This window comes from Pseudoduganella sp. R-43 (assembly GCF_049913255.1).
Taxonomy (GTDB): Bacteria; Pseudomonadota; Gammaproteobacteria; order Burkholderiales; family Burkholderiaceae_D; genus Rugamonas.
Window position 1 is genome coordinate 1,981,733 of sequence record NZ_CP183988.1, and the last position, 57,671, is coordinate 2,039,403.

General features: G+C 60.6%; 35 protein-coding genes (2 of these 35 running past the window's edge). 19 read left to right on the forward strand and 16 right to left on the reverse strand.

The features are described 5' to 3' along the window. Both ACN9M3_RS09070 and mdtH read right to left on the reverse strand, forming a co-directional pair. On the reverse strand, nucleotides 1-438 hold the beginning of the coding sequence (locus tag ACN9M3_RS09070; protein ID WP_426321929.1) for an SMP-30/gluconolactonase/LRE family protein. Its footprint begins 441 nt before the window's first position; the window shows 438 of its 879 coding nt (coding positions 1-438); the start codon lies at nucleotides 436-438; its stop codon lies off the left edge, out of view. 138 nt (nucleotides 439-576) lie between these two features. Then, entirely contained in the window at nucleotides 577-1,782 is a 1,206-nt protein-coding gene (gene mdtH, locus ACN9M3_RS09075) for a multidrug efflux MFS transporter MdtH (RefSeq protein ID WP_426321931.1), read from the reverse strand. A gap of 90 nt (nucleotides 1,783-1,872) precedes the next feature. On the opposite strand from mdtH, the gene ACN9M3_RS09080 reads away from it, so the two are divergent. Further along, nucleotides 1,873-2,748, forward strand: coding sequence for a LysR family transcriptional regulator (locus ACN9M3_RS09080; RefSeq protein WP_426321933.1), 876 nt, complete (start codon nucleotides 1,873-1,875; stop codon nucleotides 2,746-2,748). On the opposite strand, the gene ACN9M3_RS09085 is transcribed toward ACN9M3_RS09080, so the two are convergent. Then, the gene (locus ACN9M3_RS09085; RefSeq protein ID WP_426170071.1) at nucleotides 2,745-2,930 is read right to left on the reverse strand and encodes a hypothetical protein; all 186 of its coding nucleotides are present in this window, start codon (nucleotides 2,928-2,930) and stop codon (nucleotides 2,745-2,747) included. The genes ACN9M3_RS09080 and ACN9M3_RS09085 overlap by 4 nt on opposite strands. A gap of 49 nt (nucleotides 2,931-2,979) precedes the next feature. Continuing rightward, on the reverse strand, nucleotides 2,980-3,765 hold the full coding sequence (locus ACN9M3_RS09090) for an alpha/beta fold hydrolase (RefSeq protein WP_426321935.1): 786 nt from the start codon (nucleotides 3,763-3,765) through the stop codon (nucleotides 2,980-2,982). A 259-nt stretch (nucleotides 3,766-4,024) separates the two neighbouring features. On the opposite strand from ACN9M3_RS09090, the gene ACN9M3_RS09095 reads away from it, so the two are divergent. Continuing rightward, complete coding sequence (locus ACN9M3_RS09095) at nucleotides 4,025-4,327, forward strand: hypothetical protein (protein ID WP_426321937.1); 303 nt, start codon at nucleotides 4,025-4,027, stop codon at nucleotides 4,325-4,327. Between the two features lie 8 nt (nucleotides 4,328-4,335). Here the strand turns inward: ACN9M3_RS09095 and ACN9M3_RS09100 are convergent, their stop codons facing one another. Both ACN9M3_RS09100 and gluQRS read right to left on the reverse strand, forming a co-directional pair. Continuing rightward, entirely contained in the window at nucleotides 4,336-4,644 is a 309-nt protein-coding gene (locus ACN9M3_RS09100) for a DUF4124 domain-containing protein (protein ID WP_426170077.1), read from the reverse strand. A 47-nt stretch (nucleotides 4,645-4,691) separates the two neighbouring features. Further along, nucleotides 4,692-5,609: a tRNA glutamyl-Q(34) synthetase GluQRS gene (gene gluQRS, locus ACN9M3_RS09105; protein ID WP_426321939.1), complete on the reverse strand. Its 918-nt coding sequence runs from the start codon at nucleotides 5,607-5,609 to the stop codon at nucleotides 4,692-4,694. Between the two features lie 182 nt (nucleotides 5,610-5,791). Between gluQRS and ACN9M3_RS09110 the strand changes: the two genes are divergently transcribed. The 5 genes from ACN9M3_RS09110 to ACN9M3_RS09130 all read left to right on the forward strand — a co-directional run bounded on the left by ACN9M3_RS09110 (nucleotide 5,792) and on the right by ACN9M3_RS09130 (nucleotide 36,611). Next, entirely contained in the window at nucleotides 5,792-32,707 is a 26,916-nt protein-coding gene (locus tag ACN9M3_RS09110; RefSeq protein ID WP_426321941.1) for an Ig-like domain repeat protein, read from the forward strand. After that, entirely contained in the window at nucleotides 32,708-33,052 is a 345-nt protein-coding gene (locus ACN9M3_RS09115) for a hypothetical protein (RefSeq protein ID WP_426321943.1), read from the forward strand. Between the two features lie 44 nt (nucleotides 33,053-33,096). Continuing rightward, on the forward strand, nucleotides 33,097-34,209 hold the full coding sequence (locus tag ACN9M3_RS09120) for a hypothetical protein (protein ID WP_426161477.1): 1,113 nt from the start codon (nucleotides 33,097-33,099) through the stop codon (nucleotides 34,207-34,209). A gap of 401 nt (nucleotides 34,210-34,610) precedes the next feature. After that, nucleotides 34,611-36,143 (forward strand): hypothetical protein, encoded by a 1,533-nt coding sequence (locus tag ACN9M3_RS09125; RefSeq protein WP_426321945.1) that lies wholly within the window; start codon nucleotides 34,611-34,613, stop codon nucleotides 36,141-36,143. 12 nt (nucleotides 36,144-36,155) lie between these two features. Continuing rightward, the gene (locus ACN9M3_RS09130) at nucleotides 36,156-36,611 is read left to right on the forward strand and encodes a hypothetical protein (protein ID WP_426321947.1); all 456 of its coding nucleotides are present in this window, start codon (nucleotides 36,156-36,158) and stop codon (nucleotides 36,609-36,611) included. 677 nt (nucleotides 36,612-37,288) lie between these two features. On the opposite strand, the gene ACN9M3_RS09135 is transcribed toward ACN9M3_RS09130, so the two are convergent. Further along, on the reverse strand, nucleotides 37,289-37,615 hold the full coding sequence (locus tag ACN9M3_RS09135) for an integrase core domain-containing protein (RefSeq protein ID WP_426321949.1): 327 nt from the start codon (nucleotides 37,613-37,615) through the stop codon (nucleotides 37,289-37,291). An 18-nt stretch (nucleotides 37,616-37,633) separates the two neighbouring features. Further along, nucleotides 37,634-38,050 (reverse strand): hypothetical protein, encoded by a 417-nt coding sequence (locus ACN9M3_RS09140; RefSeq protein WP_426321951.1) that lies wholly within the window; start codon nucleotides 38,048-38,050, stop codon nucleotides 37,634-37,636. A gap of 103 nt (nucleotides 38,051-38,153) precedes the next feature. Here ACN9M3_RS09140 and ACN9M3_RS09145 point away from each other — a divergent pair, with 103 nt between their 5' ends. The 7 genes from ACN9M3_RS09145 to ACN9M3_RS09175 all read left to right on the forward strand — a co-directional run bounded on the left by ACN9M3_RS09145 (nucleotide 38,154) and on the right by ACN9M3_RS09175 (nucleotide 46,939). Beyond that, nucleotides 38,154-38,375, forward strand: a complete 222-nt coding sequence (locus ACN9M3_RS09145) for a hypothetical protein (protein WP_426321953.1) — start codon at nucleotides 38,154-38,156, stop codon at nucleotides 38,373-38,375. A gap of 40 nt (nucleotides 38,376-38,415) precedes the next feature. After that, complete coding sequence (locus ACN9M3_RS09150; protein ID WP_426321955.1) at nucleotides 38,416-41,145, forward strand: hypothetical protein; 2,730 nt, start codon at nucleotides 38,416-38,418, stop codon at nucleotides 41,143-41,145. Beyond that, entirely contained in the window at nucleotides 41,093-42,421 is a 1,329-nt protein-coding gene (locus ACN9M3_RS09155) for a hypothetical protein (protein WP_426321957.1), read from the forward strand. The genes ACN9M3_RS09150 and ACN9M3_RS09155 overlap by 53 nt, the downstream gene beginning before the upstream one ends. Further along, nucleotides 42,418-42,681 (forward strand): hypothetical protein, encoded by a 264-nt coding sequence (locus ACN9M3_RS09160; RefSeq protein WP_426321959.1) that lies wholly within the window; start codon nucleotides 42,418-42,420, stop codon nucleotides 42,679-42,681. The genes ACN9M3_RS09155 and ACN9M3_RS09160 overlap by 4 nt, the downstream gene beginning before the upstream one ends. Nucleotides 42,682-43,102: 421 nt before the next feature. After that, nucleotides 43,103-44,743 carry a M28 family peptidase gene (locus ACN9M3_RS09165; protein WP_426321961.1) on the forward strand — a complete coding sequence of 547 codons (1,641 nt, stop codon included), beginning with the start codon at nucleotides 43,103-43,105 and terminating at the stop codon, nucleotides 44,741-44,743. 64 nt (nucleotides 44,744-44,807) lie between these two features. Beyond that, complete coding sequence (locus tag ACN9M3_RS09170; RefSeq protein ID WP_426321963.1) at nucleotides 44,808-45,209, forward strand: hypothetical protein; 402 nt, start codon at nucleotides 44,808-44,810, stop codon at nucleotides 45,207-45,209. Nucleotides 45,210-45,562: 353 nt separating this feature from the next. Continuing rightward, on the forward strand, nucleotides 45,563-46,939 hold the full coding sequence (locus ACN9M3_RS09175; protein ID WP_426323720.1) for a PLP-dependent aminotransferase family protein: 1,377 nt from the start codon (nucleotides 45,563-45,565) through the stop codon (nucleotides 46,937-46,939). Here the strand turns inward: ACN9M3_RS09175 and ACN9M3_RS09180 are convergent. Continuing rightward, entirely contained in the window at nucleotides 46,925-47,674 is a 750-nt protein-coding gene (locus ACN9M3_RS09180) for an FCD domain-containing protein (protein WP_426170085.1), read from the reverse strand. The two genes, ACN9M3_RS09175 and ACN9M3_RS09180, sit on opposite strands and share 15 nt — an antisense overlap. An 81-nt stretch (nucleotides 47,675-47,755) precedes the next feature. Here ACN9M3_RS09180 and ACN9M3_RS09185 point away from each other — a divergent pair, with 81 nt between their 5' ends. Next, on the forward strand, nucleotides 47,756-48,571 hold the full coding sequence (locus tag ACN9M3_RS09185; RefSeq protein ID WP_426321965.1) for a DUF4019 domain-containing protein: 816 nt from the start codon (nucleotides 47,756-47,758) through the stop codon (nucleotides 48,569-48,571). A 10-nt stretch (nucleotides 48,572-48,581) separates the two neighbouring features. On the opposite strand, the gene ACN9M3_RS09190 is transcribed toward ACN9M3_RS09185, so the two are convergent. From ACN9M3_RS09190 to ACN9M3_RS09220, 7 genes are read right to left on the reverse strand one after another with little or no spacing between them, the layout of a single operon-like run. Further along, complete coding sequence (locus ACN9M3_RS09190; protein WP_426321967.1) at nucleotides 48,582-49,226, reverse strand: hypothetical protein; 645 nt, start codon at nucleotides 49,224-49,226, stop codon at nucleotides 48,582-48,584. Further along, nucleotides 49,223-49,927 carry a hypothetical protein gene (locus tag ACN9M3_RS09195; RefSeq protein WP_426321969.1) on the reverse strand — a complete coding sequence of 235 codons (705 nt, stop codon included), beginning with the start codon at nucleotides 49,925-49,927 and terminating at the stop codon, nucleotides 49,223-49,225. Before ACN9M3_RS09195 ends, ACN9M3_RS09190 begins: the two co-directional genes overlap by 4 nt. After that, complete coding sequence (locus ACN9M3_RS09200) at nucleotides 49,914-50,873, reverse strand: AraC family transcriptional regulator ligand-binding domain-containing protein (protein ID WP_426170094.1); 960 nt, start codon at nucleotides 50,871-50,873, stop codon at nucleotides 49,914-49,916. Before ACN9M3_RS09200 ends, ACN9M3_RS09195 begins: the two co-directional genes overlap by 14 nt. A gap of 15 nt (nucleotides 50,874-50,888) precedes the next feature. After that, a complete protein-coding gene (locus tag ACN9M3_RS09205) occupies nucleotides 50,889-51,422 on the reverse strand; it encodes a DUF2059 domain-containing protein (protein ID WP_426321971.1) in 534 nt (177 codons plus the stop codon). A gap of 11 nt (nucleotides 51,423-51,433) precedes the next feature. Then, on the reverse strand, nucleotides 51,434-53,035 hold the full coding sequence (locus ACN9M3_RS09210) for an OmpP1/FadL family transporter (protein WP_426321973.1): 1,602 nt from the start codon (nucleotides 53,033-53,035) through the stop codon (nucleotides 51,434-51,436). A gap of 10 nt (nucleotides 53,036-53,045) precedes the next feature. Further along, complete coding sequence (locus tag ACN9M3_RS09215) at nucleotides 53,046-54,053, reverse strand: transporter (protein ID WP_426321975.1); 1,008 nt, start codon at nucleotides 54,051-54,053, stop codon at nucleotides 53,046-53,048. 10 nt (nucleotides 54,054-54,063) lie between these two features. Then, the gene (locus tag ACN9M3_RS09220; RefSeq protein WP_426170103.1) at nucleotides 54,064-54,831 is read right to left on the reverse strand and encodes a C39 family peptidase; all 768 of its coding nucleotides are present in this window, start codon (nucleotides 54,829-54,831) and stop codon (nucleotides 54,064-54,066) included. Nucleotides 54,832-55,281: 450 nt separating this feature from the next. Here ACN9M3_RS09220 and ACN9M3_RS09225 point away from each other — a divergent pair, with 450 nt between their 5' ends. The 4 genes in view from ACN9M3_RS09225 to ACN9M3_RS09240 are tightly spaced (at most 43 nt apart) and all read left to right on the forward strand, a layout consistent with a single transcriptional unit that may run on beyond the window. Then, nucleotides 55,282-55,794: a DUF6160 family protein gene (locus ACN9M3_RS09225; RefSeq protein ID WP_090443139.1), complete on the forward strand. Its 513-nt coding sequence runs from the start codon at nucleotides 55,282-55,284 to the stop codon at nucleotides 55,792-55,794. A 43-nt stretch (nucleotides 55,795-55,837) separates the two neighbouring features. After that, nucleotides 55,838-56,629 (forward strand): hypothetical protein, encoded by a 792-nt coding sequence (locus tag ACN9M3_RS09230; protein ID WP_426321977.1) that lies wholly within the window; start codon nucleotides 55,838-55,840, stop codon nucleotides 56,627-56,629. Continuing rightward, the gene (locus ACN9M3_RS09235) at nucleotides 56,629-57,522 is read left to right on the forward strand and encodes a hypothetical protein (protein ID WP_426321979.1); all 894 of its coding nucleotides are present in this window, start codon (nucleotides 56,629-56,631) and stop codon (nucleotides 57,520-57,522) included. Before ACN9M3_RS09230 ends, ACN9M3_RS09235 begins: the two co-directional genes overlap by 1 nt. Further along, nucleotides 57,519-57,671 carry the 5' portion of a hypothetical protein gene (locus tag ACN9M3_RS09240; RefSeq protein ID WP_426321981.1) on the forward strand. 309 nt of this gene lie beyond the right edge of the window, so the window shows 153 of its 462 coding nt (coding positions 1-153); its start codon is at nucleotides 57,519-57,521; its stop codon lies off the right edge, out of view. The genes ACN9M3_RS09235 and ACN9M3_RS09240 overlap by 4 nt, the downstream gene beginning before the upstream one ends.

A 57,671-nucleotide genomic window follows, 5' to 3' on the forward strand; every position in this document is an offset into this window, starting at 1 on the left:
CTCGTCGGCCACGCGCAGGCTCTGGTCCGGATCAAGGCGGAACAGCTTGCCCACCTTTTGCTGGTAATCGGTATTGTGCATGGAGCCCAGCCACAAGCGGCCGCTCGGGTCGACCTTGGCGTCGTTCAGTCGCTGGCCAGCGGCGCCATCGACTACGCGCACGACCGTCTCGACGCGCAGTTCCGGCTCCAGCCACAGTCGCACTACGCTGTCGCGCAGGCCGGCCATGAAGCCATCGCCGTCGCGGCGCGGCACCAGCCAGCAGATATAGTCAGGCAGCAGCCAGCTACGGTGCTCGTGGACGCCGGCATCCCACGCATGCAGGATGCAACGCTTGAGATCCACAAACAGCAGGCGATCCTGCGCCGGCAAATAGAGTGGTCCTTCGCCCAGCTCAGCGGCAAGGGGCAGGACGCATTGGGCGGTATAGGATTTCATCCCTGCATTCTATGCGGCGAAGCGCGGGACGCGTGATTCATTTTTTCAGGCCAGCTATAACTAATTTGGCATGGGGTGACGATTGGAGAGAATCAGATGCGTTTTCGCGCACTACAATGAAATACCCAACCAAAGTGTTTAGCCCGCCACTGGCGGGCTCTTTTTTTGCGGCAGCGGAGCGGCAGCGCAAGCCAGCACGGTCAGCGTCAGCAGCCCAATCGCGGCCAGCACCAGCCAGGGCAATGCAGGCGTGTGCACGGCGCGGCTCCAGTCCAGCAGCCAGCCGCCTGCCGTGTAGCCGAACAGGCCTCCCAGCGCAAGCCCGAAACGGCTCAAGCCCATATAGCTTGCCCGCGCGGAGGGCCGCGCGTAGCGTGATACCAGCGACTCGCGCGCCGGTTCGGCCACCAGCGAACCAGTATAGAACACGGCGATACAAACGAACATCGGCAGCAACGCAGCTGCCGCCGACATGGCCAGCACCGCGCCGCACATGATGCCGATGCCGGCCAGCAGACGCGCTTCCAGCGTCAGGTAGCGCTCGCCCAGGCGCGCCATCGGGTACAGCAGCATCAGCGCCAGCAGGGCATCCACCGCATACATCCAGGCCACGGTGCGCGGTGTGCCGGAAAGCTCGGTCAGGGTAACCGGCACCAGCATCATCAGCTGCACCGTCATGATGTAATAGCCGCTCAGCGTCAGTACCAGCATGATGAAAGGCTTGTCGCGCAAAGGAATGCGCATGGCGTTGACCGCCGAAGTGCCGGGAGTGGCGACGCGGTAGGCTGGCAGCAGCCAGGCGTTCGCCAGCGCCGCCAGCACGAAAGCCGCACAGCCGCCCAGACCCACCCACCGGAACTCGACGCCGAGCAGCATGGTGCCGAGCAGGGCGCCGGTCACGGCGGCCACGCTTTCCTGCATCATGAGGATGGAGTAGAAGCGGGGCCGTTCGGCAGGGCGGGTCAGTTTGACGACCAGGGCGCCGCGCGCCGGGTCAAACAGGGCACCGCCCAGGCCGGACAGCACGCAGGAGAGCACCAGCATGGCGGGATTGACGGCATAGGCCATCGTTGCGAATCCCAGCGCCCGCAGCAGCATGCCGCCGACAATCATCGGCTTGGCGCCGAAACGGTCGGACAGCGAACCGCCGAACAGCGCCATGCCTTGCTGCGCCATCTGGCGCACGCCGAGTGCGAGGCCGACCGAGGCCGCGGCCCAGCCAAGCTGGCCAACAAAGTGCAGTGCCACCACGGGAAATACAAGATAGAAGCCGGATACCACCAGCATGTGGTCTGTCATAAGGAAACGCTTGCCCAACTTCCTTGCCCGTGCCGCAGCCGCCATGCATTCCTCCGTGAGTGATGCTGACAGTTTAGATAGCGTTAAGACATAATAGAAGCAGTTATCTCATGATATTTCATATTCAAATTTGTTATGGCACTCAACTTTGATGACCTGGCCCTGCTGGTGGAAATCGTGGAGTCGGGCAGCTTCTCGCAGGCGGCGGCGCGGCGCCGCTGGTCGCAGCCGCAAGTGAGCCAGCGCGTTGCAGCGCTGGAAGAGCAATTGGGCGTGCAGCTGTTTACCCGCCATCGCCGCGGCGCCACGCCCACCCCGGCGTGCCAGACCTTCCTGCCTGCGGCGCAGCAGGCGCTCGATGCCATGGCAGCCGGCAAGCTGGCGGTGCAGGGCGCGCCGGCATTGCCGCAAGTGGTGCTGGACTGCGTGCCTTCGCTGGCCTCGCTGGTGTTCGGTCCCCTGTTGCTCAAGCTGGCCGATGCGCCCCTGGAAATCCGCTGCACCACCGATCATTCGCCCGTTATCATGGAAAAGCTGCTGACCGGCCGGGCGCACCTTGGCTTCGTCTTAAAGTGCCCAGCCATCGCAGGCATCCAGCTGGAACGCTTGTATAGTTCGCCGATTGTCGCGGTGGTCCGGCGCGGCCATCCGTTAACGCGGCGCAAAGTATTGAAACTGGCCGATGTGGCTAATGCGCGCCTGGCGCCGCAATTCTGGGGCGAGGCTTGCGACGAACTGATACGCATGCTGCGCGCCCATCGCCGCAACGACAGCGCGATCCATGCCATCCAGCCGGCCAGCGCGGCAATCGAACTGGCGCTGGAACATGGCTTTCTTACTTTCATGCCGGAGATGGCTGCCGCGCGCCAGCTCAAGCTGGGCAGCTTGGTGAAACTGGAGATTGTGGATTTGCCCCGCTGGGAATGGGAGGCGATGGTGGCTTGGCGCAGCGGCAAGCGGCCCGATGCCGCCAAGCTGCGCGTGCTGCAGGCGGTGCGTGAATTAAGCTAGTGGACCGAAGGGCCGCAATTGCGGCGCTGCCCAGGGTAGGCCAGCACGCGCAGGATCACGCTGCGCGGCACGTGCATGGTTTGCATGTAGATCCAGGCGTTGGCCGCGCCCATCTGGGCGAGCAGTTCGATGCCCTTGTCCACCTGGACTGCCATCTGCTGGTCATAGCGCGTATCGCTCATGATGCTCGCCTCTGCGGGATTGTTATCCGGTCATTATCGACCAACGGTGTCAAGCGATCAAGCGCTGGTTTTCGAGGAAGCCGAGCAGCGCCTGGTTGACGTCGGCCGCGTGGGTGATCGGCGCCATATGGCCGCCGGCGGTCAGCGTGAACTGCGCTTGCGGCAGTGCGGCAGCCAGGGTTTCGGCCACGCGGCGGGTGGAGGCCGGGCCTTTGGCGCCGGCCATCACCAGTGCCGGCAGGTCCAGTTGCGCCATGTCTGGCACGCGGGCCGGTTCGCCGAGCAGGGCGACGAAGTCCAGCTTGACCTTGGCGATGCCATTGGTGAAGCGGTGGCGCTGAACTTCCGGCAGGGAGTCGAAGGCGCCGGCGCGGTTCCAGTAATCGATGAAGGTACGGGTGGCGTCTTCCGCGCTTTCCGCAGCGTTGATACTTGCCACCACGGCCTCGATTTCCTGGCGCCCGGCATCGCTGGCTGGCAGCAGGTGGAAGGCGACCGGTTCGAACACGGACAGCGACAGGACGCGGTCGCGCATCTGGCGCGCCAGGCGCAGGGCGGTGGCGCCGCCGTAGGAATGGCCAACCAGGTGGAATTGCTCGCCGGCATCAAGATGGGAAGCCAGGGCGGCCGCCACGGCATCGGCTTCATGCGCCAGGGTGTAGCCGGCGGCAGCAGCTTCGGTCGGGAAGGCGGACTTGCCATAACCCAACAGATCGATTGCGATAAAGCGATAATTGGCTTCTTGCTCGGCCATCAGGGTGGTCCACTGGCTGCGCGAACTAAGCGAACTGTGCAGAAGTACAACGGCGGGGCGGGTGTCTGGCGTAGTGTGCATCTTCTTCTCTGAAACCGATATCCAAAAGACAAGCCCGCTATTATACCGCGCCGCAACATTCACCCGCCGGCTTCAAGCGTTGGATGTCGAAATTCCTTACAGAAATCGAGCAATTCCGCAACGCACGGCCCGGTTCCCCCTGACACATAAGCGTGGCATAGAAGCTGCTTTGTTACTTTCAGTGACGATGGAGGCCAACGTGATCATGGAACGCTCAGCCTTGCCCGCGCTTCTACTGACGTTATTGCTCGGGTTGCTTATGCAAGGGATGCTTGCAGGGGTGCACTTTGCCACCGCCCGTTCCGAATGGGTGTACCGCGCCCTCTACCTGGTGGCACTGCTGCTGAACCTGCTGGCGGTGCGCCGCCTGAACCCCGCCAACTTGTCGGCGGCGGTATTGCCCTTGGCGCCCATTGTGATGGCAGTGGCAATCACTTACTTCTCCGTCAGCGATCCGGAGGCCCCTGCCCAGATTACCTTGCTGCTGCTGCCGATCGTGCATGGTGCAGCGGCAGGCTGCATGCTGTTGCTGCCGCTGGACGAGGAGAACAGCCGGCGCTAAGGCTGGCCTTATTTTGCGCTGGCGACCTTGTCGCGAAGCTCGAGGACTTGCCGCGCCATGCGCAAGGTCTGAACATCGATTTTCGGCGAGACGTGAACCGGCGCTTTATTCACCCACTGGCTGCGCGTCTGTTCGGATGGCGGCAGGACGAAATGCTCCTTTTCCAGCATGGGCCGGGCGCCGTTCGGCACGTTCTCACAAGGCCGGTCGGTCAGCATGACGACGCCCTGGTTGTCGACGCAGCGGAAGAAATTGTCCTCGGCGGTTGCCGGTAGCGCCATGGCGCACAAGGCGCAAGAGATCAGTAATTGCCGCATGGCCCACCTCCTTTCGCTTGGTGAGGCCAGTATGCGGCGGGCCCTGCTTATGGTCTGTGCGGCGTCTCACCGTGGGCTCGCAGCACTGCGTCCCAGGCCGGAACAGCCGCGCGCCAGAAGGCGTCGATATTGCCGGCCTTCACGTCGAGCCCGAGGAATCGCGCGGCAGGCAGCAATGCGCTGCCGAGCAGGCTTTCGGCCGGCGCACCGGTATCGAAGGCTTGCGCGCCGGTCTGCTTGGACAGCTTCTCGCCGTCGGCAGTAACCACTAGTGGCAAATGCAGGTAACGCGGCTGCGGCAAGCCAAGCAGCTGTTGCAGGAAAATCTGGCGCGGCGTCGAGTCAAGCAGGTCGGACCCGCGCACGATGTCGGTGATGCCTTGCGCGCCATCGTCCACCACGACGGCAAGTTGATAGGCCCAGAAGCCGTCGGCGCGTCGTACCACGAAGTCGCCCACTTCAGCCGTGATGTCCTGGCTGATGTCGCCGGCGAATCGGTCGTGGAAGTGGATCACGCAGTGTGGTTCCTGCGGCGTGCGCAGGCGAAGCGCGCGCGCCGTGCGGCCGGGTGCCAGTCCGTTGCGGCAAGTGCCGGGATAGACCAGGTTGGGGTTGCCGGCTTGGCCCTGGCGCAGTTGGGAATCCGCGATTTCCTTGCGCGAGCAGCCACACGGATAGATGTTGTCGCCCAACTGGCGCAGCGCCGCTTCGTATAGACCCTCGCGTTGGGTTTGCCAGGTGACTTCGCCATCCCATTGCATGCCGCAGCGTTGCAGCGAAGCGAGGATGTGCTGGTCGGCGCCTTCCACGTTGCGGTCGCGGTCAACGTCTTCCACGCGCACCAGCCATTGGCCGCCGTGGACCCTGGCGTCGAGATAACTGGCCATGGCCGCCACCAGGGAACCAAGGTGCAGCGGTCCGGTCGGGGAGGGCGCAAAGCGGCCGATGTAGGGCGAATGATTCATAGGGGCCGTAGAATACCACCCCCGCATCGCGCGCTGCGGCCGCATCATTCCGTCAGCCGCCCGGCAGCTGTGAAAAAAAACTTACTACATCGCTAAACTTTTCTAAAAATCCATGGATATATTGCTTGAGGACATGCGAAATGCTGCCTCAGTAATTGTAAATTTATTAAGATAAGGTAGCCATGGTAGCGGTTGTTAGCGGTAACGGTCTGGGTCTGAATCTGGTGTCGGCATCGACCCTGGGTGGCGGGGTTTTAGGAAATGCCAAGTTGGGCGGGAGCGGCGAAAGGGCCTATGTCAATAGCGCCACCGGCAACCTGGTCTTGCAGGACCGTGACGACCTGATCGCCGGCCATGGCTTCGACATCGCCACCGTGCGCACCTATAACAGCCAGGGGGCACTGGATGCCGCCAACGGCAACTGGCATATCGGCTTCTACCGCAGCATCGTCAACTTTACTGGCACGCTGAATCAGAATGGCAGCACCGTCACTCGCGTCGACAGCGATGGTTCTTCTGCCGTCTACAACTGGGACTATACCCGGTCAGCGTACGTGACCGCCGCAGGCGAAGGCAATTTCGATATCCTGACATTTGCCGGCTCCCCAGACCGCTGGACCTGGACCGACGGCAGCACCGGCGTCACCGAGACCTACGACTGGTTCAATGGCCGTGGCAGGCTGGCTGTGCAAGCCGACCGCAGCGGCAACCAGATTACTTACAGCTACGTTGGCGACCAGCTCAGCGAAGTAGCGAACCAGGACGGCGAGAAGACCGTGCTGGACTACACCAACGGCAAGCTGGCCAGCGTACATTCGGTCGACAAGGCCGGCCTGCCGCATACCCGCGTGCGCTACGCCTATGACGACCATGGCCGCCTGGCCAGCGTCACCGTCGACCTGACCCCGGACGACAACAGTATTGCCGACGGCAAGGTCTACATCACCAATTACTCCTACGATGGCGACAGCCAGCGCATCGCCAGCATTGCGCAGACCGATGGAACGCTGTTGCGTTTCGATTACACCGAATTCAAAGGCGCGTGGCGCGTGAGCAAGCTGCGCCAGATGATCGACGGCGCAGAGCGCGTCACCTCCTATGACTACTCGGACCTGATGAACGCCGTGCCGGCCACGGCGGATGTGGATGGCAGCAAGCTGTCCACCATTGGCGACATCACCAGCAACAACTCCGTCCCGCTCGATACGACCAAGGTCACCACCTCCGAGCCGCAGGCCAATAATGCCGCCGCAGGCGTGGATCGAAGCAAGCTGGTGACTGGGGAAACGAAGGTAGTTGACCTAACCGCGAGCCTTATTGGCGGCAGGTTGTCTACCACCGAATCCCAGGCTGGGACGCGATCTGCAACCATCGACTCCAGCAAGACCTCGAACACCGAGCCGCAAGACACCGACCACACGGTAGCGGTGAATGGCAGCTATCTGTCGACCACCGAGGCGCCGGTCAAGGATCAGAGTGTCAATCTCGACAGCAGCAAGCTCGCCGGCGTCGACGAGCCGCCGTACTATCAGGTCCAGCAGCTCGATACCTGGCCGGCTATTACGCAATACCTGTACGGCACCACGGAACAGGATGCCATTGAAACCCTGCGCAACGCCCTCGGCTATCCAGTCCTGCTGCCAGGCGCCAAGCTGACGATGCTGCCATCGACGCTGGTATATGGCCTCAGCAAAACAGTAGCCCCTTACTTCCTGATCCGCGGCGGCGATACCTGGAACACCATTGCCAATACCCTGTATGGTTCCTACGCGAACGATTTGGCGGCTGCGCTGAAGGATGCACTGGGCAACCCACCTTTGACAGCAGGCACCAAGCTGACCAACCTGCCGGCAACGATCACCTACACCACCCACACGGTGACGGTCCCGACCTACTACCGCATCCAGGAGGGCGACACCTGGGACAGCATCGCGCTAACCCTGTACCGCAGTAGCGACCCGATGCTGGTTGCCGCCTTGAAAAGCGCACTGAATAATCCGCCGTTGATTGCGGGGGGCAAACTGGTCGGCCTGCCGTACTCGTTGGACTACACCAGCGACCGCGTGCCACCTTATTACCGCATCAAAGCTGGCGATACCTGGGCCAGCGTAGCCAGTTACCTGTACGACTCGAGCGCGGCAGCATCCGCGCTGCAGGCGGCCGTGGCGCCGCAAGAACTGGTGGAGGGGGGCAAGCTGACCGGCTTGCCGAGTCCTTTGCGCTATCAAGTGACCCAGGTGGTGCCGGATTACTACGTAGTCCAGCCGGGTGATACCTGGGACAGCCTCATCTTGAAACTGTATGGCACCAGCGAAGCGAGCGCTGTGCAGGAACTGAAAAACCGCATAGGCGGCAACCTGACCACGGGCCAACGGGTGACCCCGCCGGCATCGCTGGCCTACCAAGCCACAACCCAGGTTGCGGTGCCACCGTACTACACGGTGAAAGCCGGGGATACCTGGCAGGGCATCACCTTGGCCTTGTACGCCACCGACCATCCGGCCGCACAGGCGGCTTTGAAGGCGGCGCTCGGCAACCCGGCGCTGACGACGGGCGCCAGGCTGCGCAACGTGCCGGCGCCGCTGCAGTATCAGACCACCGCTTCCAATGTGCAGGTGCCGCCGTATTACCTGGTAAAAGAGGGCGACAACTGGGAATCGATTACCCAGGCGCTGTATCACACCAACCAGGCCAGTGCCATCGCCGCTCTGCGCGAAGCGCTGGGCGATCCGGCGCTGCATGCAGGCGACCACCTGGCCAACCTGCCGGCCAAGTTGGGCTTTGCCCTGGCTTCGCCGCTCGGCATCCAGACCCGCGTCACGGATGCGCTGGGCAACCTCACCACGTTGACCAGCGATGCATGGGGCCGCCTGATCAAGATGCAGGCGCCTGCATTGGCCAATGGCACCAGTCCTTCTGTCGCGTACAGCTATGACGCGGCAGGAAACCTACTGACCCAGGTCGACGGCGTGGGCGCCGTGACCCGCTACGAATACGACGGCGCAGGCAACCAGACTAAAGTCACCGACGCCCTGGGTAATATCACCGAGCGTACCTACAGCAATGGCTTGTTGACCAGCGAATCCATCAGCTTCAACCAGTATGTGTCAACCCCGGGGTACCGCAAACCGCAGACCGCACGCATGGTGTACGACGCGGCACGCCGCTTGCGCTTTGCCATCGACCGCGAAGGCGGCGTCACCGAGTACCGCTACGATGCCAAAGGCCAGCGCATCAGCAGCATTACCTATACCGGCGATGCCTATGCCGCAACCGTATATGGCGAAAACGACCTGGCGAACTGGGTCGCCGGCCGCGACAAGTCGCGCACCACACGCACTGACACCGCCTACGATTTCCGTGGCCAGGTCAGCCAGATCACCAAGTGGAATGCGATCGACGCCAGTGGCAACGGCGTTGCCGACGGCAAGCAGTCGGTCACCAATTTCGTCTACAGCCAGGCCGGCCAACTGCTGCAGACCATCGCGCCGGATAGCGGCACCACCAGCCTGACCTATGATGGCCTGGGCCGCGTACTCAATCGCATCGACGATTCGGGCGCCGTTACCAGCACTGTTTACGACGATGCTGGCCACAAGTCCGTCCTGCGCATGGCTAATGGCCTGGTCACCACCTCGACTTTCAATGAAGCCGGCCTGCTGGTTTCGCTGCTGCAAAGCGACGGCAGCCAGGCCCTGGGCGAGAGCAAGTACTTCTACGATGCCGATGGCCGCCTGCGCGTGACGCAGGGCGCCGACGGAGCCAAGAGCGCCGTGTTGTATGACGCGGCGGGCCGCAAGGCAGGGGAGGTGAGCGCCACCGGCGCACTGACCGAATACATCTATGATGCCAACAACCGCCTGGTGCATACGATCCGCTACGCGGCGGCGGTGCAGCCGGAGTTGCTGGTAGCGGCAGGCACCGACCTTGGCCTGGCCGACAACCGTGCCGCGCTGGAGCGCGTGCTGGGCTGGACGGTCGACGCGCTGCGCCCGCAAGCCGGCGCGCAAGACGTGAAATCCTGGAACCTCTATGATGCTCTCGGACGCCTGAACTGGCAGGTCGACGGCATGGGCTACGCCACTCAGACGCTGTACGATGGCGCATCGAATGCCTACGCAGTGAACCGCCTGTCGACGCCGATCGATACTTCGCAACTGGGCAATGGACTGGGGGTGACGCTCAGACTGGGCGGCAACACCACTTCGCTACAACTGGCCGAGATGCGCGGCACGGGCAATACCCGTACTTTCACCGCAATCGTCACCGGCCAGATCCCGGTCGGTACTGCCGGCGCGCCAAGTGGCACCGTTACCTTCTTTGCCGGTTCGACCGTGCTGGGCAGCGCTATCGTGCGCGGTGGCGTGGCCAGCTTTACCGGCACCATTCCGGCCGGCCACAGCGACATCAGCGCAGTGTATTCCGGCGACGGCGGCAACTTTGGCAGCACTTCCAATACCATCGGCGCCGATGCGGCGCCGCTGCCTGCCACTTCCATCACGCTGACTGCCGACAGCGCGAGCGTGCGTTTCGGTTCGCCGCTGCAATTGACTGCCACCGTGGCGGGCGCGGCGCCGGGCGGCGTGGTCGCATTCTATAGCGGCGAAGTGGCGCTGGGCTTCGGCGTCCTGGTTAATGGCGTAGCGCGCCTGAGCGCCACCAATGTGCCGGTTGGGCAGGACAAGCTGACCGCTGTCTACCTGGGCGATGCAGCCAATGCTGGCAGCACGTCGGCCGTAGTGGAGGAGACGGTGGAAAAAGCGCAGCCTGTCATCGTGCTGTCGACTTCCCGCGACCAGACCGAGTCCGGTGCGCGGATTACGTTGACAGCGCTAGTGGATGGCCCCAACCCGCAAGGCACGGTGACCTTCTATGACCAGGCGAATGCCGTCATCGGCACCGCCAACCTGATACGCGGCCGTGCCGAACTGGTGGTAACCAACCTGCCGGCAGGGACCGAGAAGCTGGTGGCGGTCTACAACGGCGACGGCAACAACGCCAGTGTGGCCTCGGCGGCCATCGATGAACGAGTCGCGCGCGCCACCAGCCACACCAGCCTGTACGTGGCGCGCAACGATACGGTATTCGGCAACGTCACCACCTTGTTTGCCCGCGTGACCGGCTTCAATCCGGCCGGCATCGTGTCCTTCTTCGACGCTAACCGCAACCTGCTGGGCACCAGCAAGGTGATCAACGGCGAAGCGCGCTTGAGTGTCGTCAACAGCAACGCCGCCCTGGCCGACTTCACGGCCAGCTACGCCGGCGACGCAGCCAACACGATCAGCACCTCCGACCAGGTGAATCATGTTCGTACCGGCACGGGTTTTACCCACAGCGAACCCAATCCGACCTCAAACTCGACTGTGACGGCGGGTGACGATTTTCATTTCGGCTTTTCGACGGATGGCCCGCGCCCATCTGGCGGCGCCAGCCTGTATGACATGCGTGGCAACCTGCTGGGCAGGGTTGACGGCGAGCTCATTGCAGGCATGGGACTCTACCGCTTCTATATCAAGAACATCGCGCTGCCGGCTGGTGACCATGTCCTGACCATGGTGCAGGATGGCGATGTCAATATCGCCCCGGCCGTCGCCACCGGCGTCCTGCATGTGCGCCGAGGTTCCCTCCAGCTCAAGGCAACCACTTTCGACAACAGCAACGTTGAGGTGGGGCAGACCAAGACTGTGACCGCCACGCTGGACAATTCTGGCAAGCGTCCGATTGGTGGCACGGTCACCTTCACCGACCTCACTACCAACGTGGTAATCGGCTCGGCGCAGGTTGTCAATGGCGTGGCCGCCCTGGCCGTCGAGGCGCAATGGAATGGCGGCAGCCATGTGATCCGCGCAGATTATTCGGGCGACGACTACAACAACGCAGTCGCCATGAACAGCGAGTCTTTGTCGGTGGTGGTGACCGCAGATCCTGCGCCGCCGCTCAAACCGGCAATGACCCTGGCCAGCAATGTCGGCACGGTGATCCAGGGGGGCAATGTGACCCTGACCGCATCACTGTCCGGTCAGAACAACGTCGGCACGCCGCTGGTCGCCGTGCTTTACAGTGGCACGCGCTGGCTGAATAGCCAATCGTTCGCCAACGGTTCGAATACGGTGTCGTGGACCATGCCGCTGGACCAGGTCGGCACGATGCCGCTGCGCGTGGTGTACTACCACAATGACTACAACAGCCTGTCTGGCCAGTACAAGCTGGTGGAGCAGAATGTTTCGAATGAGATCAGCGTCCAGGTCACGCCGAATGCAGCGTACGTGCCAACGGTTAACACCAAGCCGGCGCCGCCGCTTGCCATCAGCATCGATACCAAGAGCGCGGCTGCTGTCGGTGGCGCCTCGATCATTGATGAGCTGATCTTCAAAGCCACCTTCGGCGATGGCTTTACTTCTCGCCAGGGCGAGGTGGTGTCCTTCTTCAATGGCGACAAGCTGATCGGAGTGGCGCAGGCCCAAAACAATGGCGGTACCGCCATCCTGAAAGTTGGCCACCTGCCGCCGGGCGACTATAAACTCACCGCCAGGTTCGCCGGCGACGGCAATGCACGACCGGTTGAATCGCCGGTCATGAATTTCACCGTGGCGCGCGCCGTGACCAGCACTTCGCTGATCGTGGCGCAAGCCGTGAACAGGCCGAAGAATGCCGTCACCCTGCTGGCGAAAGTGGCGGGCCCGCTGACGACTGGCGGCCGCATGAAGTTCTTCAACGGCAGCCAGCTGATTGCCGAAGTGGACGTGAAAGCAGGGCTGGCCAAGCTCGAAACCGTGCTGCCCGACGGTGTGGCAGACCTGCGTGCGGAATATGCAGGCGATGCCGCCAGCCAGGGCAGCGTTTCCAGTTCCGTCAGCCGTGAAGTTACCGGCGGTCCCGCGCAGGTGAGCCTGAGTGCCTCCACCCTGACTAGCGAAGTCGGCGCGCCTGTCATGCTGACAGCGCGCGTGACCGGGAACCAGCCCGGCGGTGCGGTATCGTTCTTTGCAGGTAATAAACTGCTGGGCAGTGCCTACCTGGTTGGCGGCGTCGCAACCCTGAGCGTTGACCAGCTGTCGCTGGGCGAACAGCAATTGGTCGCCGTGTACGGTGGCGATGGCAATAATGCCAGCGCCGCTTCCGGCACGGTGACCGAAACCGTGGTGCGCAGCAGCAAGCCGCTGGTGCTGACGGCTTCCCGTACGAATGCCAACGCGGGCACGCTACTGGCGTTGCGCGCTGCATTCGGCGATGCCAGCGTGACCGGCAAGGTCAATTTCATGAACGGCAACACGTTGCTGGGCAGCGCCGATATCGTCAACGGCGAAGCGGTGCTGGAAGGCGTGCGCGTGCCGGCAGGCAGCAACGCCTTGCGCGCTGTTTATGCTGGCGACGACCTGCATGTTGCCGTCAACTCGGATGTCGTGAAGGAAGAAGCGGCCGCCGTGCCTACCCTGGTGCATTTCACCACCAACGGCCGCGTGCCGTATGGCTCGCCGATCGTGCTGACTGCGCGGGTCGACGGCGATCATCCAACCGGCAAGGTGGTGTTCCACAGTGGCCACTATGGTGACCCGCCATATGGTGAGGCCGAGATTGTTGACGGCGTCGCTACCTTGGTGGTGACCCGGCCGATCAACGTCCAGAACCGTCCAATGGTAACCGCGTATTACCTTGGCGATGCCTACAACGCTTCGAGTGTATCGTGGTCTAATGTATCGGATGTAATTCCGGCGTCGCCGGTGGTGACCATGGCCGCCTCACCGGTATCGGTGCGCCTGGACGAACCGGTAGTGATCACGGCGTCCATGCCGCGCATCGGCGCCATGTACCCTGAAGGAACCGTTTCCTTCTACGATGGCAACACTCTGTTGGCCACGGTGAATACCTCGGCTGCCAGCGGCGTGGTGCAGGTTACCTTGCGTAACCTCGGCGCGGGCAGTCACAACGTCACTGCGAAGTTCACCAAGACACATGCCAACTTCGCCGACTCGCTCATGAGTGCACCGGTTGCGGTGCAAGTGCAGGCAGTGGCGACCACGACGATGACCATGGCTGCCGGTTCCGCCACCGCTGTTGGCGCGAACCAACCGTTCACAGCCAGCGTTACCATCGCCGGCGGGACCTCGCCGTCGGGGCTGGTGACCTTCTCGGTACGCGACAACAAATCGGTACCGGCCACGGTGCGCGTGGTAGGCACCGCTGCCGTGGTGAACGGTGTTGCCAGCCTGACGCTGGCAGCATCGGCATTCTCGACGCCGTCTGGCCAGGCGGCGATCATCGCCAGTTATGCAGGCGATGCGAACAACAAGCCTGCCGTCAATTCGGTTGGCACCGTCTTGGTCACCAACCCCGTTGCCGTGCAACCCGCGGGCGCAGGCGCGGCCACCACGGTGTCGCTGGGCAGTTCCAATCAATCCGCTCCGCACGGTAGCTTGACCGAGCTGGTGGCGCAACTGGGCGCGGTAGACGGAGCCCCGGCTACCGGCACCGTGACGTTCTTCAATGGTACCGACCTGCTGGGCAGCGTCACGCTGGTCGACGGCGTAGCGCGCTTCAAGACCAATGCGCTGCCAGTGGCCACCAACAAGCTGACCGCTGTTTATTCCGGCGATGCGAACTACGCCCAAAGTGTCTCCAACCTCGTGACCCAGACCACGGTGGTTGCCAGCGATAACGCCGAGGTGGAAGTGACGCGCTCGAGCGATAGCGTGAGCACCAGCAGCGGCAAGATATCGTTCAAGGCGAGACTGGTGGGACCGCACCAGAACGGCACGATGGAGATCTATCTTGATGGCAGGCTCGACAGCACGCAGACGATGGTCGACGGCGTCATGCGAAGCTACGAATCGGGCTGGACCTGGGACTATTCCAAATTTGTTGGCGTGGGGCCGCATACGGTCCGCCTCGTGTTCAAGGCCGCTGGCGGTACGGCCACGACGACGACGGATGTCAAGGTCAATGTTGTGCCGAACCTGCCAACGCCAGGGATCACGCTCACACCTTCCGTTCCGGACCCTGTGTTCGGGTCCGAGCTGACCCAGACCATCCGTGTCACGGGCAACAATCCGACCGGCACGGTCTACCTCTGGAATTGGAGCACTTCGAGCTTTGGCGATGTCCCCGTATTAGCGGCAATGGAGTTGGTCAACGGGGTGGCGACGTTTACCACTCGTAATACCGCCGTCAACAACGTGAATGAATGGCAAGTAGCGTACTCCGGCGATGCCAACAACGCCGCTACCTTTATCGGCAGCCGCGGAGCTGTCGCCAAGATCAACTCGTCTGTCACGTCGCTCCAGAGCGAGACGGCAGCGACCGCAAATGGCACGGAACAGCGCCTGACTGCCCTGGTAACGGGCGACCACCCATCCGGTACCGTCACCTTTTACGACCAGTACGGCAACGTCCTCGGCATGGTCGATGTCAAGGAGTCCGAAGCGCGCGGGCAGGGCATTGCGACGCTGACCCTGGCCAATGTGCAGCCGGGCCGCAGCTGTGTCCGCGCCAGCTATTCCGGCGACGCCGCCAACAAGACCAGCGTGGCCAGCCTGACCGATGACCTGCCGGAACCGACTACCCTGACGATCAGCAGTTCGGACCCATTGCCAAGGCAGGGCATGCCGCTCACCCTGAGCGTGCGCGTCGATGGCACGCAGCCGGGTGGTATCGTCCAATTCTACGATGGCACCAACAATCCGATCGGGCGCGCCGAGCTTGTTAATGGCGTTGCCACGCTCACGTTGGACAAACTGCCTGCCGGCCAGAACACCTTCACTGCCCAATACCTGGGGGACCTGAAGAATGCGCTCAGCGTTGGCAGCTTCGTGCAAAACGTAGCGCAGGCGCAGACCCACATCTCGCTCATCACGCCGCACCAAAACTGGCAGCAGGGACAGCCACTGGTACTGACCGCCAAGGTGGAACGCACGGGCGCCGGATTCGCTTCCGGCACTGTCACCTTCTATAACGGCGCCGAGATCATCGGCACCTCGGATGTGTACAACGGCCTGGCTGCCATCACTGTGACCACGCTGCCGGTCGGAGTCAACGCCCTGAGCGTGCGATTCTCCGGCGACAACAATAACCAGGGTTGCGCTTCCGAGCCGATTGCGCAGGCAATCGAACTGGCGCCGCAACCAAGCTCGCTGAGCTTCTCCAGCAGCGTCACCGGGTCGGCGCCGCAAGGCACCAGCATTACGCTGACAGCCAAGGTCAATGGCTCCGCTGGCGTCACCGCGGGCGGCATGGTGACGTTTATGCAGGGCAGCGATGTGCTGGGTACTGCCGCAGTGGTGGATGGGGTGGCCAAGTTCACCTTCGTTGCCAGCAAGGTCGCTTCCGGCGCGCTGGGCGCCGTCTATTCCGGCGATGCGGCCAATGCCGGCAGCGCCATGATGAACAACGCCAGCTACAACCTGCAGGTAACGCTGAAGGCGGGCGCCGTCCTGCCGCCGGCATCCACGGCCACGCCGACCAGTGTCGTGCTGTCGGTGTCCAACACTGCGCCGCTGTATGGCGAAGCGCTTGTCCTGAGCCTGCGCGTGTCGGTGCGCGACGCCGCCAAGCCCGCTACAGGCATGGTGATGTTCTATGACGGCGCCAACGTGGTTGGCTGCGCGATGGTCAAGGACGGCATTGCCACGTTCACCTCGACGACCTTCAGTGGTTCCGACCATTACTTCAAGGCGGCATACTCGGGCGATGACTACAACGCGCCTGTGGTTTCCGGGCAAACGAGCGTGCATGTCAAATACGCCAAGGTCACCCCGACACTGATCCTGTCGAGCGATCACACGAATGCGGGCGAGTTGGTACGCGTGGTGGCGCAGATCAAGGACCAGCCGGGCATTCTCGAACGCCCAAACCTGGGCAATTACGCAGGCGCGGTACACTTCTACCGCGGCAGCACTTACCTCGGTGTTCGCCAGGTCCAGAATGGGCTGGCTTATCTCGACTTCAATAGCGGTATTGCCATAGGTGAACCGATCAGAGCGGAATACGAAGCGAACTGGGTTTGGCGTGCCGACAGCGTTTCGGCGCTAACGCCGCTGGCGACCGACACGTTGCCGACGATCCCACGCATGCGTTATTCGTCCTCGTCGTCGTCGGCCTACGGCACTGCGGTGTCGTTCTCTGCCGAGCTGGTCGATCAATCAGGGGCGACGCGCTCAAACGCCGGCGGTACTTTCACCTTCTACAACGGCAATCAACTGATTGGCAGCGTCAAGGCAGACAACTATTCCCGGGGTACGGTCCTGCTGGAGAACTTGCCGATCGGCGCCAACCAGTTGCGCGTAGTCTATTCCGGCAACGGCAGCGAACAGCCCGTCAGCAGCCTGGTCGTCATTCAGAACGTGACCAAGCCGGAGCCTGATATCCGTCACACGGGACAGGTTGCGCCAGACGGTACCGGAACATATACCGTTACCATCGGGAATGGAAAACAGCCGCTTCCGACGGGTACTGTTACTGTGTTCTCGCGCGAAGGGCGCCAGCGGCTCGGCTCCGCAATTGTCGTTGATGGCAAGGCCGTGGTCACCATCCCAGCGGGCCGCTGGCCCGGCGACGCCAAGTCCCACGGCTCCTACTATTACGACGTCGCTTATTCGGGTGACGAGAACTATGCTGCGCGCACCAGCGGCAATGCCACATATACGCCAGGCCAGTACGGCTCGGCGTCCTTGACCAGTGTTCCAGGTGCAGAACCGGGCACGGTGGTCCTGGCGGCCAAAGTCACCGGCACGAATCCGGGCGGCTATGTGAGCTTCAAAGACCAGTATGGCAATTTCCTGGGCAGTGCGGCACTTAGCAATTCGCTTGCGCGCATCACGGTCAGGAACCTTCTCGGTGATCTGGCGGGGGTGAAGGCCTATTACTCCGGCGACGAAACTAACGGTGCGCTCACGATCAGCTACTCGCCGAACGCCGACGCGACCAGGCAGCCAACCGTCACCACGGTGTCGACTGCGCCGGCAGTAGTGCAGCAGGGCGGCAAGGCGACCCTGAGCGCGCGTGTCAGCGGTGGCAACGGCAACCCTACCGGCACAGTCAATTTCTACGACGGCACGATCCTGCTGGGCGTGGGAACGCTGGTCAACGGTGTGGCGACTATCAGCACTGGCGCACTCGTGGCTGGCCTGAACCAGGTCACCGCCGTGTACTCGGGCGATGCGGCCAACGCGACCAGCATGTCCGGCTCCATCGACCAGACGCTGATGGCGGCCCCGGTTTCCGTCATCCTGAACAAGGTAACGGCGCCGGTGGTGCAGGGCGCTTCGCTGACGCTGACTGCGGCGGTCACCGGCAATGTACCGTCCGGCAAAGTGACCTTCATCAGCGGTAACACCGTGCTTGGTGTCGCAGACGTGAATGCAGGTGTGGCCACACTGTGGTTGCCGCGCGTCGACCTGCCGGCCGGCGAGAATACGATCATTGCCAGCTATTCCGGCGACACGGAAAACCAGGCGAAGCTGTCGTCTTCCTTCACGCTGACGGTTACGCCAGGACTGAAGACCGTTTCGCTGGGCCAGGACACTACCGACCGCAAGGTCCAGCAGTACTTCAACAAGAATGGCCAGGTGCGCGCCACGATCAACGCCGAAGGCTTCATGACCGAGTACCGTTATGACGCAGCCGGTCGCCTGGTGGAGACCATTGCTTACGTCAACGCCCCGCCACCCAAGTCCGTGGACCTGGCTACGTACGATGCGGACCTGTTCAGCATGGCGCCGATCCCGGCCGCCAATGCAGCGGACATCCACAGCTTCGTCTATTACAACAAGAAGGGCCAGAAAGCTGGCGAGGTCAATGGCGAAGGCTACCTGACCGAATACTCGTACGACACCAGCGGCAGGCTGGAAACGACCCGCCGCTACGCCAACAAGGCGCTCGGCACGCCAAGCGCCGCCTCGGCGCTGGATGCACTGCGTCCGGCCGTCAGCGGCGAAGACCAGGTCACGACCAGCAAATGGAACAAGCTGGGCCAGCTGGCCAGCCTGACCAATGCCGACGGCACGATCTCCACGTTTACCTACGACAGCGTTGGTGCGCTGACCGGCACCACGGTTGCGAAGGGCAGCAGCGACGAGCGCACGGTATTGAAGCGCTACGACCTGCAAGGCCACGTCGTGGCCGAACTGCCGGGCACCGGCGTCGCGCTGCTGCGCGGCGACATGGATACCGCGGCGGTGGATGCCGTGTGGGCGGCGCACGCCACCAGCTACACCTACGACACTTCGGGCCACCGCACCAGCATGAAGGATGCGCTGGGCAACCGCAGCCTGTTCTACTACGACGATGCGGGACAACTGCGCTTTGCCATCAATGCGGCAGGCAACGTGACCGAATCCGAATACGACACCCTGGGCCGCCTCTGCGCGACCACGGCTTACGCCACCAGTGTGCCTGCCGACGTACTAGCGGGCCTGCAGGGTGGCGTGCTGTCGGCTGCCGCAGCTGCGGTAGCGGCACTGGCCACGGCGAAATCCGCTGCCTCGGCGCAGAACAGCGTGACCCGCTTTGCCTACAACACCGACAATGAGCTGGTGCAGACCACTAATGCTGCCGGTGGCGTGAACAAGGCCGCCTACAACGCCTTTGGCCAAGTGGTGGCATCGACGGAAGGCATCGACAGCGCCGGCAACGGCGTGACCACGCTGCACACGTATGATCGCCGCGGCCTGGAGACCGGCACCAATACCTTGCGTGAAAAGGTCTACCACGCCACCAGCGCGCAATACGACGCCTTCGGCCGCCTGGTGCGTTCGGTCGATGCCAACGGCAACGTCTCGCAGCAGGGTTACGACAAGCTGGGCCAGGTGGTCACCACTACCGACCCGCTGAACGGCAAGCGCTCGGCCAGCTACGATGCCTTCGGCCGCGTGCTGACCCAGACCGATGCCCTGTCGCGTGTCACCACCCACAGCTACAACACCGCCGAGCGCAGCACCACCGTGACCACGCCGGAAGGCGTGAGCGTGACCACCACGCAGACCCGCACCGGCCAGGCGCACAGCGTCAAGGACGGCAACGGCAACGTCACCATCTACAGCTACGACCAGGACGGCAAGCTGCTGGCGGTCGACAGCGCGCTGGCAGACAGCAGCTCGGAGTACGATGCGGCCGGCCAGCTGATCAAGAGCCGCGACGCCAACGGCAACGAGGTGACTTACACCTACGACAGCGCGCACCGCCTGTTGACCCGTACGGTCGATGTGGCCAGCGTCAAGATGGTCACGCGCTACGGTTACGATGGCAAAGGCCAGCGCGTCAGCTTGACCGATGCCAACGGCACCGTCACCCGCATGGATTACGACCTGACGGGCCAGGTGATGACCCAGGTGGTCGATCCGGATGGACTGAACTTGACCACCAGCTACACCCACGACGTGCGTGGCAACACGCTGACGGTGACCAGTGCCGGCGGCACCACCATGCAGTACGTCTACGATGACCTGGGCCGCCGCATCAAGACCATCGCCGATCCGAACGGCCTGGCGCTGACCCAGACCTTCAGCTACGACAACAACGGCAACATCACCGGTAGCCGCGATGCGCTGGGCAACCTGACGCGCTATGCCTACGATGCCAACGACCGCCTGGTCTACACCATCGATCCACTCGGCTATGTCAGCAAGAACGACTACGACGCTGAAGGCCGTATTACGTCCGTCACCCGTACCGTCAAGCCGCTCAACCTGGCCAATGCAGCCGCACGCCTGCCTGTTGCGGAAGTAAAAACCATGGTCGGCGCGGTAACCCCGCAAGACCAGGTGACCTATAACGTCTACAACAAGGACGGCCAGGTCGCCTACCAGATCGACGCCATGGGCGGCGTGACCCGCTTCAGCTACGACGGCAACGGTAATGTAGTTGCGCGCCGCACCTACATCACCCGCATCGACATGACGAAATGGACGGTGGGGACCGAACCTGCTGTCGTCGCCAACGACCAGCGCGACGGCCTGCTGCGCACTGTGTACGATGCGCTGAACCGTCCGGTGTTCACGGTGGACGGCAACGGCGACGCGGTCGAAATGAAGTACGACAGCATTGGCAATGTACTGGAGCGCATCGCCTATGCCAACAAGGTTCCGGTCACGACCGGTGCAACGATTGCCGCCATGCGCGCGGCACTGGATGCCGTGGCCGACGCTGGCCGCGATGTCCATGTGCGCAATGTGTACGACAGCGCCAACCGCCTGCAATGGTCGGTCGACAGCCTGGGCCAGGTGACCGGCTTCAGCTACGACATCGATGGCAACCTCGCCAAGCAAGTGCTGTACGCGCAGCGCATTGCTACCGGTGCCAATCCATCCGGCGTCGTGGCAGGCGAGGGGGACCGCGTTACCCTGAGCAGCTATGACAGCGCCAACCGCGTGGTCCTGCAGGTCGACGAACACGGCATGGTGACCGCGCTGGAATACGACGCCAACTCGAACGTCGTCAAGTCCACTGCGTATGCGAAACCGCTGGCTCGCCCGACGGCAGCCAGTGCCGCGCCGACAACCGCTCCCGGAGCGGATGCAGCGCACGACCACGTGGTACGCAAGGTCTACGACATTCTGAATCGCGAGATCTACAGCATCGACAGCATCGGTGCCGTGACCGAGACCCGCTACGACGGCAACGGCCATGCAATCGAGAAGGTTGCCTATGCCAATGCGATTCCGCTGGCAACCGCTGCCAACGCAGCGGCAGTGGCCGCGGCGCTGGCCTCTGTGGCCGACGCCAGCCGCGACGTACGCCTGCGCTACGCTTACGACCTCGATGGCCGCCTGCAATGGAGCGCCGATGCGACCGGCGCAGTGACCGGCTACGCCTATAACAACCTAGGCGAAGTGGTGCGCCGTACCGTGTACGCGGCGCGCTTTGCCCCGGCATTGGGTGCGGACTTCGCGGCCGGCATCAATGCTGCCGCGGTGGCAGACGCCAATGCGGCGCTGGACGACGGCGCCGTGCGCGTGTACGACAAGAACGGCAGCCTGACCTGGGAAATGGACGCCACCGGCGGCGTGACCCAGTACCGTTACGACGGCAAGGGCAACCAGGTCGAGAAGATCATCTACGCAACGCGCCTGGACCCAGGCAAGTATGTGGCAGGCTGCGACATCGTCGCTCCGGCCGCGAATGCGCAGGACCTGCACCAGTACCAGGTGTTCGATGCGGCCAACCAGCTGTCATGGAGCATTGACGGCATGGGCGGGGCGACTAACTTCACCTATGACGGCGAAGGCAACGTCGTGTCGCGCGTTACCTACGCCACCCCGATCGATATTTCGAAGTGGACGGCTGGCACCGCACCTGCGGTAGTCAGCGATCCTGCGCGCGACAACGTCACGCGCACCGTGTACGATGCGGCGCGCCGTCCGCTGTACACGATCGACGGCATGGGCCAGGTTACCGGCGTGAAGTACGACGGCAATGGCAACGTGGTCGAAAGCCGCGTCTACGCCAAGCGCATCCCTCTGGCAACTGCCGCCACTTTGGCGGCAGTGCAGGGCGTCCTGGTCGCAGACGACGTGAACGACCTGCGCACGCAGAAGGTCTTCGACGCCGACAACCGCCTCGTCATGGAGTCCGATTCCAAAGGACTTGTGACGGCTTACAGCCATGACAGCTTTGGCAATGTCGTCAAGACGATCAGCTACACGACGCCGCTGGCAGCAGGCGCGGACATCCATTCCGTGCAGCCTGCAGCGAACGACCGCGTCGCCCTGGTGAACTACGACGCGGATTCCCGCATTGTGTCCACGGTCGACCCGACCGGCCAGGTCACGAAGTTCGAGTACGACGCCAACGGCAACAAGGTCAAGACCACCGTTTATGGAAACCGCGTAACACGGCCGGCTGCCAAGAGCACGCCGGCACTGGCCGACACCGTACTGGCGGAAGCGAGCGAGGACCTGGTCGCGCAAAGCGTCTTCGATGCAGCGGGCAACGAGATCTTCAGCATCGATCACACCGGCTTGCTGACCGCCCGCCAGTTCGACTCCCACGGCAACGTGACCGAGTCGGTCACCTACCGCAAACCAGTCGACAGCAGCATCAAGGCCAGCAAGCAAACCTTGTCGGCACTGGCAGCAGCCAATGCCGATGCGGCAAACGACCTGCGCACCCGCTACGTGTACGACAACAGCGGCCGCGAGATCTGGAGCGTAGACCAGGCCGGCACGGCGATCAAGCACACTTATAATGGCGCAGGCCTGGTCAGCGAGACCAACACCTATACCAGGGTTAGCCCGTCTATCGAGATCACGGCGAATGCGTTGCAGGCAGCGCTGACCAATCCGGCCACCCGCTACACCTGGACCTACGATGCAGCAGGCCGCGTGGCATCGACCACTTGCGCCTTCGATCGTCCGTTCGATTCCGACTTCACCGGCTCCGCCAACGTTACCCGCTACGCCTATGACGGAATCGGTAACGAAACCGGCCGCAAGGTCAGCAACGTCTACGACGGCGCCACCCACAACAGCATCCTGCACACCGTCTACGATGCGCAGAACCGTGCTCTCTACACGCTCGATATCTCAGGCAACGTGGTCGCCTTCAAGCACGACCTGCGCGGCAACTTGATCGAGAAGACCGCGTTCGCAACGCGTGTGTCGACCGCCTCGTTGTTCACGTCGCGCGTGATTGACGACTACTTCGGCTTCCTGGGCGACGCGGCGGCAGGTACCGCCAACATCGCCTTCGACAGCGCTACCTCGGCTGCCAATATTGGCAGTGCCGTGGCCGCAGTGGCAGACGCCGGCCGCGACGTGGTGACCCGCCGCGTGTACGACCAGTCCGGCCGCCTGCTGTGGGATGTCAGCAGCGCAGGCCTGGTAACCGGCTTCACCTACGACGTCGAAGGGCACGTTCTGAAGCAGGTGCAGTACGCAACCGTACTGGCTAACAACGCCGCGCCGCAATCGGTGGCCACCAGCCCGATCGACCAGGTACAACTGTTCGCCTACGACAGCGAAGGCCGCCAGGTACTGCGCATTGACCAGGACGGCTACGTCACCCGCCAGGCATATGATGCCGATGGCAACGTCACCGAGACCATTCGCTATGCCAACCGCACCGCACGTCCAGGCGCTGCGAGCATCGCGCCGCAAGCCGGTACGCTGCCGGTGGCAGCCGATGCGCCGCGCGACGATTGGAGCCGCAGCGTCTACGACGCGGCGGGCCGCCAGGTCTTCAGCTTGAACAGCAAGGGCGAACTGTCCCAGTGGAAGTACGAGGGCAACGTTGTCAAGCAAACGATCTTTGCCAAGACCATTGATCCGGCGACACCGGCCGCGATGGCTGCACTGTCGGCAGCGTCAGTCGCGATTGCCGATGATGCAAACGATGGCCACCTGAGCCAGGTCTTCGGCGCCAACGGGCGCGTGATCGCCGATACCAATGCCTACGGCGGTACCACCAGGTATCGCTACGGCTCCGACGGCCGACTGCTCGAAACGCTTGTGCCGGACGGTGAACCGTCGCTCCAGGGCTATGACCTGAATGGCCAGGTCGTATTCAGCCGGGATTCGAGCAACCGCGAGAAGATATTCTTCTACGATGCGTCGCACAACCTGGTGCGTACGCAGTCGACCGGCCGCCTGCCGGATGCGGACTGGAGGCTGGACGCGCGCGACTCGACCGATATCGTCAAAGGCATGGTCTACGATGCCGCTGGCCGCGTGATTTGGACCAGCGTCGGCTTCCCGTCGCCATACGAAGCGAGTGCCGCTCGTTACGACGCCCACGGCAATGTGATCGAAAGCGTTGTCTACGCCGATACCCAGGGCCTGTACGAGGCGTCGCCGCTGCCGGTCAATGGCCTGCCGTACAACGAGATGCGCCCGATTGTCGACCTGTCACGCGCTGCCGCCGGCCGCCTGGCGGCGGGCGGCAAGGCCGGCTTCGACCTGCGCACGCACAATGTGTACAACGACAAGAACCAGTTGGTGTACAGCGAGCAGGGCGGCATCGTCACCGGCTACACCTACGACGACCTGGGCAACGTAGTCCGGAAGGTGCAGTCGGCGACCAAGATCGTGCCGGGTTCCGAACCGTCCAGCGTACCGGTGAGCGCGGAAGACCGCATCACCCTGATGGCCTACGACGCCGATCACCACCTGACCTTGCAGGTCAACCCGGACGGCGCCGTCACCTACCAGCGTTTCGATACCTACGGTAACAAGGTGGAGCACGCCGAGTACATGACGCCCGTGGGGGACGTTGCAGCACTGGCTGCGGCGTGGGGCGATACGGCCGTACGTGCGCAACTGCCGGTTGCGCCGTCTACGGGCGACCGTATCAGCCACTACGCCTACGACAGCCAGGACCGTCTGGTGTACAGCGTTGACATGACGGGCGCGGTCAAGCGTACCGAATACGATGCGCACGGTAATGTGAGCGCCGAGATCCTGTTCGAGGATCATGTCGTGACACGTGCTGGCGCAGGCTTCGCCGACTACAGCCTGGGCGGGCTGGAAGCGTTGTTCAAGGTCGCGGCTTCGCGCGACCATACGTCGAGCTACACCTATGACGCCATGGGCCAGATGCGCAGCGCCACCGACAGCATGGGCGCTACCGATTACACCACCTATGGCGCCAACGGCCGCAGGAACACCTTTACAGACAAGGAAGGCAATGTCTGGGAGTACAAGTATGACGGCGAAGGCCGCCTGTGGATGGAGGTTGGCCCTGCGGTGCCGGCACAGGGTGGAGGCACCTACCGTTCGGTGACCGAGTATGTATACGACGGCAACGGCAATATGGTCGAGCGCAAGATTTCCGGCGCCAATGGCGCTGGAAACCTCGACAGCAACTCGGTCCGTTATGTGTACGACTACGCTGGCCGCGCCAGCGGCACGGAGACTCCGGAATCCCTGAACTGGAACGGAACCGCCTGGGTTTCGACGCCGGTGCAAAAAGGGCCGCGCTACAACGCGCTTGGCCAGGTCCACAGCACCTCGACCGAAATGGGCGGCGGCGTCCGCAGGTTCTATGACGAATCGGGCCTGCTGAAGTACGAGCTTGATTCCTATGGCGGCGTCACTGCTTACAAGCGCAACGTCTTCGGCGACGAGTTGGAGATGACGCGCTATGCGACAGTCGTACCGAAAGAATTGCTGGCGAACTTCACCGCCATGGACACGCCCGCGCTCGACCAGATTGTGGCAGGGCTCGGGAATGAGTACGATCGCACCATTAAGAACACGGTGGATCGCATGGGCCGCGTGCTGGAGTCGCAGGCGCCGCAGGCACTGGTGTACGACCCGTCGGCTCCGGCTGGCCAGCAGCACCATGAAGCCGGCATCAAGACCATTCGCCACTATGACACCTTCGGCAGTTTGCTGACCACGGCGACAATCGATCCATACAGCGGCGCACAGACCGTGGAGGCAAGCTGGTACGACGTGGACGGCAAGCTCAAGGCAACCGTCAGCAATGCTGGCTTCATGACCAGCTACCAGTATGACGCCTTTGGCAACAAGGTATCGGTGACCGAATCGGCCATCGCAATCCCTGGTTGGAAGGGAGACTACCAGCCGATGCCGGTAGCGCCGCAAGACGCACGCGATCGCATCACAGCGTATGAGTACGACGAAGCGCAGCGCATCACCAAGGAGACCCTGAACGACCGCGCCCACCTGGCCATCGCCAACAGCGGTTATGTGAAGACCAGCCAGTACGACAAGAAGGGCAACGTCGTCGTCGCCAACTCGTGGGGCCCAGGCCAGACCGGCTCGAATTCGCCAACCATCATGACGTACGATGGCATGGGGCACGTCATCACCGTGCTGGACGGCATGCGCCCGAATGGCGAAGGCTTCGCGCTGACGGTCAACTACTACGGCCCTGCAGGGCACGTTGTGGAAACCGTGCAGTACGAAAAAGGTGTGCTGGTGGATGGCAAGCCGGTCCCGGCGGACCCGAACTCGCCGGCGACCCGCCGCACCCGCATCGACAACGATTATGCGGGACGTCCGGTACGCATCCTTGACGCAGCAGGACTTACGCACGAGGTGCTGTACGACGCAGGCGGCAACAAGGCTCGCGAACAAGCCACTGGCGCCATCAATAACGGCAATGTCCCTTCGAACTGGACATACGACCTGCTGGGTCGCCTGATGTCCGATTCCGACCAGGGCGTCACCCTGAAGTACAACTCCTTCGGCGAGTTGATCTACAAGAAGCAGGGCGAGCAGGAATTCAGCTACGAATATGACCGTGCCGGCCATATGTGGCGCAGCGACGAATCGGGCCACGTGCAGGTCTTTATGTACGACCTGCTTGGCCAGCGCACGGGGATGCTGGAGAGCGGCGGTATTTCCAACGGCAATTACGACCTGTCGGCCGCCAAATCTGCCGACGCATTGAAAGATGTGAGTAATGTCCGGCGAACGGACTACTACTACGACAGCGAGGGGCGCTGCATCCGCGAGGTGCAGCCAACCCGCCAGGGTCAGCGTCCGGAGTCGATGAAGGTGTACGATCACTGGGGCAACCTGCTGCAGGAAACGCAGCCGGTGGTTGCTGGCAACCCAGCGCCGACGGTCACCTACACCTACGACCTGAAGAACCGCAAGCTGACCGAGAACCACACCAAGGCGGACGGCACTGCTGGCGGCCGTGTTCGTGAGTTCAGCTACGTGTTCGGTGAGCGTGGCGTTGCCGTCATCCGCCAGATCAACGACCGTGAGAATGCGGCCGTCGCCGGTCCACAAGACAACGATAGCCTGCGTGCGCGCTATCGCGAGACGGTCGAAACCTACAACCTCGCAGGCCAACTGCTGTCGAGCATCGTCAACGGCACCAAGGCGGAAGAACATACGTACGACGTATTTGGTCAACTGCGCAGCGACATCATCGGCGGCCGGGTGGTCTGCAACTACGACTACAACGGCATTGGCCAGCTGGTCAAGGAGACCCACCCGATGGTGGATAACTGGCGTTTTGACCTGGCTTCGCACAGCACGGTCAACGATGGCCAGCGCGCCATGAGCAAGACCTATGCGTATGACAATCGCGGCAACCTGGCAAGCATCACCGCCGGGACTGGCGTGGTCACCAGGTACACTCACGACGAGCAGGGCAACCTGACTTCGTCGACGGATGCTCTGAACAACACCAGCTACACGACCTGGGACAAGAACGGACATAAGAAAACGACGAAGGACGCGCTCAATTACACCGTCACCAACGAGTACGACAAGCTGGGCCACCTCAAGAAGGTGACCGGCGCCGATGGATCCGTCACGATCAACGAGTATGACAATGCAGGCCTGCTGGTGCGCAGCACCCAGGCAAGCAAGGGTCAGACCGTTGAGTACACTTACGATGATGCCGGCCAGGTCGCCACCATCCACGAACTGGTTACGGGCATGGGCGCAGCGGCGAACACCAACCGCTGGGCCTATTATGCATACGACGCCGTAGGCAACCGCATCTCCGAAGTCCAGGAGCAAAACGGCCAGACCTTCCAGCGCAATGTGCTGGGCTACGACGCCGAACACCGTCTGATTAGCGTGGACGCTGCCGATCTCGGTACTGGTGCGCAGTTCATCCGCATGGAGTTCGACGGCTTTGGCAACCGCAGCCGCTTCAACTCCTGGTCCAGCAGTGCCGGCGCGGGTCGTAACCAGGATGGCTACTTCTTCTACGATGCGTTGAACCGTGTAGTGCGCGCTGACGCTACAAATGCCTCCGGCGCGGTCGACGAGTCGACGACCGATTATGTCTATGACATTGACGGCAACCTGGGCAGGAAGATCCAGGGCGGCAGCGTAACGCAGACGTTCACCTACGATGCGATGAACCGACTGGTTGCCAGCGTGATCGGTGGGCAGCAGTACAACACCCGCTACGATTCCGCAGGCCGTGTGGTGGAAGAATGGACCAAGGTCGAGGATCTGCCTGACGTCCAGGCTGACGCCGCACCGGTAGCACCGGTCGAACCGACGAAGCCGGTCGATCCGGGTCCAAATGCACCACAGGCGGACAAGGACCGATACCAGGCGCTGCTCACGCAATACAACATCGACTACACCGCCTACCAGCAAGCGTTGGCCGACTATGCAGAGCAGCAGGCCGAATATGGCGATCAGCTGTCCTTCCTGGCGCGACTGGTGAGGAGCAAGGCGAAGACCGGCTACGAACGGCATGCCATGTCGTACGATGTCGCCGGCCGCAACCTGGTGACGGAAAGCTACAACGACGACGGCAGTGTCAAGTCCCGCCAGACCAACGACAAGTTCGACGCTGCAGGCAACGTCTTGAAGAGCACCTCCTTCTCGACCGTTGGCGATGACATGAGCCAGTTCTACACCAGCACTTACGGCGCGGGTGCAACCGGTTCCGTCTTGCTGTGGTCGGAAGGCTATATGCGCGGCGAAAGCGGCAAACTTGCCGGCCGTACTGGCGCCAGTGCCAGGAGCGTCATGGTGTACAACGCCGACGGCAGGATGATTGCTGTGAACTTCGAAGAACCAGCCAGCGGCGAATGGCCGAAGTCCGGACCGAAGTCGAAGTTCTTCGTGTTCGACGCCCAGGGCAACATCCTGAAGTCGACCGAAGTCGACAAGAACGCGCCGATTCAGGAGCAATACCAGGTCATTGCCAACGGCCAGTTGCAGATGCGTTACAGCACCAACTCCGGCAGCTTCGGCGACATGTCGGACGAGCAGAAGAACAACTTCTGGCGTGCTTACAACCTCAACGCCAGCCAGAACCCGTTGATCGACGATCCTGTGGCTGGCGGCAGCACGCCGGGCAACGGCGGCAATGTGGTGGTAGCCAACGACGGCGACACCTTGCAGACGATCGCCCAGCGCATCTACGGCGATGCTTCGCTGTGGTACAAGCTGGCAGAGGCCAACAAGCTCGAACCGGGCCAGGCGCTGCACGGCGGCCAGGCGCTGATTGCGCCGGCTTACATGAATGGCGTTTCGCTGGAGCAGGCCTATAACAACGGCAAGCTGGTCGGCAGCACCTTACCGAACCTGCCTTCGCCGCCCCCGCCCAAGTCGAAGTTCGGCTTCATCGCCAAGATTATTTCCATCATCGTATTTGTGGTGGTGTGTGTGATTACAGGCGGCAGCGGCGTCGGCATCGCCTTGGCAGCGATGTCGTCCGTGCTGGCTGAACAGCATGCGACCAATATACTGAACGGAAACTTCGATTTCAAACGCGCCGTGAAGCGCACGCTCAACCCGTTCTCCGGCAACCTGCACGACTTCACGCGGTCGTTGTACGACCCGATGGGCAATGGCGACCATGAATACATGAACTACAAGGCCGTGGCCAAGGCGGGCGCCATGGCTCTTGTGACAGCGGGCGTTGGCAGTTATGTGACGGGCATGGTTGGCGGCGCCGTTACGCAAGGCGCAACAGCCATGGGCGTATCCAGCAGCATGGCCACGGCGATCGGCACCCAGGTCGGCATATTCGCCACTTCGACGTTGACTACCGCATTGACCAGCGAGCACTTTAGCTGGAAGGCCGTGGCTGCATCATACATCGCGAAGAATGCTGGGAACGTTGTCGGAAGAGCGCTTGGCGAATACATCGGCGAATCCGGAACGGTCTTGGGTGGGTCCTGGGGAAAATACGCCCAGCTCGCGGTTAATTCGGCCGCGCAGAATATTTCCTACCAGGTGATCAAGAACGATCACGTGGATTGGAAGGCCGTTGGCGTGAGCACCTTGGCGTCGCTTGGCAATGCACTGATCAAGAACAACGTTGGCGTTTTCGGCGGCAAGGGTTCGTTCGGCGACTATGCTGCACACGGAGTGCTCGGTGGCTATTTGTCAGAACGTCGTGGCGGTAACTTCATCGACGGGCTGGTGGAGGGTGCTGGTGAGCAGATTAAGGAAGATGCCGCTAACAATCCTGGCAAGATATTTGGGGGGCTCTTCGGCACTGCGCCAAAAAAAGGGCAAGATCCGGTGCTGGGTAAAACATTTGCAGAAGATGTTGCGGCTCGTAAGCAACGAGGCATGTTCGGCGTTGACCCCACACCCGACGCTATCAATGGCGCATCCGCAGCGGCAATTTCTGGCGACGGAAATGCTGAGTCAGAGGCGCTCAAGCGGTTCATGAGTTCTTACGCCAAACAACAGCAGCGAGATGATGAAAGGCATCAGGCTCGACTGGATCAGATCATCGAGCAAAAGCTCGCGGCGGCCTCATTCGAACAAAATGCTGGGCTAACGGTTATTGAGCAAAACGCGGTGTCGCCACAGAGAGTTCCGGAGCAACGGTTCGCTAATGGTGAGTTGGTCAAATTTGATGGTACTGGCACGGTTCCTATCGGGCAAGTAACGACTTCTGACTTCAAATTGCAGGGCGAAGAGAGGCTTGTGGGGGGCTCGAATGCGGCCACCTACGCAGCATTCGATGGAGCCGGTAACCTGTTTACAAACGCTTCTGACACGGGAGGGAAATACCAATTCTATGGTCGAACTGAAGGTGCAAAGGCTACGATCCAAGACGTTCTTGATAACACAACAGATCCGCAGCAGCGCCTTGAGCTACTGAAATATCGATTCGAGCGTTGGAACGTGGGGGCAGGGGAGTATGCTTCCTTGGGGCTCGAGCTCAATCCTGGCGATCCCCGCTTCACCGAGATGCAACAGCGCGCAAATGGCATGCGTGATGCTGTTGGCGCCTTCTCTCTGACGACGGTCGGCGGCGTCGCGGGGCTGATGACTGGTGGATTGGCCTTTAGCGCAGTACGCACCTTGGGCGCACCTTTGGCTACGAGTGCATGGGGAGCGATTGGCGTCACTGGTGCCGCAGGTGTTTCTGCAGGCGTTGTCGGTGATCTGACATCCCAGGCTCTCGAAAACGTCGCCTATTTCGCCTCAGGCAAGACAATTGGTCACTTCGGCATAAATAAGACTGAGCTGGCGCTATCCGCAGGGTTCGGCCTTGCGCCTATACTGCCGTCTGTCGTCAGGCAAGGTGCTTCAGAGCTACGAGCAGCAGGGCTGCCCGATTGGAAAATCGGATTTACCAAACCAACCAGCGTTCGGTCGGTGCTAGAGACTGTACAGTTAGAAAGAATCGGCGGTAGCGGTTCATTGATATCGTCGGAATTTACTAGTGGTGTCCATACGCCTTCGAACATTAGCTCCGAAATTGGCGGGACGAATAGTTCGCTCCCGCCGAAGTTCTACGGTGAATGCTTCGTTGCAGGTACGTTGGTTCACACGAAAGAGGGGACGAAAGTTATTGAAGACGTCGCAGTTGGCGACAAAGTGGCAGCGCGTAATGAATTTACGGGTGAAACGGGCTGGTGGACCGTGAAGCAACTCTTTACTATTGATGACAAAATTATAGTAAACGTAACTTTACGCAACTCCATGGGCGAATTGGAGCGTATTTCTGCCACCAATGAGCACCCATTCTTTGTGCAGAACGAGCGTTGGCGCGCAGCAAAGGATCTCCTGCCTGACGAGAAGGTCGTGTTGCTTAATGGCGGCTGCGCCGAAGTGGTGTCTGTTGAGGTCGACGACGAGCGTGCGACAGCTTACAATTTTGAAGTCGCTGATGTGCACACCTACTTCGTTGGCACAATGGGGGTGTGGGTTCACAACTCTTCCGTTATTAATTGGGCCGAAGTTAAAGGGGCAAATACAATCAGTCCGGGCGAGGCTTTGCGAGCGAAATACGCTTACATGACAGCCGAGCAACGGGCAATTCGATTGGAGGAGCTTGCAGAAGGTAATGCATATCGTCGTCTTCAAGAAATCGAATCATCGACTCCAGGTGCTCATTTCTTAGAAAAGCATGGTGCGCAGACCACATTGCAATCTCAGTTAGAGCGAGCACAATACGGCACCAATCCGACTACCGGTATAGTCGAGAAGTATGCGAATGGAACGCCTAAGATTCCGTCTTCGGCTACGCGTTTCCTAAGCAATAGAGATCAACTAAATGCGATTGATCGTGCGCAGAATATTTACCGGTTGACAGGCGACGTAGCGCTGGCTGAACGCCCAATCAATTTCAATTATTTGATTGGTGAGGGTTACAAGAAAACATCACTGGCGTATGGGCAGTCATATTCTGCACAGGTGTGGTTCCGTCAAGGGAACGTCAATACCGCATTTCCAATATGGGGGCAATAAATGAAGTCGAACAATGAAATCTTTGACTTACTCAGTTTACTTAAAGTTTTTGATGCTAACTACGCAAGTGATGAGGACTGTGAAGTCCTGAACGATTTGGATGCCAACAATCCAGACGACGTATCAAAGGCTGTTGATGTGCTGCTAATTTCGGAATTCCGTTCCTACTTGCCAACTGTACAAGCTCGGCTGAAAGAATTGCTCCGATCGCGTCTCGATAATTCAGCAGAGGATTTTGCTCAATTGTTTGATCGAGTGGAATTGGTATTCGCAAGTTCGGTAGCTGATCGGCGCGCTTTTATGAGGGCTTTGCTAAAAGGATTGGAAGATTCAGGTAAGAGCTGAACGGTAAATTCGGCAATGCAGTCGGGTCAAGTCTGGTTGAAACAATGAACGGCAGCGCGCGACGTGCTCAGATAGCCGAGGATCAGATGCGTTCGGGACGCGAAGACGCTGAAGCGGATTTATATCGGTGGACTAAGCAACAAGAACAGGCGCCGGCGCCGTTAACGCCAATTAAACTGGGTCAGTATTTAGATGCGCTTCGCTCAGGCGGCGATCTGAGAGCGTCATTGGATTCTGACGTAGAAGATGACGAGAAGTTCATTCCCGGTGGTGGGGGGCGTTCAGCGCCACGACCAATGAATCGAGGCCCATTGTCGGCTCAATTTGAGTTGGCGATAAATGGGCGGGCACACAGTCTCGCAGAGGCGCTTTCGGACATTGATCAACTTGGTGACTATGCTCAGGCCAAGAATGACATTGCCTTAGTTGGTGAATGGACACGACATTTACAGCGTGGTGAGTTTATTGAGAAAGTCCGACAAGAATTATCCAGCGATGGTTACAATGCCCCTGACCTTGGAAAACGTTATTTGCCTGCGCTCGACGGTTCGAGCAGGCGAATAGAGGTGCCAGATTTTAGTGCCTCGGTACTTGAAAATCATATCGAGTACAGCCGGCTCGTAGCACTAGAAAAGATGGGGGCGATTGCACTCAATAGCGATCTTTCGATCAAGTTCATCGGGAATAGCGGGCATACGCCTGAAGCCTTCAGGGCAATGCTGCAGAAAGAGTACCAGTCGGCAGTTGACATGGGACACACAATTGCATCGCAACAGTTGGAACGGGGCGAGTTGTTCGTGCCGTATAGCTATTTCAAGGATCGCTATACCGCTGAACAAATCGCGAAAGGCGGAGCAACAGATCGATTCGCAAAGACTGCAATGGAGAAGGTGCTTGCTTTTTATGGTGTCCCAGATGGTCCATTTAGTGTCGTTTCGCTCGACAGGCACTTTTATCGGTACTCTGATCCATCGACGTATAAGCGTCCTGATCTCCTAATGCGCTTTGGAGTTCAAGATATTCATGTTTTGGACGCCACACTTGGAGTTAAATCTGCGTCAACGCCCCAGGTTAGTGTTACGTTGAAAAACGGTGCAAGTTCCTGGACCAATATTTCGCCGAACCAGCCCGCAAGTACCATTTATAGGAAGAAATAAATATGTCGGAAACAAAGCTCAAAAAGGCCCTTACGGACTACGCCGGGGAATTGACATATATGAGTTTTACCGCTGACCAACCGGAAGGAACGTCTATGTTCAGTCACGAACAGAACCGCGCAAGCTGTGCGGCAAAGTTTGAGACTCTAAAGTCATGTTGGAATCGCGACACGCAGACAATTGAACGGCTAGAGGTGCTAACAAAGAATGCGATTAATTACTTTGCTGCGGCCGAATTCCACGAAGGTCGACTAACAGTAAAGTCAATCGAAGAGATACTCTGGGGCATTCGCACTGGGAATCGCGAGACTTGATCCTATGCCAGGCAGTCATGACTATCGCCGCGTCGGGCTAGGCCAAATGCATTCGGCAATGCACTCGGTTCCAGCCTGGCAGACCAGATGCAACCCACACCTGAATCGAGCATCACCATTGGTGGCCGTAGCGAGCATGGCATGGGGCTCAGCGACGGCGGCGGTTTCAATTTAGGTGGAATTCCAACGAACAGCGCGGCTGCCGTTTCGTATTCGGCCGGCGGTATGTGGAGCGACACGCAGTACGCCAAGGTTTATGACGACCCTGCAATGCAGGATGCTCGCTATATCGTTGATGGCCCTGCGGCGGCTGGTCCTGGCGATGACATTCCAGGGGTGACGGGACGAGATCGTCTAAGTTTGCCTTCGGGATCAGTTGATGGCGAGGATGCCAAAGTTAATCCAGTCGTGAGGAATCGAATGGACGTGGCCGAAAGATATAACGCGTTGGTCGTTGGGGATGCTGCTAAGAATAATCAAGATCTTTCGCCGACAGTAGCCAATGCTGTAAGGCTTGGGTTGTATGAAGTGTCTGACACTGGCTTCCTCGGTAAGACGACTTCGAATTCTTGGGACTTCGCCCTGAGCGACAGCGGTGGTCATCAATACGAATATACGATCCCTGCTCAGTCGCCAGTTGATACGGGGTCGGATTGGAATATCGGAACACGTCTGCTCGGCGTTGTTCAGGGAGTTGGAGGTCTCGCAGGTGGGGCCGCGAGCGGTGCCGCAATTGCTTTGGGTGGCGCCGGGGCACCGATCACTGGTGGCGGTAGCCTATTGCTGTCGGCTGCAGGCTGGGTAGGATTCGCCGCAAGCGTAGACCAGGCAACAGCCGGATTCAAGACAGCGCTTACTGGCGAGGCTTCGCGCACCCTTATTGGGCAAGGAGTTGAGTATGCAACCGGTGCATCTCCACAAGTTTCAGAACTTGGCGCTGGACTGCTTACCTTGTCGCCTTCTGCAGCCACGGCGAGCCTGGCCAATCAAGGGACTCAACAATTTGCGGCATCCTGGCGAGCAGCAAAGACCACATATGAGGCAGCACCGGTTGTGGTACCATCTTCAACTACGCAACCGCTGTTGTTGACGTATACGCCCGCAGCAAATACGGTGAATCAAGTCCGGAATGCGGCGTCAGCAGTCCCGTCGGTAGCCCAGAAGCCACTATTGTTGACTTATACACCGACGACCAATACGCTGAATCAGATCCGTAATATGCGTGGCCCTGAGAGTTGGCAGGCCGCTGAACGCTATGTGCAGGAGTTGAGTGGCTCGCCGGGCCAGATGCACTATCCGGTACCTGCGGTGCCCATCAATGGGAAGCCAATTACTGGAACTGGTGGTCGATTCGTCGATGCTCCTGTGCCGCAGCCTAATGGTGGAGTTGTCGCCAATGAGGTTAAGGCGTATCAGTCTTGGCGGACGGTAAATGGACTCCCCACCCAACAATTTGTTCCGCTTAGTGAACAGATTCAACAACAGATCCTCAAGGATGTCTGGTTGAGGGGGAATGTCCCTGGATACGATCCTCGCTGGGTGTTCTTGGGGGCGCCGCCTTCTGCAGAATTGAGTCAGCAACTCACGAATAATGGCATCATTCAGGTAATTCATCATTAAAGGTTAATAGGAATGACAGCGCAAGACATGGCCACGCTTGAAAAGCGGAAGGCCGGATTTAACGAGTTTTATGGCGAGCTTATGCCCGTCCTCGTGGACTTCGTAGGGAAGCTGGGAATACAGCCAGCGCACGAAGTGCTGAATCATGCTGCCCAGTTCGCGCCTTATGTAGAGCAGGCATTGCAGGACATGCTCGTGGCTGACGAGGGGGATCGTGCCTGGCTGCTAACCCGTATGGGCTATTGGGTTGGTGAATATTTTGTACAGGAATTCGGGGGCTGTTGGTTTGTAAATGACATCCCGGGATCTCGATACTTTAGTCGCTATGTGGTCGGGAAATTTGCTAAAGCCAAGGATCAGGCCATGATGATTGATCCATTCGAGATCGCAGCGAGTTACGTTGATACTCCACCGCCGAGGAGGCTTACTGCTTTGTTAGCAGCGGTAGCTGCTGAATTGGCTGTGTGATCGGATGGTATATGGCTGCTTAGTTTGCAACTTGCCCCGTTGCCCCGTCCAGATGTCCAGAAAGGTTTGGGGATCGATTGAAGCAGCGATTTTTGAAAGAAGATTGCTGCTTTGGTGGCGCCCGGACGGTGCGCACTGGAGATTTTCTCGAGAATGGTTCGAGAGTCGTGCGACATTTGCACAGACATTAGGCAGGTTCGTAGCAAAGGGCGAGCAAGGTCCTGGACGACCTGTCCACATCACCTGCTACCGCCTTCTTGCCAGCTAATGCCGCAGCCACACACCTTTCAGAAGACCACCCCAAGCTTCAAAAAGATAAGCGCGTTTCGGCCTTTTGCCCCGTCCAGATGTCCAGAAAGGTTTGGGTATCAATTGAAGCAGCGATTTTTGAAAGAAAATTGCTGCTTTAGTGGCCCCGCAACGGTGTGCACCGGGCATTCTCTTGCGAATAGTTCGAGAATCACGCGACATTTGCTTAATCATTAGGCAGCTTCGTGGTGTGGGGGAGCAAAGTCCTGGACGACCTGTCCGTATCACCTGCCACAGTCTTCTTGCCGGCTAATGCCGCAGCCACACACCTTTCAGAAGACCGTCCCAGGCTTCGAAAAGATAAGCGCACTTGGGCCTTTGCCGATGCGGGTCGATTCCGCGCCAGGCTTCCATTGGCGTCCTGCCGTTTAGATGCTGGTGCGGCCTGACCAGGTTGTACCAGAATCCGAATTCATGCATGGACAGCCGCAGTGCCCCCCTGCGGGCAAGTCTTCGACCGTCAGTTGATCGAGCTTTTCTTTCAATGTGCCGAACAGCCTTTCAATGCGGCCGTTCTGCCATGGCATGCCTGGCTGGCTGAATTGCTGTCGAACGCCAAGAAATTTCAACGTTGTCCGGAACAGGAGCGAATGGAAGAAGGCTTCATTATCGGTCCTGATCGCCCGCGGCATTCCATATTGACTAATCGCGCGCAAGAGGTGGCGCAGGATGGTGACTGCGCGCTTGTCAGGCAAGGGTTGCAGGCACAGGGCTTAGCGGCTGCCATGATCAATGACGCCAAGGATGGCGTAGATCTTTCCGGCGGTATCGGCTTTGCCGGTTAGGTCGAGACCCCAAATCCTGTTGCGGGCCAGCGGTGCGGGCTGCTGCCGCTTCCATCGTTCCCGCATATCGGCGATGCGGTAGTGGTGTTGTTTGATCGTCAGAGCCACCCAGCTTTTGCTCACCGTGACACCGCGCTGGCAGCCGTGCAGGCGGTTGAAGGTGTTGGCCAGCTTTTGACAGCTTAAATCGGTGAGCGCCTTTAAGCGGATGATTTCTGCGATTGCCCAGGCTGGCTTGCGGAGGTGATGGTGGCGCGGCTTTTTACAGGCGGCGCGTGGACAATGACGCCGCACGGGCCTCGTCCACAACAGGTGCGCCACGAACCGGCAAAGGAAATGCAGCATCCAGCATAAGTGATACACGGGGACGAAAAAAGGCGCGAGTATATCGTCAAAGCGATTCCGTTTTTGCGGTGCAGGCGGCAAGCTGGCCCGAAAGTGCAGGGCGGTGACATACGACGCCGTAGGCAACCGCACCTCCGAAGTCCAGGAGCAAAACGGCCAGACCTTCCAGCGCAATGTGCTGGGCTACGACGCCGAACACCGCCTGGTCAGCGTGGACGCGGCCGATCTCGGTACTGGTGCGCAGTTCATCCGCATGGAGTTGAAGCGGCTTCGGCAACCGCAGCCGCTTCAATTCCTGGTCCAGCAGTGCCGGCGCGGGTCGTAACCAGGATGGCTACTTCTTCTACGATGCGTTGAACCGTGTAGTGCGCGCTGACGCTACAAATGCCTCCGGCGCGGTCGACGAGTCGACGACCGATTATGTCTATGACATTGACGGCAACCTGGGCAGGAAGATCCAGGGCGGCAGCGTAACGCAGACGTTCACCTACGATGCGATGAACCGACTGGTTGCCAGCGTGATCGGTGGGCAGCAGTACAACACCCGCTACGATTCCGCAGGCCGTGTGGTGGAAGAATGGACCAAGGTCGAGGATCTGCCTGACGTCCAGGCTGACGCCGCACCGGTAGCACCGGTCGAACCGACGAAGCCGGTCGATCCGGGTCCAAATGCACCACAGGCGGACAAGGACCGATACCTGGCGCTGCTCACGCAGTACAACATCGACTACACCGCCTACCAGCAGGCGTTGGCCGACTATGCAGAGCAGCAGGCCGAATATGGCGATCAGTTGTCCTTCCTGGCGCGACTGGTGAGGAGCAAGGCAAAGACTGGCTACGAACGGCATGCCATGTCGTACGATGTCGCCGGCCGCAACCTGGTGACGGAAAGCTACAACGACGACGGCAGCGTCAAGTCCCGCCAGACCAACGACAAGTTCGACGCTGCAGGCAACGTCTTGAAGAGCACCTCCTACTCGACCGTTGGCGATGACATGAGCCAGTTCTACACCAGCACTTACGGCGCAGGTGCAACCGGTTCCGTCTTGCTGTGGTCGGAAGGCTATATGCGCGGCGAAAGCGGCAAGCTTGCCGGCCGTACTGGCGCCAGTGCCAGGAGCGTCATGGTGTACAACGCCGACGGCAGGATGATTGCTGTGAACTTCGAGGAGCCGACCAGCGGCGAATGGCCGAAGTCCGGACCGAAGTCGAAGTTCTTCGTGTTTGACGCCCAAGGCAACATCCTGAAGGCGACGGAAGTCGACAAGAACTCGCCGCTTCAGGAGCAATACCAGGTCATCGCCAACGGCCAGTTGCAGATGCGTTACAGCACCAATTCCGGCAGCTTCGGCGACATGTCGGACGAGCAGAAGAACAACTTCTGGCGTGCTTACAACCTCAACGCCAGCCAGAACCCGTTGATCGACGATCCTGTGGCTGGCGGCAGCACGCCGGGCAACGGCGGCAATGTGGTGGTAGCCAACGACGGCGACACCTTGCAGACGATCGCCCAGCGCATCTACGGCGATGCTTCGCTGTGGTACAAGCTGGCAGAGGCCAACAAGCTCGAACCGGGCCAGGCGCTGCACGGCGGGCAGGCGCTGATTGCGCCGGCTTACATGAATGGCGTTTCGCTGGAGCAGGCCTATAACAACGGCAAGCTGGTCGGCAGCACCTTACCGAACCTGCCTTCGCCGCCCCCGCCCAAGTCGAAGTTCGGCTTCATCGCCAAGATTATTTCCATCATCGTATTTGTGGTGGTGTGTGTGATTACAGGCGGCAGCGGCGTCGGCATCGCCTTGGCAGCGATGTCGTCCGTGCTGGCTGAACAGCATGCGACCAATATACTGAACGGAAACTTCGATTTCAAACGCGCCGTGAAGCGCACGCTCAACCCGTTCTCCGGCAACCTGCACGACTTCACGCGGTCGTTGTATGACCCGATGGGCAATGGCGACCATGAATACATGAACTACAAGGCCGTGGCCAAGGCGGGCGCCATGGCTCTTGTGACAGCGGGCGTTGGCAGTTATGTGTCGGGCATGGTTGGCGGCGCCGTTACGCAAGGCGCAACAGCCATGGGCGTATCCAGCAGCATGGCCACGGCGATCGGCACCCAGGTCGGCATATTCGCAACTTCGACGTTGACGACCGCATTGACCAGCGAGCACTTTAGCTGGAAGGCCGTGGCTGCATCGTACATCGCGAAGAATGCTGGGAACGTTGTCGGAAGAGCGCTTGGCGAATACATCGGCGAATCCGGAACGGTCTTGGGTGGGTCCTGGGGAAAATACGCCCAGCTCGCGGTTAATTCGGCCGCGCAGAATATTTCCTACCAGGTGATCAAGAACGATCACGTGGATTGGAAGGCTGTTGGCGTGAGCACCTTGGCATCGCTTGGCAATGCACTGATCAAGAACAACGTTGGCGTTTTCGGCGGCAAGGGTTCGTTCGGCGACTATGCTGCACACGGAGTGCTCGGTGGCTATTTGTCTGAACGTCGTGGCGGTAATTTCATCGACGGGCTGGTGGAGGGTGCTGGTGACCAGATTAAGGAAGATGCCGCTAACAATCCTGGCGAGATTTTTGAGAACCTCTTTGGCTCTGCGCCAAAAAAAGGGCAAGAACCGGTGCTGGGTAAAACATTTGCAGAAGATGTTGCGGCACGTAAGCAACGAGGCATGTTCGGCGTTGACACCACACCCGACGGTATCAATGGCGCGTCCGCAGCGGCAATTTCTGGCGACGGAAATGCTGAGTCAGAGGCGCTCAAGCGGTTCATGAGTTCTTACGCCAAACAACAGCAGCGAGATGATGAAAGGCATCAGGCTCGACTGGATCAGATCATCGAGCAAAAGCTCGCGGCGGCCTCATTCGAACAAAATGCTGGCCTAACGGTTATCGAGCAAAACGCGGTGTCGCTACAGGGAGTTCCGGAGCAACGGTTCGCTAATGGTGAGTTGGTCAAATTTGATGGTACTGGCACGGTTCCTATCGGGCAAGTAACGACTTCTGACTTCAAATTGCAGGGCGAAGAGAGGCTTGTGGGGGGGCTCGAATGCGGCCACCTACGCAGCATTCGATGGAGCCGGTAACCTGTTTACAAACGCTTCTGACACGGGAGGGAAATACCAATTCTATGGTCGAACTGAAGGTGCAAAGGCTACGATCCAAGACGTTCTTGATAACACAACAGATCCGCAGCAGCGCCTTGAGCTACTGAAATATCGATTCGAGCGTTGGAACGTGGGGGCAGGGGAGTATGCTTCCTTGGGGCTCGAGCTCAATCCTGGCGATCCCCGCTTCACCGAGATGCAACAGCGCGCAAATGGCATACGTGATGCTGTTGGCGCTTTCTCTCTGACGACGGTCGGTGGCGTAGCCGGTCTGATGACAGGTGGCTGGGCATTTGGAGCTGCGCGAACCTTTGGTGCTCAGTTCGTCGGCGCAAGTGCTTGGGGCGCTATCGGCGTCACTGGCGCAGCGGGTGTTTCTGCAGGCGTTGTCGGTGATCTGACATCCCAGGCTCTCGAAAACGTCGCCTATTTCGCCTCAGGCAAGACAATTGGTCACTTCGGCATAAATAAGACTGAGCTGGCGCTATCCGCAGGGTTCGGCCTTGCGCCTATACTGCCGTCTGTCGTCAGGCAAGGTGCTTCAGAACTACGAGCAGCAGGGCTGCCCGATTGGAAAATCGGATTTACCAAACCAACCAGCGTTCGGTCGGTGCTAGAGACGGTACAGTTGGAGAGAATCGGCGCGGACGGATTGTTGGCATCGACGAGCAATCCTACCATTGCGTTCGCTGAAATGCGTAGTTCTGGTGTTGGGGCACCAATAGAGCAGGTTGCAATGAAGGACTGGCGAGCAAGTCGACCTGTAACGACCACCGCGAAATTGTTGGAATCAGGTGAACTGCCGGGGCATTACGGGTTTACGCTGGATCAGCGTACCATTACTACCAAAGACTTGTGGTCGCTAAACGTTAAACATGAAGGTATGGAGTTTGTCTTGACTCGAGAGACAGTCGACGGAGATAGAGTCTGGAAACTTTACTCAGGTCTTCCGGATAAGGTGAGGTTCCCAGTGTTTGACGACACGCAAGTATTTGGGCACGTACATCCGTTGGGTGAAACTGAGAAGCTTCCTTCGTTTGCAGATATTAACAATATGAATGAGCTTTGGCGGCGAAAGTTAGCCGTAGACCCAACGACGCCACCTCTTAAGTCACGAATAGTCTGGGGCCCGGAAAAAGAAAATGTAACCCTTTTTACAACGACGGGCGAAGATGTTCTATCGGAGAATTTCAAAGATAAAAGACTAATCCGATTGGGCATGGATCCACAGAAATTTAAAAGGAATAAACAATGACTGAGAAAGTTTTTACAAACGAGGAAATTATAAGAGAATTAACAATAGATGGCCTTCGGGTCGAAGACTATGTTGTCATTCGGCATGAAGACGGTTTAGGTACTCTTTATTCGATTGAACTTAATACGATGTTTGCTCATTTGTTACGACCGGATGCGTTATATGTTCAAGCGATCAGTTTCATTAAGGAAAATCTTCCGGAAAATGTTTATCCAGATGTTGCAACCTTGAAAGAAAACTATCCAAATCTGATGACTTAATTTGCCCTGCCCAGATGTCGCCGTTGCCCTTTTCGGATGTCCAGAACGGTTTGGGTACCAATTGAAGCAGCGACTTTTGAAAGAAAATCGCTGCTTTGGTGGCACCGCGGCGCGCATCGGGCACTTTTCTCGGGAATAGCCCGAGAATCGCGCGGCATTTGCTCATTCATTGGGCAGGTTCGTGGTGCGGGGCGAGCACAGTCCTGGACGACCTGTCCGCATCACCTGCCACCGTCTGCTTGTCGGCTAATGTCGCAGCCACACGCCTTTCAGAAGACCACCCCAGGCTTCAAAAAGATAAGCGCATTTCGGCCGTTGCCGATGCGGATCGATTCCGCGCCAGGTTTCTATTGCGGCAAATCCGCTAGAATGCCCGCGCGGCCATCAGCCGCGCCCAATGGACAATCCACAAGACAAAGACATGACTAAATCCATCACCTTCGTAGCGTCCACCCTCGCGGCCAGCATTGCGCTGGCGCTGGCACCGGCCCACGCAGCAGGCGTCAAAGGCGGCAAGGCAATGCAGCCGATTGTGCAAGAGGCGCCGCTGCGCGCCCATCTGGCGTTCCTTTCCAGCGACCTGCTGGAAGGCCGCGGCACCGGCCAGCGCGGCGGCGACCTGACCGTCGCTTACCTGGAAAACCAGGCCCTGGCCGTGGGCCTGAAGCCGGTCGATGGCATCACATACCGCCAACTGGTGAAGATCGCCGGCGTCAAGACCGATGCGGCGGCTTCCAACCTGCGACTGGAAGTGAATGGCGTGGCGCTGCCGGCCAGCTTCGGCAAGGATTGGGTCTATGCTCCGGGCGATGCGAAGGCTGCGCACAGCTTCAATGCCGACCTGGTATTCGTCGGCTACGGCATCACCGCTTCGGAGGAGGGCTGGGACGACTACAAGGGCCAGGACGTGAAGGGCAAGGTCATCGTCATGATGGTCAACGACCCGATGCCAACGGCCGAAGCGCCGAACCGCTTCGGCGGCAAGGCCCTGACTTACTACGGCCGCTGGACCTATAAATTCGAAGAAGCCAAGCGCAAGGGCGCGATCGGCGCGCTGCTGATCCACACCGATGCTTCGGCTTCGTATGGCTACAGCGTGGTGAAAAACAGCTGGGACGGCGTGGAACGTTTCCAGCTTGCGCAAGGCACGCCGGGCACCGAGTTGCAAGGCTGGATAACCAACGATACTGCGCTGGCGTTGTTCAAGGCTGCAGGCCTGGACCTGGACCAGTTGCGTGCGGCCGCTGAACGCAAGGACTTCCAGCCGGTGGCGCTGAAAGCCAGGCTGGTGGGCGACATGAAGGCTGAAGTGCGCAATGTCGAACAGTTCAACGTGGCGGGCGTGGTGCCGGGCACCGATCCGAAACTGAAGGATGAAGTGGTGATCTACTCGGCTCATTGGGACCACCTGGGCAAGCAGGGCACGAGCGGTGACACCATCTACAACGGTGCAGTCGACAATGCCTCCGGCAGTGCGGCCTTGCTGGCGATGGCGCAGGAGGCGGTGAAGTCGCCTGCCAAGCGTAGCCAGATGTTCCTGTGGGTGGCGGCGGAAGAGCAGGGCTTGCTCGGTAGCGCAGCGTATGCTGAATCGCCACTGTGGCCGTTGGCGAAAACGGCTGCAAACCTGAACCTCGATTCCCTGAACTGGATCGGCACCACGCGCGATATTGGCACCGCTGGGAGTGAGCGCACTGACTTGGGCAAGATGGCGGAAGCCGCCGCCAAGGGCATGAAAATGGTGATCGCGAAAGAGAAGCCGGACCTGGCGGGCGGTTACTTCCGTTCCGACCACTTCAGCTTTGCCAAGGCGGGTGTGCCGGCATTCTCCATCACCTCGGGCAGCGATTACCTGGGCGACAAGGAGAAGGCGGAGCAGATGCGTGCAGCGTACCGCAAGAGCTATCATCAGGTCAGCGACGAATATGATCCTAACTGGTCGATGGCTGGCATGACGCAGATGGCGCAGTTCACCCTGAACCTGGGGCGTATCGTGGCCGATGCGCCGAAGATGCCGGAGTGGAAAGCTGGCGACGCTTTCGGCAAAGCGCGCGCCAAATAGGAAGATTTAATCAAGACCTCACCTGAGGGTGTCTGTCAGGTGAGGTAAACGAAAAGGAACAGTTTTGAGCGACGCCGTATCTTACTTGGCCCCGATATGCGGGCTGGTTGCACAGCTTCGTTGCTGGATTCGCGTTGCATCGACATCCGGCCTCTCAACCGAAGAGGGGGATTGGGGGCAACTTCTGACGATACCTGTAGATGGCTACCTTGAAGGGCCAAATGGGCCATATCCCTTCCGCGATGTTCAATGGATCGAGTTATCAACGAATCGCATCAAAAGCGGCATGGCAGGCCATCCACTTCAATTCGTTGATATTAAAGACCAGATTCTTGAGCTGTTGCGGAACACGGGAGTCACATGGGAAATTCGTGAGTCCGTATGGTCGGTACCGCGAATTTTTGAAGATCAGCCAGTGCAGGTTGTTCGAATCGTGAACCCAGTTAGCCCTGCGATGGCGCCGTGACGGGCCAAGAGCGGGTATTCGGTAGAATTCCAACTTAGTAGCTCGCTGCCGAGATCGGTCGGCACAGGCGTGCTTCGGGGCTGCGGGCGCCTACGGCGCGCCGATTTCTCTATTTCTCCTTCTCTTTCTCCTCCTTCTCTTTATCGTGATGCCATTTGATGGCGAAGAACATGCCCGTGCCGAACACGAGAACCTTGAACGTAACTAAGACAACTGGAATCCATTCCATCTTTTTGCGTATTTGCCGAATGCTGATCAGGGAGGAGAGAGCGCCAGCGATTGCTGCACGACCTGAGGCATTTTACCCAAAAGCAATTTCCATACATTGAGACAAAATGTCCCAGTTGAAATCCATGCAAGATGAAAATTCGCCGATCTGGATGCCGCGCTTGGCTGTGCATGGCGGGCCGCGTTTTTTACAGATCGCGGATGCGTTGCAGGCGGCGGTAGAAGGCGGTTCGCTGAAACCGGGAGACCGCCTGCCTCCGCAGCGCCAATTGGCAGCACAGCTGGACGTCGACCTGACGACGATCACGCGCGCATACGACGAAGCCAGGCGCCGCCACTTGTTGGAGGGCCGCGGCGCTCGAGGCACCTATGTCGCGGCGCCGAAAGTCGAGTTGGACTCCATCCTCGACCTGAGCATGAATACCCCGCCACCGCCGGATGGCGTGGACTTTGACGACATGTTGAAACAGGGTTTGTCGCAAGTATTGATGAGGGCAGATAGTGAATTGCTGATGACTTACCACTTGGCCGGGGGAAGCAACTCCGACCGCAAGGCTGGAGCCAAATGGCTCGAACCGATGTTTGGACATCCGGATGCACGACAGCTAGTTGTCTGCCCGGGGGCGCAAGCGGCGATCGCCGCATTGATCCTTGCGCTGACGGAGCCTGGCGACGTTATCCTGGCAGAGCCAATGAGTTATCCCGGCTTGCGTGCCGCCGCGGCCCAATTCGGCCGGCGCATCGTTGCGGTGGAAGCGGACAAGCACGGGATGGTGCCTGAGATGCTTGAGGAGGCGTGCCGCCAGCACAGCCCTGGTCTGGTCTACCTCAACCCGACTTTACAGAACCCGACCGCCGTCACGATTCCGGAACGTCGGCGCAAGGAGCTCGCCAGCATTGCGAAGCGCTGCAATGTGCGCATCGTCGAGGACGATCCCTACTGGCTCCTTGCCGATAGCCCGCCACCGCCTATTGCCACATTTGCACCGGAGCAGGTGTACTACATCTCAACCCTGTCGAAATGCCTGACGCCCGGCTTGCGTGTCGCCTTCGTGCTAATACGCGACCCGCACGAACGCGAACGTTTCCTGGTCGCGCTTAGATCATTTGCGCTGATGGTCGCTCCTCTGACGGCGGCACTGGCCACTCAGTGGATACTTTCCGGTTCGGCAGACGGATTGCTGGAAGGTGTGCGCAAGGAGGCGCGCCTGCGCCACTTGATGGCTCGGGATCTCCTGGCCGGGCGGTACAGTGGCGCAGGGGATGGCCTGCATGTATGGTTCGAGTTGCCGGCGTATTGGAGCCCCTCGCAGCTTGTGCGTGCAGCCGAGATCGAGGGCGTTGCAGTCACGCCGGCAGAGGCATTTGCAAACGGCAGCGGATCGGTGAACGCACTTCGGATCTCTTTGGGTAGCATCAAGGATCGCGGGCGCTTGCAGGCGGGTCTTCAAAAGCTGTCGCACCTGCTTGCGCGGCGGCCCGAAGTCTTACGCGCCGGCTGACAGCCGCCGCGTTGCCGCACTGCGGCGTTCTTCGTTCTTCAGGGTCTCGCGCATGGTCTGCTTGACGAAATCCAGATGGTGGTGGGCAGCGTGTTCCGCCATATCCATCCTTCGCTCCCGTACCGCTTCCCAGATTGCGCGGTGCTGCACCTGAAGCTGCGCCCACAGTTCCGGGCGAGCCGTCAGGTATTCCAGGTTGCTCTGCACGTGTCCTTCCATCACCTTGTGCAGGCTGGAGCTCAAATGCCCGATCAGCACATTGTGCGAGGCCTCTGCAATCGCCTGGTGGAATTCCACGTCGGTCTTGATGCATTGCTCGAGGTCCTGCGTCGCCAACGCTCGCTCCAGTGCCTCATGACATGCGCGGATGCGTTCGAAATCCTCTTCCGTTCCGCGCTCCGCCGCCAGTTGCGCGGCCTGGCCTTCCAGCATATAGCGGAATTCGAGCATGTCGCCGTGGATATCCGGATGGTCTTTCAGCATCTGCTGCCACGGGTCGGTGAATGCCGCCTGCATCGAGTCGGTCACGAAAGTTCCGCCGCCGTGGCGCGTGATCAGCAGCCCCTTGGCCACCAGCGATTGCAGGGCGCCGCGCAGGGAGGGACGCGACACGCCCAGCTCCACTGCCAGTTCGCGCTCGGACGGCAGGCGGTCGCCAGGCTTCAGCGAACCTTCGAGGATACGGGTTTCCAGTTCAGTGGCGACGACATCGGACAGGCGTGGGGCGGATGGCATGGCGGCTCGCAGCTTAATGGTCAGACGGCCGGATGCTACCACAATTGACCTTTTGTCGCGCCGTGCTCTATATTGCAATGCATGATTGATTTCCTGATACTCCTGTCCGCAGCTGCGGCGACGCCTGACAGTATTGGCTACCCCAGCGCCGCAGCAGCATTGGAGACCCTGAAAGCACGCAGCGACGTGGCGATCACGGAGGAGGGCGGCTGGACTGTCGCAGACGATAAAGCGAGCCATACGTTGTGGTCCTTCACCCGGGCCGGGCATCCTGCCCATCCTGCGGCAGTCCGGCGCACGGTGGTTGTGGAAAACGGCCAGGCATCGATCAGGATGAATGCACTATGCCAGGCAAAGCGCGAAGCCTGTGACAGCATGCTGGAGGAATTCCGCCGCATGAACGCGGCGCTTCAGCAGTCCCTGGCGCCACCGAAGGCCGTGAGTGCAACGCCAGCGTGGCAACCGACCGCCTCCCAGAAAACCCGCGTCGAGGCGCTGAGCAAGGCTTACTTTACCGAGAAGGATGCGGCGCGCTATGCCGAGGCATGGGCGCGCCTTGGCGCCGGCTTGCGGCAGCAGTGGACGTTTGAGGAATGGCGCGATGCCATGGCGGCGAGCGCTGCACGGGCAGGCAGCGTGCAACAGCGTGACCTGAAGAAAGTGACGATCTATCGCAGCTCGCAAAACGGTGCGCCGGGCACCTATGCAGCGGTGGACTTCACGGGCCGTTTCACCAATGCCGAGACCTACTGCGGCTACCTGGTCTGGAGCGAGCAGGCGGACGGCAGTTTCCTCCTGATGCGGGAGGAAGAGAACTATATTTACAACGAAACCGCGGCGCGGCTGACGGCCGAACAACGCTTGAAAATGAAGGGAGTGTTTCGCTGCGCGGAGTAATAGCGGCCCATTACCTGGCCGCTTGCGCACGCAGGGCTTCCAGCGTGCGCGGGAGGCTGCGCTTGCTCATCATCTCGACGATCCAGCCGAAGCCGTATGGCACCGGTCCCGGGTCGGCATAGACATGATATTCAACCAGCGTCTTGCCGCTTTCGCCGGGGATCGGCGTGAATAGCCAGTAGCCGGCGGTGTCGGCAATGGTGTCTGCGGGCGCAAGGCCGGTTGGCACCAGCTGCCATGCGAGTTTGCATTGGGTGGCGTCGGGCTGCTGTTGCTGCTCCAGTCGCAGGCGGTACTTCTTTTGCTGTCCCAGTGGCAGGTCGAGTGTCATGTCGACCAGGACGTAGCCGTCTCCTTCGCCAACCGGCAGCGCGCTCTTTGTATTGGGCATGTAAGAGGAATAGGCGGCGTAGTCCTGAACCATCGCGCACAGGCGCGGGACGGGAGCTGCGACCAGCGTCCAGGCAGTGAAGGCTTTGCCGGGCAGGCCGGGACTTGGAGCCTCAGCCACATGGACAGTATTGCCCGACAGGGCGGACACCGCAGGTGCCAGAGGCTCTACGCCTGTTGCCGCCATCGTGGGCAGGGCGACAGCCAGGGCCAGCCAAGGCGCGCGATGCAGGCGCTTTGCGACGGGGCGGACGGCGGGGTTCATCGCTTGAGCGCCATCGTGATGACGGTACCGGTCAGGTCGATGCCCCTGATCGAGATGCTGCCGAAGCTCGGCCCACTGCCCGCGGCGCCATGCACGCGGATGTTATTGAAACTGATTTCTCCGATTGTGGTCGGAAGGTTCAGCGACAAGGAGCCGTCGGGATTGACAGTGGTCGCCGCGCGGTTCGGCGCGTACACCACGTTATTCACGCTGACATCGGAGTCAATCATGCCAAGCACCGGATTGACCAGCTTGGCCAGGTCTCCGCTCACTTCCACGCCGTTACGTTTCAACTGATCGCGAACCTGGCGCACCAGGTCTTCATCAAGACCTTGGGCGGTCACGGCGTCGAGTTCATTTTCCGCCAGAGCCGCAAACGAACCCTCGCGGGGCACGATTGCAGCCGGGGCGCTGATGGTGACGGGGGCGGTAGCCAGCGTTTCGGCGGCATACGCCTCCAGTGGAGCGAAAATCGCCCCGATCAGCGCCGCCGCCATGCGCACGCGGCGCTGCTTGCGCAGGATGTCCTGCACATGCTGGTGCGTGACCAGCTCCCACTCGGCGAAAATTTCGCCGAGCCGCTGGCCGGTTTGCCGCTGATGTTCGATCGCGCTTTGAAGCTGCTCTTCGGTGACCAGCTTGTGCTTGACCAGCAATTGGCCAAACAGTTGCGCAGGATGCTCCGGTTTATACCATGCCATGTTTTTCTCCGTGATTGGCCAGGTCGGAGGGCGTCATGCCGAACCAGCGCTTGCACGCCCTGTAGAACGCACTCGGTTCGGAAAAGCCCAGTTGGAAGCTGAGCATCTTCAGCGACAGTTCGCCAGCTTCAAGCGATTGCCGCGCCAGCGCGCGCCGGGTGTCGTCGACCACATTGGAAAAGCTGGTGCCTTCCTCGGCCAGGCGCCGTTGCAAGGTACGCTCGCTCATGGCCAGCAAGCCGGCCACGGCGTCGCGATGCGGCGGCCCTTTCGGCAGCAGCGAGGCGAGGATCTCTTGCACACGGGCTGTGAATGCAGGCGGCTGCGCTTCGGCCAGTTGGGCCAGGATAGGCTTGGGGCCGGGCAGCGGCATGCCGCCGTTGGGCAGCGCCGCCACCATGTCCGCGTCGGAAAACTCCATCACATTGTGAGGCCGGTTGAAATACACCGGGCAGCCGAAGGTATTTTCGAAGAATGCCGAATTGGCCGGTTCCGGGAAGGCGTATTCCACCTTCACCGGCACGGCGTCGTCGCGGCCGGAGGCACAGCGCAGGGTGCGCAGCAGCACGCACCAGACGAAGTCGTAGCGCTGGCGCGGCACCACGCGCTGCAGGCCGGGCAGCAGGATACCGACGCGCGTATGGCCGTGACAGCGCTCGATCGTGCTTTGCACGGTCGGCGACAACAGCATGATGTGCCCCATCACGCCCAGCCAGCCCAGGCGATGCGGGGTAGAGACCTTCAGGCCGATCAGCGGATCGCCCGAATGTTCAACCACCAGCTCCCACAGGTGGCTGAGTTTGTCCGACAGCGTCAGCGCGTCGCAGGCCAGGCCGTCGCCTTCATTCAGGCCGGCTTGCTCGAACAGCGCTTCCGCTTCAACGCCGGAATGGGAAAGGCGCGATTTCACACCGCGCACCAGGTGAAGAGCCGAGGAATAGCTCATGGCCTGTTCTCCCGGTCAGGGCGACACCGCACTACGAAGGCGCATGCCGATGCGCTGCTGCAGTTCCTGCAGCTTTGGATCCATCACGGCACGCGTATCGGCGGCAACCCCTTCGCCCAGCTTCTTCTGCAGCTCGGGCACCATGCCTTCGAACTTTTTCTTCACCGGCGATTCGAGAATGGTGATGATCTGGCGCAGTTCCTCCTCCGTGAAGCGTTCGGCCAGCATCGGGGCCACCGTGGTGCCGACCAGTTTCTGCGCGCTGGCCTGCGCCAGCGGCTTGTTCTCGTCCATGAACTGGCGGGCGTCGGCCACGATCTCCTTCAGCGCGGCATCGCGCTTTTCCGGTGATACGCGGCCCTGCAGCACGGCCCGGGCCTGCTGCACCGCATCGCCTACCGGCGCCTGCAGCATCGACTCCCCGATGGTTTCCGGGTGCCAGAGCTGCAGCACGCGGTTGACCAGTTCCTGTTTCGCGGCCGGTACCGGCGCCGCGTGCACCGTGCCCCCGATGGCCAGGGCGGCGATCATTGTCGCGAGTTTTTTCATCTCAAACGCTCCTAGAAATGTTCAACAAGACTGAATCCGGCGTACCGGACCTTGATATCGCCAGCCACGTCCTGGCCGGCATATGGGTTGTAAATGATGTTGAGGAATTTGCTGCTGTTCATGTTGTCCGACGATTCGGCCGGCGCATTGAACTTGCCCGTCATGTAGGAAGCGGCCAGGTTCAGCTCATACTTCTTGCTGAGACGCCAGTTCAGGCCCACGCTATACAGCTTGGTATCCGGCAGCGGCGCGATCAGGTCGATCTTGTTGGCCGGGACCGAAGTCTTGCGCGGTTCGTAGCCCAGGCGCAGCGCCACGCCTTCGAACGGGAACAACTGCAGGCCGTAGCCCATATTCAGCACGCTCTTGTAGCCGCGCGGGATCTTCAGCTTGGTCGAATCCGGAACGCCGTACAGGCGCGCCACTTCCAGCAGCTTGATGCTCTGGTCGAATTCGAACACCAGCTGGTTCCAGTCGCTCCAGCGCGCGTAGCTGGCGTCCACGTTCAGCTGCACGTAGCGCACCGGCTTGAATTTGACGCCGACCTGCACGTGCGCAGGGAAGGGGATGCTGGCCGACATGTAGCCGTGCTGGACCTCCGGGATCGACTGCGGCAGGCCGAGGATGGCGCCTGCCACGGGGCCGAACAGGCTGGAATTGAGACCTTTGACGAAATTGCGCAGCATCGGCTCGGTCTCGAAGGTGTAATGCCCGGTATAGCGGGTCTTCGAGCCGCCCTGGTAGACCGCGCCCAGCGCGAACCACGGCTGCGGTTCCCACAGCACGCCCAGGTTCAGCGTCGGGTCGACCGGCGAAGTCATTTCCAGCCGCATCGCCGCAGCTTTCTTGAACGGGTTGACCATGCCGGCCTTGCCGCCGCCGCACAGGCCGAAGCCGAAGGTGTCGATGATGTTGCCGCCTTCTTCCGGGCACCAGCCTTCCTGCAGCTTGCCGAAGATGCCCAGCAACTGGTTGGGGAAGCGCATATGCGTATCGACTACGAAGGCCGAGTGCGCGATCGGCACGGCGGCGCCGAATCGCAGCGTGTCCGAATACTTGTAGCCGACGGCTGGCGAGGCCCACACCAGCCTTTGCAACTGGATCTGGCGCCCGTCGAAGCGGCCCGGGTCTTCCGGATCCTTGGTGCGGTCAAGGCTGATCGCCTGCGCCATGTAGGAATTGGTGGCGAAAGTCCACGGCGAGCCCGGATTATTCCATGCGAAGCCGAAGGTCGGCACCACCACCCCGGGCAAGCGCCAGCCCGGCATGCCGTAAGTCGGCACATACATCGCTTGCCGCATCGGCCCGGTGTGGGTGCCGCTGAGCGGATCGTCCCTCCAGCCGCCGATATCGAAGCCGGCCGGCGCCGAGAAGCCGGCGCGGGCGCGGATCGAGGCGCCGAACGCCGTGTGCTGCATGCTGTCGCCCTGCAGGCGCGCCAGTCCTGCAGGGTTGAAGTGCACCGAGTCGATGCCGGGCGGGTCTGCCGTCACGGCGTTCCCGAGCGACATGGCCACCACGCTGGTGGTCAGGTTTTCCACCAGCGCGGCATGCGCGGGCAGAACGTGGGCAAGCGCGGCGGCACATGCCGCCAGGCGGAGCGGGGCTCGCATTGCTGCCTCGTCAGAATGCCAGCGGCAGGTTCAGGCCCACCGAGAAGTTAGGCGAGTCGCTGGTCAGGCCGATGCCAACCGACATATTGACGGTGTTCTTCGGCGACATGCGGTAGCCCATGCCGAAGTTCAGGATGGCCGAGGTTTGCGTATTGGTGCGCACGTTCAGGCCGTCGGCAAAACGCAACTTCGCGCCCTGCGAGATCGCGCCCTGGAAGGACATCGTTGTAGAAATGCCATACGACAGGGCATAGGCGAAGCCCATGCCGAAGCCGAACTGTGTGCCCGGCGCCACACGCGTCAGCACGCGAGTGCCGTTGGCCTGGTGCAGGCCGGTAGCCTGGCTGCTGGCGGTCAGCGACAGGGAGCCGAACAGCGCCACCGGATCGACGATGCGGTTGACGTTCATGCCCAGCGACAGCGAAGCGACACCGCTGCCAGTTGCTTCGCCGCTGCCCGCGATGATCTTGAACGGGCTGCGCCCGGTGGGCAGGCGCAGGTTGCTGGTGGCGGTGAAGTTGGCACGGTCGCGCCGTGCTTCCCACGGCTGGTAGCGGGCGCCGATGGCGATGTCGCCCAGCGAGAACGAGGTGTTGTTGCCGTTGCGCGACTCGGCGAACTTGCCGATCACGGGCAAGGTCACGTTGGCGGTCAGGTTGTCCCACACGCCGTAGTCGACCGACAAGGTGTTGGTGACCACGTGCGCCGATACGTTCTCGATTTCGAACAGGGTCAGGCCGTCGGCCGCGATGTCGGTGACGATTTTTTCCTGGCCGATGTAGGTGTAGTTCAGGTCATAGGTGTATTGCGATTTGCCTTTGCGGATCAGGGAATACTGCTTATCGACTGCGGTCAGGGTTTCCTTCAGCAGGGCGCTCTGGTCGCCTTCGCCTTCCTTCTTCGCCAGCGCGTCGCGTGCGGCGGCGGTGGTGTTGGCTGCCGTGCTTTCCTGCGCGCTGGCGGTCGAATGCACCAGCAGGGCGGTGGCAAGCATGAATGGCAGGTACTGATATTTCATTCGCGTTTCCTTATTGACGGTGCATCCAGGTGCGGGCCGGGCCGGAGTTGACGGCACGTTCCAGCAGTTGCGTGGTGTTGTTGAAGGGATCGAGCTGGCCATGGTTGGTGACGCGGTCCATGTCGACCACGCCCAGTTCCTGGTCATTCAGCGCCAGTTGTGCCGGCGCTTTCTGTCCGGCCGGCGCGGACAGGATGAATAGGGTGTTCTTGTCCCACAGCGTGGCGAATTCCTCTACCGAGAAGGCCAGGTTGCCGGCGGAGGGATCGGCGATGAAGACCACGCCATTGCGAATGCCGCGCAAGACCACGAAGTGCTTGGCGCCGGCATAGTCGATCGGCACGATGGCCGGTTCTTCCAGCGTCAGCAGGTCTTTTACTTCGGCCTTGTAGCCGGCGGCGGGCACGTTGAGCGAAGCGGCGTAGCGCTTCATGTCCAGCAGCGAAAAGCCGCGGCGCTCGATGATCTTTTCCTTCTCGCCCTTTTCCAGCATGCCTTCCATGGCTTGCTGCTCGGTGACGTCGAGGCCGAGGTGGAACTTGAGGATGGTGACCAGGGCCGCCGAACCGCAGCTGTAGTCATAGGCCTGGCGCACGATGTGGCGGTACTTGAGTTCGGAGAACGGCTCCATGCTCACGGCCTGCGAATAGCTGCCGCCGCCCAGCATGGTTTGCGGCATCTCGTACTGGCCTTTGGGACGCTCCTGCACCTCGTGGCGGGAGAGGGCGGCGGAACCGCCAATCAGGGCTGCCAGGACCCCCATCAACAGCATCAGCATGGCAGCTCCCGATCGTTGGGGTAAGCGCTGCCCTTGCGCGTCGCGCGCGCGTCGAATCCTGCTCCCATGGCGTCTCCAATGTAATCTGGACGAACGTTCGTCCTTGCTCTTTTGTTATTTATTTACGCACGTTTCGTGGCTTGCACGATGCATAAAAATTAGATGCACACCTCTACTTCGCACCCGAAAACTTATGCTAAAGCGAGCAACATGCGCACAACAGCGCTCTTCCTCTGTGTGGCTCCCCAGGACAATTGTTTGGCCTGTGCGGTCAGTGTGAAACGCTAGACCCTGTGCGGCGGCGCCACCTATCATAAATTTAATTAATATTCGAACAATATTAAGACGGCGCTTCGCCAACCCGGGCTTACCAGGCCAGGGGCCGGCAAGGAGGCGCAACAGGTGCAGCAAGCAAACCAAATTATTCTTATTCGAACGGAGATCAACGATATGAAACGCATTACCACCGCTGTAGCAATCGCCCTGTCCACCCTGGCCCTGTCCGCATCCGCAATGACCCCGATCAAAGACGCAGAACTGAGCGCAGTTACCGGCCAGGACGGCGTGTCGATCGGCGCCAACCTGAACGTCAAAGTCGAATCCTTCGTCTACACCGACACCGACGCTCTGGATGCCAACGGCCTGGGCGGCGGTTCGGTGAGCTTCAACGGCATCAAGGTCAATGGCCTGATCGCTGCAACCATCGACATCCTGTCGCGCAACTCCTTCCTGCAGGCTGCCGGCGCTGCCGGCGTGACCAACCCAGGCACCTTCTACAACCCAGCAACCGGCGGCGACGTGGTGCAGATCGCCATCCCAGCCGACGTGCAAGTGGCAGCAGGCAAACTGCTGAACATCTCCGTTGACGCAATCAAGATGGGCGGCAGCAATGCTTCCTACGGTTCGATGGCCATGAACCAGCTCGACCTGCGCGGCACCCAAGTGTGGATCTGGGCACACTGATCGCAATAGCGGCCGTGGGAGCGGCCGCTTTGCGAAGTTCCTGATGATGGAATCCCGTCTCTTTGCGGCCGCCCTCGCGGCCGCCTTTTTCTGCGCACCGGCTTCTGCGCAACTGCGGCCCATGAGCGACGACGACCTGTCGCGCGCGCGCGGGCAGGGCTTGCTGGCAGTGAGCAACAGCACGCTTGGCGGCTTCGATTTCACGCGCATCGCGCTGGACGCGGACGTGGAAATGAATGCGAGCTTGCGTAACATTCGCCTTGGCGATTACCGCTTTCCTTCGCGTGAGGGGACGGGCGCCGATATCGACATGCCGGCCCTGCAGTTCGGGCAGAACGGCAGCAAGGTTTCGATCACCAATCCGTATTTCGAAGTCGTGTACCGCAACACGGGCGATGCCAATGCGCCACGCGAAGTAGTGGGCATGCGCATGGGCTTCGACAGCATAAAGGGCGACGTGGGCCTGAAGGTGAACGGCCTTTCCGGTTCGCTGCTGGTCAGCGGCGTGGACGCGAACGGCCAGCCGGCTACAATCGATTCGCATACCGATGCCGGCGGCGGCAAGCGCTGGGATGGCGCCAGCTCCCTGGCCGGCGTGCGCGCAGGCGACGCTTCGGGGCCGAGCCGCGATTTCTGGATTTCCGTGCTGAAGTCGGGCGTGCAGTTCCAGGCGCCGAGCGGCACCACGCAGATGCCTGATGCCGCGCAGTCGGGCGTCTGGCTCAATTGGCGCGACAAGCTGGTGTCGCTCACCAACCTGCCCGCGGCGCAAGTCCCGGCGCCCGTGGCCCCAGCAGTGACGCTGGCTGCGCCAACCGTGTCGGCGGGGCGCTGATGCAGCGTGCACGCCGCTCCTTGCTGGCTGCAGCCCCCGCGGCCGCTGCCAGGGCCGCGCTTGTATGCTGGGCGCTGGTGCCTGCGCTGGTGCTGGCTGACGGCCTGCGCCCGCTGAACGACAGCGCGCTGTCGGACGTGCGGGGACGCGATGGCGTCAGCTTCGACCTGAACGGCTTTTCCATGAACGGCGACATGCGCGTGACCTATACGCGTCCGGACGGCGCCAGCATCTGGGCCGGCAACCCCAGCGCAGCGCGCAGCGACAGTGCGACGCCGTTCTCCGATCCCTACCGCTTCGACATCGTGCGCAGCACCAATGGCCTGGCCGACGTCGCGCAATTCTCCTTGCCGCAAAATGCCGGCGGCGAACAGAAATGGCAGCTTGCCTTCGACTTTGGCGTGAATGCCGACGGCATCGACCGCGATGGCGGTTCCATCGTGGTAAGCGACCTGGCCTTGTATGGCGGCGGCTGGCAATTCTCCACGCCACGCACGCAGGACGGCCTTGCCCTTGGCGTAGCGATGCGCATGGACATCGGACAGTGGGCGTTGCGCCCGAACGGCCGCGCCAATACGGTGGGCCAGATGGCGCTGGATAACATCCGCATCGGCGCCACCGACGAAAACGGCAACTTCACCGGCCAGCCCTGGATGATTGCCGACGTTGCGCGCCAGCCCGCGCTGGTCAATGCGCTGGCCGACGAGAACGGCCCGCGCCTGCACATCGGCATCGGCGCGCCGGACGCGCAGTACGGCACCGGCCAGGCAGCCAGCGGGGGCATTCAAATCGGCAAGATCAGCTTCACCTCGCCCAGCGGCAACGTGAACCTGGGTTCTTCCCGCATCGGCAATATCCAGATCAACTACCTCGATATCAAATTCCGCCAATGACGAGACTTGCCACGCTATTGCTGCTGGTTCCGGCCTTGCTGCAGGCCGCCCCCTCCCGGCCGCTCGACGACAGCGAACTTTCCGACGTCAGCGCCCGCGACGGCATCAGCTTTGCCGCCCATGTGGTGGTGAACGATCCGACCCTGGTG

What these genes read in the sequence shown, in the direction of transcription:
- ACN9M3_RS09120 (WP_426161477.1), top strand. Translation starts at nt 33,097, where the DNA reads ATGAACGGCAGCGCGCGACGTGCTCAGATAGCCGAGGATCAGATGCGT.
- ACN9M3_RS09190 (WP_426321967.1), bottom strand. Translation starts at nt 49,226, where the DNA reads ATGAACCCCGCCGTCCGCCCCGTCGCAAAGCGCCTGCATCGCGCGCCT.
- ACN9M3_RS09220 (WP_426170103.1), bottom strand. Translation starts at nt 54,831, where the DNA reads ATGCTGATGCTGTTGATGGGGGTCCTGGCAGCCCTGATTGGCGGTTCC.
- gluQRS (WP_426321939.1), bottom strand. Translation starts at nt 5,609, where the DNA reads ATGAATCATTCGCCCTACATCGGCCGCTTTGCGCCCTCCCCGACCGGA.
- ACN9M3_RS09215 (WP_426321975.1), bottom strand. Translation starts at nt 54,053, where the DNA reads ATGAAATATCAGTACCTGCCATTCATGCTTGCCACCGCCCTGCTGGTG.
- ACN9M3_RS09085 (WP_426170071.1), bottom strand. Translation starts at nt 2,930, where the DNA reads ATGAGCGATACGCGCTATGACCAGCAGATGGCAGTCCAGGTGGACAAG.
- ACN9M3_RS09175 (WP_426323720.1), top strand. Translation starts at nt 45,563, where the DNA reads ATGCAAGATGAAAATTCGCCGATCTGGATGCCGCGCTTGGCTGTGCAT.
- ACN9M3_RS09165 (WP_426321961.1), top strand. Translation starts at nt 43,103, where the DNA reads ATGACTAAATCCATCACCTTCGTAGCGTCCACCCTCGCGGCCAGCATT.
- ACN9M3_RS09225 (WP_090443139.1), top strand. Translation starts at nt 55,282, where the DNA reads ATGAAACGCATTACCACCGCTGTAGCAATCGCCCTGTCCACCCTGGCC.
- ACN9M3_RS09210 (WP_426321973.1), bottom strand. Translation starts at nt 53,035, where the DNA reads ATGCGAGCCCCGCTCCGCCTGGCGGCATGTGCCGCCGCGCTTGCCCAC.
- ACN9M3_RS09180 (WP_426170085.1), bottom strand. Translation starts at nt 47,674, where the DNA reads ATGCCATCCGCCCCACGCCTGTCCGATGTCGTCGCCACTGAACTGGAA.
- ACN9M3_RS09235 (WP_426321979.1), top strand. Translation starts at nt 56,629, where the DNA reads ATGCAGCGTGCACGCCGCTCCTTGCTGGCTGCAGCCCCCGCGGCCGCT.
- ACN9M3_RS09140 (WP_426321951.1), bottom strand. Translation starts at nt 38,050, where the DNA reads ATGCTGCATTTCCTTTGCCGGTTCGTGGCGCACCTGTTGTGGACGAGG.
- ACN9M3_RS09125 (WP_426321945.1), top strand. Translation starts at nt 34,611, where the DNA reads ATGCAACCCACACCTGAATCGAGCATCACCATTGGTGGCCGTAGCGAG.
- ACN9M3_RS09095 (WP_426321937.1), top strand. Translation starts at nt 4,025, where the DNA reads ATGCAAGGGATGCTTGCAGGGGTGCACTTTGCCACCGCCCGTTCCGAA.
- ACN9M3_RS09230 (WP_426321977.1), top strand. Translation starts at nt 55,838, where the DNA reads ATGATGGAATCCCGTCTCTTTGCGGCCGCCCTCGCGGCCGCCTTTTTC.
- ACN9M3_RS09130 (WP_426321947.1), top strand. Translation starts at nt 36,156, where the DNA reads ATGACAGCGCAAGACATGGCCACGCTTGAAAAGCGGAAGGCCGGATTT.
- ACN9M3_RS09100 (WP_426170077.1), bottom strand. Translation starts at nt 4,644, where the DNA reads ATGCGGCAATTACTGATCTCTTGCGCCTTGTGCGCCATGGCGCTACCG.
- mdtH (WP_426321931.1), bottom strand. Translation starts at nt 1,782, where the DNA reads ATGGCGGCTGCGGCACGGGCAAGGAAGTTGGGCAAGCGTTTCCTTATG.
- ACN9M3_RS09110 (WP_426321941.1), top strand. Translation starts at nt 5,792, where the DNA reads ATGGTAGCGGTTGTTAGCGGTAACGGTCTGGGTCTGAATCTGGTGTCG.
- ACN9M3_RS09090 (WP_426321935.1), bottom strand. Translation starts at nt 3,765, where the DNA reads ATGCACACTACGCCAGACACCCGCCCCGCCGTTGTACTTCTGCACAGT.
- ACN9M3_RS09160 (WP_426321959.1), top strand. Translation starts at nt 42,418, where the DNA reads ATGACTGAGAAAGTTTTTACAAACGAGGAAATTATAAGAGAATTAACA.
- ACN9M3_RS09185 (WP_426321965.1), top strand. Translation starts at nt 47,756, where the DNA reads ATGATTGATTTCCTGATACTCCTGTCCGCAGCTGCGGCGACGCCTGAC.
- ACN9M3_RS09115 (WP_426321943.1), top strand. Translation starts at nt 32,708, where the DNA reads ATGAAGTCGAACAATGAAATCTTTGACTTACTCAGTTTACTTAAAGTT.
- ACN9M3_RS09080 (WP_426321933.1), top strand. Translation starts at nt 1,873, where the DNA reads ATGGCACTCAACTTTGATGACCTGGCCCTGCTGGTGGAAATCGTGGAG.
- ACN9M3_RS09205 (WP_426321971.1), bottom strand. Translation starts at nt 51,422, where the DNA reads ATGAAAAAACTCGCGACAATGATCGCCGCCCTGGCCATCGGGGGCACG.
- ACN9M3_RS09195 (WP_426321969.1), bottom strand. Translation starts at nt 49,927, where the DNA reads ATGGCATGGTATAAACCGGAGCATCCTGCGCAACTGTTTGGCCAATTG.
- ACN9M3_RS09200 (WP_426170094.1), bottom strand. Translation starts at nt 50,873, where the DNA reads ATGAGCTATTCCTCGGCTCTTCACCTGGTGCGCGGTGTGAAATCGCGC.